Raw genomic sequence first — 57,671 nt, forward strand, 5'->3', positions numbered from 1 at the left:
ATATTTTTGATCTCCTCGTTTTCGTAGATCTTGTGTTCCATGGCTTTCTCCACGTTCAGGATTTTACCCCTCAACGGCAGGATAGCCTGAAAATCGCGCGCGCGGCCCTGCTTGGCAGTACCACCCGCCGAGTCACCTTCGACAAGGTATATTTCGCAAACTTTCGGGTCGCTGTTGGCGCAATCGGCCAGTTTACCTGGTAAACCCGAGCCGCTCATTACGCTTTTACGTTGCACCATTTCGCGCGCCTTACGGGCAGCGGCACGGGCTGTTGCAGCTAAAATAACCTTATTAACAATCATTTTAGCCTCTTTAGGATTCTCTTCAAGGTAGATACCTAAAATTTCGCCTACGGCAACGTTTACTGCCCCGCTCACCTCGCTGTTACCCAGCTTAGATTTGGTTTGCCCCTCAAACTGAGGCTCGGCAACCTTAACCGATATAATAGCAGTTAACCCCTCACGAAAGTCATCGCCGGTAATGTCAACCTTAACATTTTTCAGCAAACCCGATTTATCGGCATAGGCCTTTAGAGTACGGGTTAAACCCATTCTGAAACCGGCTACGTGCGTACCGCCTTCAATGGTGTTAATGTTATTTACGTAAGAGTGTACGTTCTCGCTATAAGTTTCGTTGTATTGCAAAGCCAGTTCAACCGGTATGCCTTGCTTAATACCTTCTACATAAATAGGCTCGGGTATAATAGGTGCACGGGTACCATCTAAAAACTTAACAAACTCTTTCAATCCGCCTTCAGAGTAAAACTCTTCGCTTTGGAATGAACCATCTTCTTCGGTAACACGCTCATCTGTTAAAGTTAAGCGTATACCTTTATTTAAAAAGGCAAGCTCGCGTAAACGCGCGGCCAGCGTATCATATTTGTATTCGATGGTTTGTGTAAAAATCTCCGGATCGGGCTGAAACCATTGTATGGTACCCGTACGGTCAGATTCGCCAATGGCTTTTACTTCAAACATAGGTTTGCCACGTTCGTACTCCTGGGTAAAAACTTTACCCTCGCGGTGTACCAGCGTAACCAGGTGGGTAGATAGCGCGTTAACACATGATACACCCACACCATGCAAACCACCCGAAACCTTATAAGTATCTTTATCGAATTTACCACCGGCGTGCAGCACGGTCATTACGATCTCGAGAGCCGATTTATTTTCTTTGGTATTAATGCCGGTAGGTATACCACGGCCATTATCCTCAACCGTAATTGAGTTACCTTCATGTATAGTAACCTTAATAGTATCGCAGTAGCCGGCCATAGCCTCATCAATGGAGTTATCCACTACTTCGTACACCAGGTGGTGCAAACCCTTAACACCTGTATCGCCAATGTACATGGAAGGTCTTTTGCGTACTGCTTCCAAGCCTTCCAGAACCTGAATATTATCTGCTGAATAATTTGATCTATCCTGATTTTCTTCGCTCATGTTTAAGTTTAATATAACTAACAAATATACGCATAAATGCCCAAATTATGATTAGTGTTGATAACTTACCACGTCACTAACAGGTCATTAAAAACATTAGGATAGTGATGATGAAATTATATATTTGTGAAAATTTTTTTAATTGAGCACGATGAAGAACCCTGCTTCGATAATATCGAAAATTACTTTAAGCTTACTGGTAGCCGCAAGCATAGCTGCCTGTACCCAAAACAAAACCGCTGATAAACCAGCCGCAGCTACAACCACCACTGCAACAGCCGACAATAACCTCAAAAACGGCGATATTGTATTTGTTAACTCAGATACCTTACTGAATAAATACAATTACTTTAAAGATATGGCCGACCGCCTGGAAAAAAAAGGTAAAGCCGCACAGGCCGATCTGCAAAGCAAGGGCCAGGCTTTTCAGCGTGAAGTTGCCGAATATCAAAAATCGGCTCAAACTATGGCTGCAGACCAGCGCCAGGCTACCGAGCAACGTTTAGCACGTAAACAACAGGAGTTACAGGCTTACCAGCAAAATGCAGGCGCACAAGTGCAACAAGAGCAAGCTGGCGAGCAAGCTAAATTATACGAAAAAGTAGCTGAGTTTTTAAAAACCTATGCTAAAGAAAAAGGCTATAAAATGGTAATGACCTACCAAAAAGGCAACAGCGGTATTTTATATGGAGATGCCAGCTTAGATATTACTGCCGATGTAGTTAAAAAACTGAACGAAGCTTACGCTAAGGATAAGAAATAATTGCCCCACCCTAACCCTCCCCGGGAGGGAGGGAAACACAATATTCAATGCCTTCTGTTAAATACACAGAAGGCATTTATTTTTATAAACAAATTATCAAAAGCCCTCCCTCCTGGGGAGGGTTGGGAGGGGCTAATGAACCACGAAACATACATGCGCATGGCTATTGCGCTTTCAGAAAAAAACGTAGCCGAGGGCTTAGGCGGCCCGTTTGGTGCCGTAATAGTTAAAGATGGCAAAGTGATTGGAGCAAGCGGCAATAAGGTAGTACCCACAAACGACCCTACCGCACATGCCGAAGTATCGGCCATACGGCTGGCTTGCCAGGAATTAAATAATTTCAGTTTAGAAGGCAGCGTAATTTATACCAGTTGCGAGCCTTGCCCCATGTGCCTGGCCGCTATTTACTGGGCCCGTATCGATAAGATCTACTACGCCAATAACAAGGCCGATGCAGCCGCAATAGGTTTCGACGACCAGTTTATTTATGAAGAACTCGACCGCCCCAAAAGCGAGCGCAAAGTACCCGTAGTAGAAATGCTACGCGATGAAGCCTTAGGCGCTTTTAAAGCCTGGGAAATTCACGAAGGGAAAACACACTATTGAGAAGAGAAGTAAGAGACAAGAGCCAGGAACCAAGATGAATTACTAAGCAGTATTGTCTTGGCTCTTGATTCTTGGCTCTTGGCTCTAGTTTCGCTACCTATCCGAGTGTCCCAAGCTCTTTCCGGGGTTTACCACGTCTCGCACCAACTGTTTTAACTCCTTAATTTCAGGGAAACGGCCCTCGGTTTTGCGATCAAATATTTCTGTGCCATCAATGCTAATGATGTAGCTTCCGCTTACTTCGCTTGGTTTGAGAAGCACACCATTTACATCATCAGTAAAAGTGGTTAACAACTCCTGCGCCATGTAAGCCGCCCGGAGCATCCAACCACATTTTGGGCAGTATTCTATACTGATGATAGGTTTCAATCCTCTGTCTCCTCTGCTTCTGTTCCACCTTGAGGGGGTGGCGGGGTAAAATATCCTTCCTGCAAATCGTCAATCTCGCGGCGATCGCGTTTGGTGGGGCGTCCGGCACCACGGTCACGGCGAAGCATCGGCGCGTTAAACATCGATTTAAAAGCCGTACTATTTTCGGCCGGGGTTAAATCAGCATAAAACTCAACTGCCTTTTTAGCATCCACCCTGTTTTCCAGCAAACCTGTTACGGTGATGATCTTGCGCTCCAGGCCTTTCGACACATTGTAGGTTTCGCCAACTTTTACCTCATGCGATGCTTTGATGTTTTGCCCGTTCAGCTTAACACGGCCCGCTTTGCAAGCTTCGGTGGCCAGGGTACGGGTTTTAAACAAACGTATCGACCACAGGTATTTATCTATTCGTAGTTTCTCTTTTTCTGGCATAGTTCAATACAAAATTAACACTATTGTTTAATAATGTTAAGCATTGGCCGGCATAACAGTGTGACCCTAAATTTAATTAGCCACTAAAACGGCCAGTTTAACACGCTTCAAAATATAAATAATAAGGCAACTCACCGCCGTTACTATGATGGTTGAAAGTATGGGCAGAATGATGGAACATCCGGCAAAACTTAATTCGCCAAGCTTGGTAAGCCTCGGGAAAAACGCAATAATGAGCGGGTTTATACAAAATATACCTAAAGTATTTTGGGCAATATTTTGAATGACATTACCCGTCCCCCTATTAATTTCATTATAAGTGAGATTGTGACTAAAAGCCGAGTTGGCAATTAGCATAGCCACCACAAACACACTCGGAAACAAATACGGGCTTGCATCTTCAGGGTGAAGGTATACCTCTAAGGGCATTAAAACTACTGATATTACAGCCAGCCAAACCGGCACTTTAAATATAGCATCTTTGTTGTGGGCAAAAGCTATTCCCAATACCACATAGGGCAGCCAATACACAAAAGCACGATCGCTTATTTTGCCTACAATATTAATATTTAACCAGCCAGAGTATGATACCGCTACAAAGAACACCAGCGATATTACATACAATACCACCGGGCGGTTCACTAATGGCCGGGTAATTTTGCTAATGAGCGGAAACAACAACAGCAACTGAAAAAGTATAATAAAGTAGTATTGACCCGACCAGCCGTATCCTACCCAATATTTACTAATGATAGATACAATATTCAATCCTTTATGCTTTCCTAACAGGAAAAAATACACTGCCGACCAAAACAGAAACGGAATTAGCAGCTTAAAAAACCTCGAAAATGAAGAGCCCGAACCTTTTTTGATTAAAGATTTTTCGGCAAAGAACGCCCACAGGAAAATAAATACCGGAACACAAAACCGGAAAGCATCGGCCCACATTTTAATACCCTGGTGGCTTATATCAAAAGCGGTAGGATTAAACTTAATCATGCTGTTACCGTGTATAAACACTACGGCTATTATTGATATTACCTTTAAAATATCTAATGATGCCGAACGGCTGTTTGCAGTTGTATTTGCTGCGGGTAAAGGTTGATTCATGTTTGTTTAATAATTACAGCTAAATATAGAGTATCTTTTTAAATAATGACGGGCGTTACTAATTAACTTTAAAGCACAATAATATGCTAAATACATTGTAACCCTTGTTTAGGGTAATACTGTTAAATTTGCTCAAAAATCCCTTTATTTGCGAAAACTTTTGAAATGGCCGCTACTTTAAAAAAAATGATAGAAGATGCCTGGGAAGACCGGGGATTACTTAACGGAAACGACTATGTTAATGCTGTAGAAACAGTTATAGAGCGCCTTGACAAAGGCGAACTACGCGTTGCCGAGCTGATTACTAACCGCTGGCACGTTAACGACTGGATTAAGAAAGCTGTAATACTCTACTTCCCTATCCGCGAGATGGAAGAAATTAAAGTAGGCCCGTTTGTGTTTCATGACAAAATGAAACTTAAAACCGATTACAAGAAAACCGGTGTACGCGTAGTACCTCATGCTATTGCCCGTTACGGTGCACATTTAGCAAAAGGCGTTATCATGATGCCATCATATGTAAACATTGGTGCGTTTGTTGACGAAGGCACCATGGTTGATACCTGGGCTACTGTAGGCTCATGCGCTCAAATTGGCAAGCATGTTCACCTGAGTGGCGGTGTTGGTATAGGCGGCGTGTTAGAACCCGTACAAGCTGCCCCGGTAATTATTGAAGACAACTGCTTTATTGGCTCACGTGCCATTGTGGTAGAAGGCGTACATGTTGAGCGCGAAGCAGTATTAGGTGCTAACGTGGTTTTAACGGCCTCAACCAAAATTATCGACGTAAGCGGCGAAACCCCTATTGAATATAAAGGCCGCGTACCTGCCCGTTCGGTGGTAATACCAGGTTCTTACACCAAAAAATTCCCAGCAGGTGAATATCAGGTTCCGTGTGCCCTGATCATCGGCAAACGTAAAGAATCAACTGATAAAAAGACATCTCTTAATGATGCATTGAGAGACAACAATGTTGCTGTTTAAGTTGTATCTATAATTAAACCCGTGTCATTGCGAGCGATAGCGTGGCAATCTCCTAATGCAAGGTGTAATCAAGCTGAGATTGCCACGCTATCGCTCGCAATGACATATTCTTTTTCGGCCAAGTTCAACTGATAACTAAATGATAGTAGGGTACGATGCCAAACGCGCTTTTTTAAACAATACCGGGCTGGGTAATTACAGCCGCTGGTTGATTAAGAGCATGGTACAGTTTCACCCCGAAAATCAATATCGTTTGTACACACCTCGTATACGCGATAATCGCCATAAAAACGAATTAAGTAAGCTAAAAAATATTTGTGCCGTAACGCCCGGCCGCATGTTTCTGCCATCATGGTGGCGCAGTCAGGGGGTGGTAAAAAACCTCAGGACAGATAAGGTTGATCTGTATCACGGCTTAAGTCACGAATTACCATTTAGTATAAAAGAAAGCGGCATTAAAACTGTGCTCACCGTGCACGATTTAATTTTCATGCGCTTTCCGCAGTATTTTAAGTGGATAGATCGATTGATTTATAAGGCCAAATTAGCTTACGCCTGCCGCACTGCCGACCGCATTGTAGCCATAAGCCAAAAAACCAAAGATGATTTGGTTGAACTGCTCAATATACCGGCTTCAAAAATTGAAGTAATATACCAGGGTTGCGATAATACCTTTACTTTATACAATAGCGAGGCTTACCGCACCAAAATTCGCAAAAAATACAACCTGCCTAAACGATATATTTTAAGCGTGGGCACTATTGAAGAGCGCAAAAACCTTTTATTATTAGTTAAAGCCCTTGCCCGAAGTAAAGATAGCATTCGCCTTATTGTAGTGGGCAAAGCCACCGATTATATTGAAGAAGTTAAACAATTCATCAACGCAAGTAACACGGCCTACAGGGTTACGTTTTTGCACGATGTAACCTTTGATGAGTTACCGGTGCTGTATCAACTGGCTACGCTTTTTGTTTACCCCTCGCGCTACGAAGGCTTTGGCATACCGGTTATTGAGGCACTGTGCTCGGGCGTGCCGGTTATTGCAGCCACAGGCTCGTGTTTGGAAGAAGCCGGTGGACCCGACAGCCTGTATATAAACCCCGACGACGACGAGGATCTTGCCCGTAAAATTAGCCGGGTTTGGAACTCTCCTGCGTTGCGGCAGCAAATGATAACAAAGGGTTTTGAATACGCCAAAAACTTCAACCACGAAAAACTGGCAGACCAGCTTATGCAATTATATCAAAAGACACTTAACCATGCTTAGAGACGAAGTAAAAAAAGCATTCGAAGTAATTAAAGACGGAGGTATCATCCTCTACCCTACCGATACCATTTGGGGCATTGGCTGTGATGCAACCAACACAGAAGCCATACAAAAAATATATTCGCTAAAGCAACGTGCTCTCGAAAAAAGCATGATTATTTTGCTCGATATCGATGCCAAAATGGAAAGCTACATAAGCGAAGTACCTGCCATTGCTTACGACCTGATCGAATTTGCCGAAAACCCATTAACCCTGGTTATGCCTGGTGCTAAAAACATTTCACCGGCATTAATAAGCGAAGACGGAAGTATTGCCGTGCGTGTTACAAGTCACCCGTTTTGCAAGCAACTCATTGAGCGTATGCGTAAGCCACTGGTGTCAACATCGGCCAATATAAGCGGGCAGCCATCGCCACAAAACTTTTCGCAAATAGCGCCCGAAATTATTGAGGGGGTTGATTATGTAGTGGATATCGATCAGCACGATCTTTCCATCAAAAAGCCATCAACCATTATGCGGATTGATCCTACCGGTTTATTTGAGTTTATCAGGAAATAAATTCGTGATTTTTCTTTTTTCAAAATTTAACAGATAGTTAAGGTTTTTTGCTAAACTTGTGTTTATCAAAACCTCTATCATTAAAATTTTTATTGCCAAATTGCCTCTCAATTATGATGAGACGGATATAGCCACGCTATTTATAACCTACGGCGACATTGCTACCATTAACCTGATTACCGACCGCGAAACCGGCCGTAGCATGGGCTATGCATTTGTGGAGATGCTGAACGATGAAGACGCCCTTAACGCCATAAGCCATTTAGATAAGAAAACCGTAGGTCACAACAAACATCTGGCTGTAAGCCAGGCAACCGAAAGACCTAAACCCACAGATGCCTTTAACCGCAATAATAACAACAGCGGCGGGGACTATAATCGTGGTACTAATAACTATCAACGCGGCCACAGCAGCAATCAAAACACTAATTATTATAAAGACCGGAATTACAATGGCTACAATCATAGCGAAGGCAATCCATTGTCGGAGTAATAAGTTTTTATTCGTTAAATATATTAAGAACAGGCTGTATGGAAAAATCCATACAGCCTGTTTTATTTACAATAGAGCAAAATATTGTACTAAATAGCGAAACTCGCCAGCATAATAGTTTATTTAGAGTACAGTTTGTGTTTAATAAACACGACACTGTTAATAACTTATAATACTGTTTACAAAAATATCTTTATAACTAATTTTTACGTTTTTAATAAGCTATCAGTAAAGATATATTAGCATTTGACTATAGTTTTCAGGTATGAGATTAAAGTTTGATTAAACAATTACATCATAATGGTAAAGTAAATAGCTGTTACAACTTATTATATTTATTGAATTTGATTGTTTGGCGTGTTAATTGCAAAGCATTAATTAGTTAAGTTTTTTTAGCCGAACGCATACAACATGATAAATAATATGAGCAGGATATTAGCGGTGGACGATGACAAGGACATCTTAGAAGCCTTGCAACTGGTTCTTGAAGATTATGGTTACGAAGTAAATACACTTGCCGACGGTCATCAATTATTTGACGTTATATACAAAGCACAACCCGACCTTATACTAATGGATATTATGCTTAATGGTTTAGACGGGCGCGACCTGTGCAAAAACGTAAAACTCAATCATAAAACTCATTCTATACCGGTTATCATGATTTCGGCAAGCCACAATGTAGGCGACGTACTTAAACAGGAATGTGCCCCTGATGATTTTTTGGCAAAACCTTTCGATATAAGTATGCTCATTAATAAAATTCAGCGACAGTTAGCGGCATAATTTTGTTGCTCAATTCCATATATTAGCTGTTTCCGCGAAAATTAATAAACTGAGGGTAAAGCCTTTATTATTCAAACTTTACCTCATTATACCATCTATTAGTTACTTTCGTTTAAAAAAATGCAATCCGGCTTGTTTAAACATGCTGCGGATTGCATTTTTGCATTTGCTTTTGTTAACAGCTTTCTGATGATTAAACTCAAACCTATTGCTGCGTGCGCTCTACTGTTAGGTACGTTAACCGTTAAGGCCCAGCAAAATGATTCGTTTCAAATATACCGTACTTATCATACGGCTACTACCCTGCTCAATAATGGCCAATTTGTAGCCGCCGCCGAACAATTCAGGCTTATTGAACAGGTTAGGTTGCAAGCCGGTAATCAGCCTAAGTTCGAATCTGAACTATCTCTACTTAAAGAAAACTCACAATACTACGAAGCTCTGTGTGCGCTTGAATTAGGAAATGATGATGCTCTGGCCTTGTTTATGCGGTTTATTAAAGAGCATCCCGAAAATCCGCTTTCCAAACTGGCCTACTTCCAAATAGGTAAATCATACTCCAAACAACAAAAGTATGGCGATGCTATTTTATGGTTCAATAAAATTAATGCCAGCGAACTAAACGGTCGCGAGTACACCGAATACAAGTTTCGCAAAGGATACGCTTACTTTGATATGGGCGATTATGCCTATGCCCAGCAACAGTTTAGCGAGATAAAGGATAAAAAATCATCTTTCCAAGAAGATGCCATTTATTACTTTGCTTACATAGCCTATTTAAATAAAGACTATCATGTAGCATTGGTAAATTTCGAAAAGCTAAAAAATTCTAAAAAATACGAGAGCAGCTATCCATACTATATAACGGCAGTTTACTTTTTAGATAAACGGTATGATGATGTATTAAACTACGCCATCCCTATTCTCAACTCTACCAAGCAACAGCACGAAACCGAAATGCTGCGCATAATAGGCGCATCATACTTTGCCAAAAACGATTACCCTAACGCGGTTAACTATTATACCCGCTTTCAGGAGCGCGACCAGGGCAAAACGCAAAATAGTCAGGATAGCTACCAAATTGGTTACGCACACTACAAAACCGGCAACAACGCCAAAGCCACCGTTGAGTTATCAAAACTGGTAAACCAAAGCGATGAATTTGCGCAAAATGGTAACTATACGCTTGGCAGTATATTCTTAAAATCGGGTAATAAGCAATCTGCCCGAAACGCTTTTCAAATTGCATCAAAGCTCGACTTTGACAAGCAAATACAGGAAGAAGCTTTGTTTGAGTATGCCAAGCTATCATACGAACTCGACTTTAACACCCAGGCTTTAGAAGCCACCCGTTTATACTTGCGCAACTATCCGCGCTCAAAACGTTTAGACGAAGCCAAGACTTTATTGGGCGAGGCCCTCCTTAACTCTAAAAACTACAAAGAAGCCGTAGAAATACTGGAGCCTATTGTGGTTGCTAACCCAAGTGCTGCCGAAGCTTACCAAAAGGTGACGTACTACCGTGGATTGGAATTTTATAACGAACGTGCTTTTGAGAATGCTATCGGTATTTTCCTGCGCTCGTTAAAACATCCGCGCGACGAGAAAATTACCGCCCTAACTACTTATTGGCTGGCCGAAGCTATGTACGAGGTACGCAAGTACGGCGAATCGGTTGAGCAATTTGAAGAATTTTTACAAAATCCTGAATCGAGACAGCTTAGTGTATATAATTACGCTAATTACGGTTTAGGTTATGCGGCCTTTGGTGCCGAACAATACAAAAAAGCTGCCTCTTACTTTGAACGCTTTTTAGCTGGTGGCCCAACTGATAAAAATACCATAAATGATGCGGTTGCCCGTATTGCCGACAGTTATTTTGTGCTAAAAAGCTACGGACAAGCCATGTCGTACTACGACCGTTTGATTGCCAGCGGCAGCCAAAGCCAGGATTATGCTCTGTTTCAGCGTGGTATGATACAAGGTTTGCAATCATCGCCCGACGCCAAAATAGCTACCCTGAACGATGTATTGACGCGCTACCCTAATTCAGATTTTGCCGATGATGCCTCGTTCGAGATAGCCTATACCTATTTCCTGAAAAACGATGGCGAACGTGCAAAAACCGATTTGCAGGCCATGATTCAAAAATGATCCTAACAGCAGCTACGTGCCCCGTGCCTTGGTTACTACTGGCTTAATTGATTATAACAATAACCAGGATGATGCCGCTGTTGAGTCGTTTAAAAAAGTGGTGCAAACCTATCCATCTGCTCCCGAAGCTAAACAAGCTTTAAAGCAAATTGAAAAGATCTACACTGATAAAGGCGACGCCCAAACCTTTATTAACTACGCAGGCACTACCCCAATTGGTAATTACAGTGCTGCCGAGCAGGAAAGCATTATGGCTACTGCCGCTAACAACCTTTACCTCAAAGGCGATTGGGAAGGCACTGTTTCTGCCGTTGGCGCTTACTACGATAAGTTCAAAAACAAGCCTATTTATGAAAAGCAAATGCGTTTTATTCGTGCGCAGGCTTTGGTTAATTTGAACCGTACCGATGAGGCCGTGCAGGATTACGCTGTTATTTTAAATGACTGGACCAGCGCCTACACCGAAAAATCGCTGATCGCTATTTCGAAGATGTACATATCGCAAAAGAAATACAACGAAGCCGTGGTGTATTTAAAACGCCTCGAAACCAATTCAGAATACAAAGCCGATTATACATTTGCCATTAATAACCTGCTCCTCTGCTACACCCAAATGGAAATGGCCGATGATGCATTGCATTATGTACAGTTAGTTAGAGAAAACGAAAAATCGGCAGAGGAAGATAAGTATAAAACTGGTTTGTATGCGGGTAAAGCTTATTTAGATAAAGGCGATACCACTGCCGCTATAAAAGAGCTTAACTATACGGTTAACAACACCAAAACGGTTGCCGCAGCCGAGGCTAAATACAATATTGCCGAAATTGAATACAAAAAAGGCAACTACAAGGCATCGCAAAAAACCTGTTTCGACATCATCAACAAAATGTCGAACTATGATTACTGGCTAACCAAAACTTTTATCCTGCTGGCCGATAACTATTTGGCGCTTAAAGATCCTTTCCAGGCTAAAGCTACGCTGCAAAGTGTAATAGACGGCTACAAAGCCGACGACGATATATTGCCAACGGCAAAAGCCAAACTGCAGCAAATAACCGATGCCGAGAAAACAGCACCGGCACCAGCTCCGGCCGCAACCAGCCCTAAGAAAAAAGGATAATTAGCACCACAACGTTTTTGATAATGATAACCAAATATATCTATATAATACTCATAACCGCTTTTGCATTTGGCACGGCCTCGGCACAAACCCAGCCGCCTGTTAAAAAGCCGGTTACCAAACCCACGCAAAAAGCACCGGTAACTAAACCGGCAGCCAAAAAACTGGGCGATGCCGCTGCAAAAACCACAAAGCAGGATACTTCTAAAAAAGGAGGTGCAGCAGGAAATAACCAGCCGCAACAAAACGGCGGGAGTTTATCAGAAGAAATTGTGGTAACTACCATTTACAAACCAGTTTTGGCCGATGCTGTTAAAATTCGTCGCAACCCTAATTTAGAGGAAACTACGCCTTATAAAGCACCGCTTACTTACAGCACCATTGATAAGCGACTGGAACTTAACAGCGATATACGCCAGTTAGAAGCCATGAAAATGCCCGTGGAGCGTGACTCTATACCAGCCGATAATTTTGTACGTGCCGGGTTCGGTAGTTTGCGCACCCTTTTTGGCGAAGCTTATATTAATAACGGTAAAGACCAGGCCCTGCAAACCGGTGCCCACATTAAATACTTTGGTCAGCAAGGCAGCGATTTGCAGAAACAAAATCAAAGCAAACTTGAAGCATCAGTATTTGGCAAAAGCATTGGTGAAGAGAATACATTGACTGGTCGCATAAACTACCAGCGCCGCAACAATTACTTTTATGGGTACGATAACACACTTGCCGTACCTCCTATTGATCCAACAAAACAGCATTTTAACACTATTAGTGCCGAAGGCGAACTTAACCGCAACTACCAGGATACCGATCGTGTATTTACTTATGCAGCTAAGGTTAGCGGCTACCTGTTCAGCAATGCCTTTAAAGCCCGCGAAAATAACGTGGTATTAACCGGCTACCTCAACCAAACCATCAACCAGTTTTATGCAGGTTTGGCGGCATCAATAGATGTGGCTTCGCAAAAAGATATTAATTACTCTTTAAACAACAGCTTTTTGCGTGCTAACCCCTACTTAAAATTCCAGGGTAATAATTATAAAATTGATGCAGGTATCAACATTGTAAAGGAGTTTGGCGTTTCAAACCGCTTCTTTATTTTCCCGGCTGCTAAGCTGGAGTTCCAGGTGGTGCCACAGTATATACGTTTGTTTGCCGAGGCCAAGGGCGATGTTAACCGTTCATCCCTGCGCGATTTTTCGGAAATCAACCCTTTCATCGGTCAAAACATCAACATTAAAAACTCGGTCGATAAGCTGGATATTACCATTGGCTTAAAAGGCAGGCTTTTTGCCGGCTTAGGCTTTAAAGCAGCCGTGTTCCGCAACAGTATATCAGATTTGCCTTTGTTTGTGAGCAGCATACAACCTGCCGTAGCTAACCCGGCTTACCCGGTGGGTAACAACCGCTTTAATGTAATTTATGATGCTGGCAAAGCCCGTGTAAGCGGCTTTAACGGCGAACTGGATTACAAGGCATCTGATGATTTAAACATCTTTGGTCATGTAGAATTCCGCGATTACAAACTGGCTACCGAAGCACAGCCCTGGAACTTGCCTAAGTTTAAACTAACCGCTGGTACGTATATTCACATTAGTGATAAAGTTGATATTAACGGCTCACTATTATTTCGTGGAAGTACTAAAGATTTGGCTACCGGCAACCAGGTGGTTGGCATAAAATCATTTGCCGATTTAAGCGGTGGGGTAAATTATCGAGCTACCAAACAAATTTCAGTTTTTGTACAAGCCAATAATATTTTAAATACCAATTATCAAACCTGGTTATATTACCCCAACTACTCATTTAACATATTTGGGGGCGTAGGCTATAGTTTTTAATTATATTTGCCACTACTGGGTTTAAATATTGGTTAGTAAAAATGGATTTATCGGTTTATATTTCAGAACTGCTTAACGAGCATGGCACCATAAGCATACCGCAAATAGGCGTGTTTAAGCAGGTTCGTAAAAGAGGTTATTATAATACTGATGAGGGGAAACTATACCCCCCCTATTTTGAAACTGCTTTTGAACAGCAACCGGTAAACGATGATACGCTGCTCCGTTACCTCATTGAAAAAAGCAAGGTATCGGCATCATCGGCTAAGTTCTTTTTAGACCGTTACGTACAAAATATCGTACAACAGGCCGAAATTGGCGAAGCAATGATCGGTAACCTCGGATGGTTATCAAAAGAAGTTGATACCATCACCTTCAGGCCCGCAGCTAATATAAATGCAGGTTCAGCTGTATTTGGTTTCTCGCCTGTAAGTGTTAGCAAAGAACTTCCTCAAACCAAAGAAGAAGTTGAAGAAGCATTGGCACTTGCGGCTCAGGATAACACACCTGAAACACTTCAGCACACGCCTATTGAGCCTAAAACTTTTTCAGTTGAGAAAGAGCTTGTTGAAGCGCCTGCTCCACAACCATTAGAACAAGACACTACTCAGCCTACGGTAAAAGTAACCGCTACTGAACAACACGTTACTGCAGAACCTGATGCCGCAAAAACTTATTCAATAGAAAAAGAGCTACCTGCTACTCCACAAGTATCTGTAAAAGAGGAAGACGTAGTTATTGCGCCAAAAGCCAAGCCAACAATTTCACCTTTGGTGAGGCAACATAAACCGGCAGAAAAGCCCAAACAGCCCATAATAGAAGACATTGCTGTACCTGTTCCACCTGCAGCACCTGTTACATCGGTTGAGCCTACAGTTACCGAAGAGTATAGCCAGCCTGCAAAACCTTTTTATTTACGTCCTTTGTTTTATGCAGTAGCCATATTTGTTATTTTGGCTTGCGGTGCAATTTATATGCTTATAAACGCATCGGGCGATACCCGTAATTCGCAGCAACCATCAACAGCCGGACCAGTTGCAAAATCAAACCCAAGCACCGATTCGGTAGTGGTTAAAAATACTGCGCCTGATACGGTTGTGATCAAATCTCCTGCTCCTACCGATACTACCATTCGTAACACGGCACTGCCCGAGTCGACCGAGTTTGCGCCTGAGGTTGAAACACCAATCAGTGCGGCTACCCCAATAGTAAATTCTAATAACTATAAATTTGTATTAATTGGCGGATCGTACGGTACTTACGAACAAGCCATGGCTGCCAGTAACCGTTATAAAGCTGTTGGCATTAGCGCATCGCCGTTTGAAAATGCACGCAAACTGTATAAAGTAGCGTTAGGTTATTATAAAACCTATGCCGAAGGCCAGCAGGCTAAACAAGATTTTGTAAAGCAAGGCAAAGTGCTTAGCTGGAAATTATACGTTGAAACTCTTAGAAAGTAATTATAATGATGCTATTAACGCAGGTGACCGACACTGCCCAAAAAGTAATTGATACCGTAAACCGGGCCATTCAGCCGGTAACCACTCCCGCCGTTCCTGTTGATGATTTGCGCTTTGGCGACCTTTTGATTAAAGGTGGCTGGGTAATGATCCCCATCGGTATACTGGCCGTATTAGGTTTGGTTATCTTCTTCGAACGCTTTTTTACCATCCGCAAGGCATCAAAAGATGAATCGGAACTAATGCGCCAGATCAAGAGCAGTATTACTGCCGGCAAACTTGATTCGGCCGTAGCCGTGGCACGTAATAGCAATTCGCCGCTGGGTCGTATGTTACAAAAAGGCTTGCTGCGTATTGGCCGCCCAATTAAAGACATTGAAGGCGCCATTGAAAACGTGGGCAAACTCGAGGTATCAAAATTGGAAAAGAACATTGGCATATTGGGCATTGTTGCCGGTATTGCGCCCATGTTTGGCTTCTTAGGTACTATTTCCGGTGTAATTAAAATCTTTTACGATATATCAAAAACCAACAATTACAGCATGGATGTAATATCAGGCGGTTTATATCAAAAAATGATCACTTCGGCAGCTGGTTTAACGGTTGGTATTATTGCCTATGTTTGCTACCACATTTTAAACATGATGGTTGACAAGGTTATCCTGAAACTGGAAACTGATGCCATCGAATTTATTGACCTGTTAGAGGAGCCAAGCCGATGAACCTGAGAAAAAGACATAAAAGCGCATCGGCCGAAGTGCATACCTCAGCCATGAATGATATTATGTTCTTTTTGTTGCTGTTTTTCCTTATTGCATCAACTTTAACAAACCCCAATGTTATCAAGTTGTCTTTGCCTAAAGCGGCAGCCGGAAAAACACTTTCTAAAAGAACAATAAACGTTTCGATAACCAACGATTTTAAATATTATATAGATAAAACACCGGTAGCAGTGGAAAACTTACAAAGTGCATTGTCGGTATATAAAAAGCCGGACACAGATCTGACTATTGTTTTAAATACAGACTCCAAAGTAATTGTGCAGGATGCCGTGAACGTTTTAGATGTGGCCCAAAAATTGAATATAAAAGTAGTACTGGCTACCCAGCCCAAGTAATTGACATGGTAGATCATCGTAAGGAAGAGAATAATTACCCTAAAGCCTTTTTGGCAACCAGCGTAATACTGGCTATGCTAATAGGCTTAAGCTATTTTATTGTCTTTCAGCGTCCGCCTAAAGAAGATGATGGCACTGGTGGTATACTGGTAAACTACGGTACGGTTGATGAAGGCATGGGCGATGATTATATGAGCACCGAAGAACCATCGGTTGCCGAACAAGCCAATAACCAACGACCGGACAAAGCAACCCCGGTTCCGCCAACCGAGCAAGTTAATGCCACCGATGATGCCAGCAAGCCTGTAGTTACCCAAAATACAGAAGATGCCCCCGAAGTAAGCAGCAGCAATAAACCCTCGCAAGCGGTAGCTACCCAGCAGCCCGTTAAAGAAACGCCCAAACCAACGGTTAACCAAAATGCCCTGTACAAAGGCAAAACCAACAACGGCACAGGCGAAGGCGATGGCACCGGTTCAACACCGGGCAACCAGGGCAAAACTACCGGTACTACACTCACCAATAACTACAATGGTACAGGCTCGGGCAATGGCGGGAACCTTACCAATATGCCTCAGCGCAACTTTGTGAGCAAACCGGCCGTAACCGATGATGGTCGTCACACCGGCAAAGTAGTGGTTGACCTGAGGGTTGACAAGGACGGCAACGTAACCTACGCACGCGGCGGCGCCCGTGGCACTACTATTACCGACCAAAACCTTATTGATAAGTGCGAAGAAGCCGTAAAACGCTCACGCCTCAATTCCCTCGAAAATGCCCCTGATATGCAGCAGGGAACAGTAGTTTTTGTGTTTAGGGTGCAGTAAAATAGTTAGTAGTTAATGGTGAATAGTAAGTTATGGTAGGAATTAAACTTTCCTGCTTTTTAGTTTAGCAAGCATTATATTTTTAGGGTTATAGTTGATAGTTTTGCTATCATAAAATATGTCATTGCGAGGAACGATAGCGACGTGGCAATCTCCTTGCACTTCAACCTTGCATAAGGAGATTGCTACGCTATCGCTCCTCGCAATGACATATTCTTTTTGGCTTCAACAGTGAACCATCACTTAAAATGAACTATAACGAAACCCTCACCTACTTATACACTCAGCTACCCATGTTTACACGTGTGGGTGCATCGGCTTTTAAAAAGGACTTAACGAATACGATCGCCCTTTGTGAGAGGCTCGACAATCCGCAGCATAAGTTTAAAAGCATACACATAGGCGGTACTAATGGCAAGGGGTCAACCTCACACATGCTTGCAGCCGTGTTGCAAACTGCAGGGTATAAAACAGGCTTGTACACTTCGCCGCACCTCAAAGATTTCAGGGAGCGTGTACGCATTAATGGCGAAATGATAAGTGAGGACGAAGTGGTTGATTTTGTAGCTCAACATAAAGCCGACTTTGAAGAAATTGAACCCTCGTTTTTTGAGATGACGGTTGCTTTGGCTTTTGACGTTTTTGCGAGGCATAAGGTTGATATTGCCATTATTGAAGTTGGGCTGGGCGGCCGGTTAGATTCTACCAACGTTATAACGCCTTTACTTTCCATCATCACCAATATAGGCTGGGACCACATGAATATGCTGGGCAATACACTGCCACAAATTGCTACCGAAAAGGCTGGCATTATCAAACCCGGCATACCCGTTATTGTGGGCGAATATCAGCCTGAGGTAGCCGACGTGTTTATGCAAAAAGCGAAGGATGAGGATTCAGAATTGAAATTTGCCTCTGAGCGATGGGTGGTAGAGAGTCAGTATTCAAGAGTCGGGAGTCAAGACAAAGCTCAACTTATTTCAATAACAGTAACTTCTACCCACAACCCACAACTCACAACTCACAACTTAACACTCGACCTTACCGGAACTTATCAGCTTAAAAACGTCAGCAACGTGCTTTCAGCGGTGGAGGAACTGCGTAAACAAGGCTTTATAATTACCGATGAGCATGTTACCGAAGGATTAGCACATGTTAAAGAACTAACCGGTTTACAAGGCCGCTGGCACACACTAAGCACCAGCCCGCTTACCATATGCGATACGGGCCACAACCCCGATGGTATTGCCGAGGTGTTAAAAAACATTGCATCGGTTAAATATGAGCATCTGCACTTTGTAATAGGCATGGTGAATGATAAAGACATTACCAAAGTGCTCAACATGCTACCAAAAGATGCTACCTACTATTTTTGCAAACCCGATATTCCAAGAGGCCTTGAGGCTTTGTTATTAAAAGAGCAGGCCGAAGCCACTGGTCTGCATGGCCAAATATATTCATCGGTTCCCGAAGCCCTGAAAGCCGCGCAGCAGACAGCTACTCAAAAAGATTTAGTATTTGCAGGCGGCAGTACCTTTGTAGTGGCCGAAATAGTTTGATATATTTGGAAAGGTTCATGGATGATGGTTCATGGTTCATAGTAGCTGTCATATTTGAAAACATGCGGCGAAATTTATATGAACTATGAGCCATGAACTATGAACCAATAATCAACCAAAAATCACCAATGACCTACCTTCCTTCTCCTCAACGTTACCATGACATGCCTTACCGCCGTTGCGGCAAGAGCGGCATTTTGTTGCCTGCTTTGTCGCTGGGCTTGTGGCACAACTTTGGCGGTGTGGATGTATTTGAAAACTACCGCAGCATTTTGCGTCTGGCGTTTGATAGCGGCATTACTCACTTCGATTTAGCCAATAACTACGGTCCGCCTTATGGCTCAGCCGAAGAAAACTTTGGGCACCTGCTTAAAAAAGATTTTACTGCTCACCGCGATGAACTGATTATTTCGAGCAAGGCCGGATACGATATGTGGCCGGGGCCATATGGTAACTGGGGTTCTAAGAAGTATTTGGTAGCCAGTTTAGACCAAAGCCTTAAGCGCATGGGATTGGATTATGTAGACATTTACTACCACCATCGCCCCGATCCTGAAACTCCGCTTGAAGAGACTATGGCAGCGCTGGATTTAATTGTTCGCCAGGGAAAAGCCCTGTACGTGGGCATATCAAACTACCGGGCCGATGATGCCCACAAAGCCATAGGCATACTTAAAAAACTGGGCACCCCCTGCTTAATCCATCAGCCCAAATACTCGATGTTTGAGCGTTGGGTTGAAGGCGGCTTGCTGGATGTATTAGAGCAGGAGGGCGTGGGTTGTATACCGTTTTCGCCGCTGGCACAGGGTATGTTAACCAATAAATACCTCAATGGTGTTCCACAGGATTCGAGGGCGGCAAAATCAAGCGGGCACCTGCAAACAGGGCAAATAACCGACGACAAAATAGAGCAAATACGCAAGCTTAATGATATTGCCCTGGGCCGTAACCAAACCCTGGCTCAAATGGCCCTCGCCTGGTTAATGAAAGATGCGCGGGTAACATCGGTGCTCATAGGTGCCAGCAAACCCGAACAACTGGCAGATTCATTGAAATGCCTGCAAAACACAGCCTTTAGCACCGAAGAACTAAACCAAATAGAAACTATACTACATAACCAACCGTAATGGAAACTATTAACTGGGGTATAATAGGTTGCGGCGACGTAACCGAGAAAAAGAGCGGTCCGGCTTTTAATAAAGTGCCCGGTAGCAAATTGGTAGCTGTAATGCGCCGTGATGTCGAAAAAGCAGCCGATTATGCTAAACGCCACCAAATAGCTAAATGGTACAATGATGCTACAGAGCTGATTAACGATGAAGAGGTTAACGCTATTTATGTGGCTACCCCGCCTTCATCACACTTAAATTATGCCTTAGCTGCCTTGCAAAAAGGTTACCCTGTATACGTAGAAAAGCCGGTAACCATGAACGCTGCCGAAGCGCAACAACTGGTAGATGCCGTGCGGCAATATAATGGAAAACTAATTGTAGCTCATTACCGCCGCAAATTACCCATGTTTTTAAAGGTAAAAGAGTTATTGGAGCAAAATGCCATTGGAGAGGTGCGCACCGTACAGTTGCGCTTGTGGCAAAGCCGCAAGCCTGCACTGGTAACCAAAAACGCCCCAAGCTGGCGTACCCAACCCGATGTATCGGGTGGAGGTTATTTTCATGACCTATCGCCGCACCAGTTGGATTTGATGCTTTATTTTTTTGGTAAGCCTGTGCATTACTCGGGTTTTAGCTTAAACCAGGCGCAAATCACCAGTGCCGACGACCATGTATGCGGTACTGTTTTATTTGAAAACAACGTAGTACTCAACGGTTCATGGTGCTTTAATGTGGCCTTAACCGAAAATATCGACAGTTGCGAGATTATCGGCAGCGAAGGCAAAATCAGCTTTGCGGTGTTTGGCGACAAGGTTGTTTTAAAAACCACATCAAACGAAGAAACCTTTACATTTGTGCACCCCGAAAACATTCAATTGCCTATGATTACCAGTATGGTAAACTATTTAAACGGTAATGAAGAAAATCCGTGCACTATTGACGAGGCACTTACGTTAATGAAGATGATTGATTCGTTTACTAAGCATGTGTCAAACTAAATAAAAAATTAAGCCTTTAAAAATCAACTCCATACTATGAAATCATTATTAAAACTATTTGCCGTAACCGGCCTTATTTTAACCGGCTTTGCGGCTTCGGCACAACAAGCTAAAAAAGCACCTGCAAGCCCGCCCGATACGGTAAAAGCAACCACCAAAAGCGGTGTAGCTATCGAAGTTGCCTACAGCCAGCCGGCAGTGAAAGGCCGTACCATTGGTACCGATATTGCCCCTTACGGCAAAGTATGGCGCACCGGTGCCAACAACGCAACCACCATTACTTTTAGTAAAGATGTAAAGGTAGAAGGCAAAGCTTTAGCAGCCGGCCAATATGCTATTTACAGTATTCCGGGCGAAAAAGAATGGGTGATTATTTTTAACAAGGGCGTTAAAAACTGGGGTACCAAGTATGAAGAAAGCGACGATGTTTTGCGTGTAACGGTTAAAACCGGCGTTATGAAAGACTTTGTTGAGCGTCTTAAATTCATGATCGAACCATCGGGCAAAGTTGGCTTTGCATGGGGCGATAAGATGGTAATGTTTGCTGTAAAATAATTTCAGTCATCATTACACTACAAAAGCCACGGCATAACCGTGGCTTTTGTAGTGTATCAGTTTATATAAACTCCTGAGCTACCCGCTCTAATTCGGCCACATGAGCCGAGTTTATGAGTTTAATGTGCTGTGTTATTTGTTCGGCGGTCCAGTTCCACCAGGCTATGTTAAGCAGGCGTTGTATGGTGTTGTCATCAAACCGCTTTCGGATGATTTGGGCGGGGTTTCCGCCTACTATGGCGTAGTCGGGTACATCCTTGGTTACTACGCTTTTAGTAGCTATTACGGCGCCGTTACCTACCTGTATACCCGGCATTACCGTTGCATCATGCCCAATCCAAACATCATTGCCAATTATCGTATCGCCTTTGCTGGGGTATTTTTGAGTGAGGGCAACACCTTCATTGATAGTCTCCCAACCGTGGCCGAATATGCCGAACGGAAATGTTGATACAGGCGTTATCTCATGATTGCCGCCGTTCATAATAAATTTTGCACCGCATGCTATAGCACAAAACTTACCTATAATGAGCTTATCGCCGATGAAATCGAAGTGGTATAACACATTCTTCTCAAAGTTATAAGCGTCGTAATTATCGTCGTAATATGTGTAATCGCCTACTATAATGTTGGGGCGGGTGATAATATTTTTAAGGAAAACCAGGTTGGGGTAATGCTCCAACGGGTGTATCTTATCGGGATCGGGGCCATGTAAAAGCATAGTAAGCATTTTTTAGGTTAACGATCTAACTGGTAACGCAAAGTTAACGAATTATAAGAGGCACAGCTTTTTTAATTGATTAACTTTTACGTTTGATTATAAAAATACGATGCTGCCCGTAATTAGGCCTATATAATATAAAAGCGGGCGTTTGCAGCCCGAGTACTTTGGGCAATTCATAATAACTTAAATCGGTACCGTAGTCGTGCTTTTCGGTAAAAAACACATCGGCCTTGCCTGCGGGCGACTTAAACCTGAGTGTATCACCGGCAATTTTCAAGTTAAAATACCCGCTGCCATCCCAAACGTAACAGGGCGAACTGCCGTTTATTCCGCCTATGCTAAACGGGTTAAGACACTCGCCCGAAAAGCTTTCGATGCCAAAATGCCTAAGGTAAATTTCCTGCTTATCATCTTTCCATTTTTGGAACGGGGCAATGTAATCTTTCAGCACAATAGATTTGCGGGATTGGGCCATATGGTATATAGCGCTATCGTGGCTAACCAGCTTACCATCCATATCAAAACAATACTGGTGTATACGAGTATCGTTAACCGGCTGCCCCGACGTACTGGATACATATTCTTCCGTTTGCAGTATAATCTGGCGGTTCACTTTATCATATCGGAGGTACGACAGGGCATCGCTTTCCTGCAACGGGTCGGGGTGCAGGTTATCTTCTGATTGCAGTACAAACGTTCTTCCCGCAACCTTAAATTCCTCCATGGTAAAATGCTTGCTCTCCACCTTGGTGCCAAGCGTGGTATATTGCTTATTTAAGCCCTTGCTACGTAACCGGTTAATGAGTATCAATACAGCTGATACCATCACAAACGTTACAAAAATTATGAGCACTACCTTCAGCAACTTCATAAACTTTACTGCGATTTGCGCCATGCTTCCAGGCTCATTTCCGTTTCGTCGGCCGGATTGTAAACCTTTATTTCATACTGCGGATAAAAGTAAACCCGAAAAGTTTGAAACCTCGACAAATGTCCGTCGGCCTCGGTAGAGGTTTCCACCTGGTAATAACGCTTGTCGGCGGTAGGTTTTTCAGATACGTTTACACGGTCGGCATTTGATTTTATTTCTTCCAGGTCTTTAACTGCTTGCAGGGCCATCTGCTCAGTTAAAGGCTTAGCAAAGGGTTTACCGGGTAGCTCTTTAAAGCCGGTAAGCCGTTTATCTTCATAAGGGCGTTCACCGTCTCCGGCCGAGCTAAGCGTATCGGTTCTCCATTTCACCTGTAGCAGCTTACCTAAAAGCTTGTCGGTGAGTTCCTCGTCAGTAACAAGCCTTAGGGTATCTTTTTGTGCGTTAATAAAAAATGCGTCCCAGTAATCGCCGTTACCATCAAAATGAATGAATTGCAAGGTGTCGGTATGTTCGGGTGCCGGTTTGGCAGGCGTAACTTTGGTTGATGTTATCGAAACGTGCTTTGTAGTATCGGTTGCCTTTTTTTCTTTTGGGTTTGAGGTACAGGCAGCAAGTGATAAAAGTATCGGCAGGATAAGTTTTTTCATGTGCGATGGGTGTCGGGTTATGGTGTTTAAACATGGAGTACCTGCTGTTTGTTTTGGTAGCTACCCGCAACTGTAAAAAGCGCCTTCACCCAAGCAGTGCATCCCCAAAAGATAGCTATAAGTTAATTCCGTTTAAATGCCTGCAATGCCCAAACAACTCCCTCCTACTTTGCTTATACTTTTAATACATTTGAATGATGATGGATTACATTTCAGAAACCGATCTCATACTTAATAACGACGGCAGCCTGTATCACATTAACCTGCTGGCCAACGAAGTAGCCGACACGGTAATTACCGTGGGCGACCAGGACCGCGTGGCCGAGGTAAGTAAGCATTTTGACCGTATTGAACTTAAAAAAGGTAAGCGCGAATTTTTAACCCATACCGGTTACATTGGCAATAAGCGTATCACAGTAATATCAACAGGTATTGGTACCGATAATGTAGACATTGTACTTAATGAACTGGACGCCATTGTAAACATTAACCTCGAAACCCGGCAGGTTAACCCGCAACTGCGGAGCCTTAACATTATTCGTATAGGTACATCAGGTGCGGTACAGGCCAATGTAGATGTTGACACCATGCTGGTATCGGCCGGCGCCATAGGACTTGATCCGCTGATGCATTATTGCGAGCACAGCCTCACTGCCAACGAGGCCGAACTGCTCACCGCTTTTAAAAACAGTTTACCATCGCATTACCAACTTCACCCATATGTTGCATCGGCCGGGGATAATTTATTAAACAGCATTGGTACTGGCCTGCAGCAGGGCATTACCATTACCGCCCCCGGTTTTTACACGCCGCAAGGCAGGCAGGTAAGGTGCAAGTCCTCAACCCCCGAACTGCTAAACATTATTGAGAATTTTGAGCACAAAGGGCAGCGCATTACCAACCTCGAGATGGAAACAGCCGGCATTTACGGTTTAGCGGCTAACCTTGGGCACCAGGCAATTTCGTTTAATGTAATACTGGCCAACCGCATCAAACATCAGTTTAGTAAACAACCGCAAAAAATTATGGAGGCAAGCATTGTAAACGTGCTTGAAAGGATAGTTAATCACTTGTAGCTCTGTACCGAAACATATATTGCTATAACCTGTTAATGAGCTGAATTTTACATATTAACACAAGCCTATGATTATTAAAAATACTTCCCTTCCCTTTTACGCCAAGCTTGCCTTTGTACTTATCGGCATCATGTCGCTTGGCTTTTTGATTATTTTAGGCAAGGAACTGCTCGACCCGCTCATGTTTGGCTTTTTGTTTGCCATACTGCTGTTGCCCCTGGCTAATTTTTTCGAACGCAAATGCAGGCTTCCGCGCAGTATGGCCGCTTTTGCCGCTATATTAGTGATGGTGTTGGGCATTAGCGGTGTTGTTTACCTGGTGGGTACACAAATATCAAACCTGGCAAACGACTGGCCTATGCTCAAAGAGCAAATAGCTAAATCATCAGTTGATATACAGTTGTGGATACAGCATACCTTTCATATCAATGCCGAAAAGCAAATGATTTACGTAAACGATACCACAGATAAACTCGTGGCCTCGGGCACAACAGTTTTGGGCACCACATTTGGCGCGGTATCGTCACTGTTACTGTTTTACATTTTCATTATCCTGTTTACTTTCCTTATTTTGCTGTATCGAAGGCTATTGTTCAGGTTTGTTTTATATGTTTTTGATGAAGAATCGACCCCGGTGGTTATAAAAATTGTAGAGAACGTACAGCGCATACTGCGCCAGTATATTGTGGGCCTGCTGCTCGAAATGGTTATAGTTGCCATACTTACCTGTGTGGCATTCTGGATAATCGGCGTAAAATATGCCATTCTGTTAGGCATAATTACGGCCTTGTTTAACATCATTCCATACGTAGGAATATTCTCAGCATTATTGCTAAGTACGCTAATCACATTTGCTACCGGTTTTATTACCAAAGCCGTGGTAGTTGCCATTGTGGTGGTAGCCATACATGCTATTGATGCCAATGTGGTGCTGCCTATGGTTGTAGGTTCAAAGGTGCGCCTTAACGCCCTGATCACCTTTATTGGCATCGTTTTAGGCGAAATGCTTTGGGGGCTATCGGGCATGTTCTTGTCTATACCTGTTATAGCCATCTTTAAGATCATTTTCGACCATGTAGAACCGCTCAGGCCATGGGGTTATTTATTAGGGGGCGATTATGAGTACGAGCGAAAAGCTAAAGAGGAAATGAAAACGGAGTAGGTTTCCCCTGCTTATTCTACATCATTGCCAGGTATCATAGGTCAATTATTTTCCTGACACAAGTCTGCACGCATGCAAACTTGTGTAACTGACTGATTGTAACTGAGCATCATTACCATTATATTCCCAATTACTTCTACTTTCATCGAGAGATTCAGAAACAGTATTCTGAATCTCTTTTCAGTTTAAATATATCCGCAGAACTTCTCAAAATACATACCTATCATTTTGAACATTCTTACCAAAATCGGTTAAATAAGCTACTAACGGCATAAATATTCCTCGCTTATCTCGTCCTTAAATACCTGCGCCGAAATTGCTCTTCATACAGTGACCTGATAGATCTTAATGTAAGCCATACAAAAGGGTACCTGCATCCCCTTTTCTCGCCTTTTAACCGCATAATAATTAAAGTTTAAACACTCATTAAACTCCTGTATTTCAAGCCATAAACTTGCATTATTTAATTAATTTTTCGCACATTAGCTAATACCAATTCTAACATTATAAACCATTTCTAATTATGACCTTATTGTATCATTATCTAATTTACTGTATCCCTATTGTGGGAATTATTGGCTTATTAGCCATGGCAATTAAATCGACTTGGGTTACCAAACAACCGGCGGGCGATGCAGGCATGAGCGAACTGGCAGGTTACATTGCAGATGGGGCAATGGCCTTTTTACGCGCCGAATGGAAAGTGCTAAGCTACTTTGCCGTAATTGCGGTGGTGTTGCTGGCCTGGTCGGGCACCACGGTCGAAAACTCGAGTCCGGTAATTGCGGTTTCGTTTCTGATCGGGGCGTTCTTGTCGGCCTTTGCCGGTTATTTGGGTATGCGTATTGCTACCAAAGCCAATGTGCGCACTACCGAAGCAGCTAAAACCAGTTTAGCCAAAGCCTTAAAAGTATCGTTTACCGGTGGCACCGTGATGGGCCTTGGCGTTGCCGGTTTAGCGGTTTTAGGTTTAGGATCGTTGTTTATTCTATTTTACCATATTTATGTTGTTAAAACCGGTGGCAACGTTAATGGCGAAGCCATGTCGAAAGCCCTGGAGGTGTTGGCAGGTTTCTCGTTAGGTGCCGAATCGATTGCATTGTTTGCCCGTGTAGGTGGGGGTATTTATACCAAAGCGGCCGACGTAGGCGCAGATTTGGTAGGCAAGGTTGAAGCAGGCATCCCGGAGGATGATGTGCGTAACCCCGCCACCATTGCCGATAATGTAGGTGATAATGTGGGCGATGTAGCCGGTATGGGTGCCGATCTCTTCGGCTCGTACGTGGCTACCATTTTGGCAACTATGGTATTAGGCCGCGAAATTGTATCGAATGATAACTTTGGCGGTATAGCCCCTGTGCTGCTGCCTATGGTTATTGCCGGTTTAGGTTTGATATTCTCTATCATTAGCGCATCATTCGTACGTATAAAAAATGAAACCGACAGTGTGCAAACCGCGCTTAACATCGGCAACTGGTCGTCGATATTTTTAACGGCTATTGCTACCTTTTTTGTGGTGCAATGGATGCTACCCGAGGGTTCGTTTCACTTGGTGCGCGATGAAGATGCCAGCGGCGCCGTAAAAGCCGCTGCATTGGTGTTTGATAAAACGGGGGTTTTCCTGTCTATTGTGGTTGGCTTGATAGTGGGCACGCTCATGTCAATTATTACCGAATACTACACCGCTATGGGTAAACGCCCGGTGCTCAGCATCATCAGGCAATCATCAACAGGCCATGCTACTAACATAATTGGCGGTTTGGCCGTGGGTATGGAGTCGACCGTGTTGCCTATTTTGGTATTAGCGGCCGGCATATACGGTTCGTACCATTTTGCTGGTTTATACGGCGTAGCTATTGCCGCCGCCGGCATGATGGCCACTACCGCCATGCAACTGGCGATTGATGCCTTTGGCCCAATTGCCGATAACGCCGGTGGTATTGCCGAAATGAATCAACTCCCTGAAGAAGTGCGCCACCGTACCGATAATTTGGATGCTGTGGGTAACACCACCGCTGCAACCGGTAAGGGTTTTGCCATTGCATCGGCAGCGCTAACCTCGTTGGCCTTGTTTGCAGCCTTTGTGGGTGTGGCAGGTATTGAGCATATAGATATATATAAGGCTGATGTTTTGGCCGGCTTATTTGTGGGCGGTATGATTCCGTTCATCTTTTCGGCACTATGTATATCGGCTGTGGGCCGGGCGGCCATGGCTATGGTGGAGGAAGTACGTCGGCAGTTTAGAGAGATACCGGGCATTATGGAGTACAAGGCCAAACCCGAGTATGAAAAATGCGTAGCCATATCAACCAAAGCATCCATCCGCGAAATGATTGCACCCGGACTTATCGCCCTTATCACCCCTATTATTATAGGCTTTGCTTTTGGTCCCGAAGTTTTGGGCGGACTGCTGGCCGGTGTAACGGTATCGGGCGTGCTGATGGGCATTTTCCAGAGCAACGCCGGTGGCGCGTGGGACAACGCCAAAAAATCATTCGAAAAAGGCTGCGAGATCAACGGCGAGATGTATTATAAAAAATCGGAGCCGCACAAGGCATCAGTAACTGGCGACACCGTGGGCGATCCGTTTAAAGATACTTCTGGACCGTCAATGAATATTTTGATCAAGTTGATGTCGATCGTATCATTGGTAATAGCGCCTCACCTCAACCACGAACTTAATACCAATAAACACATCCAAAAAGAAATTAATACACAAAGCAGCGTTACACATCATATAACCACTGACAAGAATAGTTAGAAGTTAAGAACAGGGGCCATAAAGCCCCTTTCTTGGTTTTGATTTTATTGAATTCATTTTGTAGGTTTGTTATTGTTGTTTGTGTAAACAATTCAACGGTATGGAGGTATAATAAATCACCTGAACCCTCCTAAAGTTTTTAACCAATTATAACAGGCTCCTTTGCCCTGCTAACTTAATTTAACCCCTGATGATCCTTTTCGGTAGATTAAGGATGTTATTGCTGCGTACTATTGCCTACCTGGTAGACAGTTTTATTCTCTTTATACTCGTTATAGCAGGTTTTCAATGCTTTTTACTGATTTTGGGTTTACATCCATTTATTGGGCGGCATTTGTATAGTATAACCGGCAACGAATTACACTTGTGGCTGTTTTTTAGTGTTACCATACCGGTTTACATGTATTATGTAACTATGTTTAACACACGAGCACAGGCAACATTAGGCATGAGGGCGGTTCGTTTGCAAATTCAAACACCGGGGCGCATGGGTTTAGGTAAAGCCATGTTACGGGCATCAGTAATGCTTATCCCGTGGGAAGCTACCCATGTTGCCATGTGTTATCCAAAACCAATTTGGATTGATAATCAGCTACAAAGCCCGCTTTTTTATACTGCATTAGGTTTAACAGCACTTTATTGGCTATTACCACTACTCAATTTGAACGAAAAAAGCGCGCACGATTGGATTACCGGCACAAATGTTATACAATGGCAAGTCCCAACATCTAAAAAGCCGTAATTTTTGCTTTACAATAGCCCACACGCGCGTATCTCTTTAAATTATGGAGAAAAATAAGTACGTTTGGGGGTATAAACATGATTAAATCTATACAACTGATCCAAAAACATGAGTTTATTTATTAAGAAGTCTATTCAGTCGTTACTGGCTGCTTCTGCCGAATCGGATAAGAGCTTAAAGCGCACGCTCGGACCAACAGCATTAATTGCGCTGGGTATTGGTGCCATTATAGGTGCGGGTTTATTTGTACGTACCGCTGCTGCAGCTGGTGGCAACGCCGGTCCGGCGGTTACTATTTCATTTATTATTGCTGCAATAGGCTGTGCATTAGCTGGTTTATGTTATGCTGAGTTTGCCAGTATGATACCTATTGCAGGTAGCGCTTACACCTATTCATACGCTACCATGGGCGAGTTTATTGCCTGGATCATTGGCTGGGATCTGGTGTTGGAATACGCTTTGGGTGCCGCTACCGTGGCCATTGGCTGGTCGCAATACCTTAACGATTTGCTTAATACCTTCTTTGGCTTTACCATCCCCTATGAATGGAGCCATTCGCCGTTGCAGGTATCAGAGGCCGGAGTGCATGGCATCGTTAACCTGCCCGCTATCTTAATTATCTTCCTGTTAACTATGTTGCTTATACGCGGTACTGCTGAATCAGCGGTGGTAAACAACATTATTGTATTTGTAAAAGTTGCTATCGTATTATTAATAATTGGCTTTGGCTGGCAGTTTATTGATCCTGCTAACCACACCCCATACATGATTCCTGAAAATGCAGGTAGCGTAACCCTTAATACCGGTAAAATACACGATTACGCCGCTTCGGGTAACCACGGCTGGTTTGGTGTGTTGCGTGGTGCAAGTATTGTATTCTTTGCATTTATTGGTTTTGATGCCGTTTCAACTGCTGCACAGGAAGCTAAAAATCCGCAAAAAGATATGCCGCTGGGCATATTAGTGTCACTGGTTATTTGTACTGCATTATATATCCTGTTTTCACACGTGCTAACCGGTATTGCTTCATACAAAGAGTTTTTAACCCAAGGCAGCGAAGCCTCCGTATCATACGCTATCCGTCATCACATGCCGGGTTACGAGTGGCTGGCTAAGCTGGTTACCGTAGCTATTTTGGCTGGTTTCTCTTCTGTTATTTTGGTAATGCTGATGGGACAAACCCGTGTATTCTATACTATGAGTATTGATGGTTTGGTGCCTCAAGTGTTCTCTAAACTGCACCCTAAATTCCGTACACCTTACAAATCACAATGGTTATTCTTTGGGTTTGTATCGTTATTTGCAGGTTTTGTGCCCGATAGTATTGTGGGCGACATGGTGAGTATTGGTACCTTGTTTGCATTTGTACTGGTTTGTTTGGGCATCTTCATTCTTCGTAAAACCGACCCTGACATCAAGCGTCCGTTTAAAACACCTTTATACTACATTGTTTGTCCTTTGGGAGCCATTGTATGTTTGTTTATGATTGCCAGTGAGGGCTGGGAAAACTGGGCACGTTTATTCGGCTGGTTAGCTATTGGTTTTATTATTTACTTCGGTTATAGCGTTAAGCATTCTAAAGTACGTAATGGTGGCGATAACATCCCGAACGACCCGCCTAATCCTAAATTTGTTGACTAACTAAAAAGTTACATCATATTAAAAAGGTTCTGCTTTAACGGCAGAACCTTTTTTGCTTTCATTCCTTTTGTAAACCGGGACAAAAGCATGAAGGCCGACAAGAACTTATGGATACTGGTGTTTATATGCGTGATCAACTCCATGGGGTTTGGCATCATTGTGCCCTTGTTGTATGATTACGGCAAAAAATTTGGCCTTAACGAACAAACCATCGGCATACTTACTGCCTCATTTTCGGTAGCGCAATTTTTTGCCACCCCGTTATTAGGCAGCCTGTCTGACAAATGTGGGCGCAAGCCGCTATTGGCTATCAGCCTTGCCGGTACCTGCTTATCTTTCCTTGTATTTGCCTTTGCTCAAAACCTGCTTATGTTATTTGCTGCCCGCATTTTAGATGGCATAACGGGCGGTAACATCTCGGTAGCACAGGCCATGGTATCTGATAGTTCGACCAATGAGGACAGGGCCAAAAAGTTCGGTATCCTTAGCTCGGCCTTTGGGTTTGGCTTTGTGATAGGTCCGGCCTTAGGAGGTTTATTAAGCAAATTCGGTATGCAGGTACCATTTTACTTTGCCGCCGGAATTGCTTTTGCTGGTGCGTTATTGAGCACTTTTGTTTTAAAAGAAACGAAGGAAAGAGAGGCAAGAAACAAGAACCTGGAGCCAAGACGAGAGAACTCAGAATCAAGAGTGCAGAATCAAGAATCAGGAAAGAAAAGTTCCGACAACTTACAACTAACGAACGACAGCAGACTTCACCATTCACCATCCACTACTCACAATTTCACCTTTGCATCGTTAATTACTGCAATTAAAATGCCTGTAATTGGCATCGCTGTGTTTACCGGGTTTATATTAACGATGGCGCAGTTTGTAATGATCATCGGGTTTCAAACTTTTTCGGTAGATGTGCTGAAGATCAATCCCACACACGTTGGTTTATTATATGCCGGGTTTGGGGTTACGGGTATTATAATGCAGTTGCTGGTACCGTTTATTACCAAACACATAACATCCAAATCGCTCATTCTGCTCCTTTCAACAGCAGTTTGTTTAGTGGCTATGGTGTTAACCGGCTTTACCAATATGCTTATTCCGTTTGCTGGATGCTTGTTTATTTATGGCTTGTTTAACGGCTTGCGAGGCCCTATGCTCAACGCCATAATTGCCAACCATAACGATGATGAACGCCAGGGCGAAATATTGGGCGTTAATCAATCATACGCTTCTTTAGGGCAAACTATAGGGCCTGTACTGGCCGGATTAATGACCATGGTATCGGTACATGCGGTGTTCTTTTTATCGGCATTTTTTATTTTGACGGGCTTTTTGCTTACCTTTCGGCTAAGAGCCAAAGAGAAACAAAACGCCCGTTAGCCCATGTTTGAAGTATTCGACCCGCGACAGATATTGTCGGTAACCATGATCTTGTTTGCCATTATCGATATTATGGGTACTATTCCCATCATTATCGATTTGAGGCAAAAAGCCGGGCATATCGAATCGGAAAAGGCATCCTTAACAGTATGGGGTTTAATGATTGTTTTCCTCTTTGTAGGCGAAGAACTATTGAAGATTATCGGCCTCGATATATCCTCCTTTGCTATTGCAGGTTCGCTCGTCATCTTCATCATTGCTATGGAAATGATCCTCGGTATCAAATTTTTTAAAGAAGATGACCATATCCCGGCCACCGTATCTATTGTACCGCTGGCGTTCCCCTTAATTGCCGGTGCCGGCACCATGACCACGCTACTCTCACTAAAATCGCAATATGCTACGGCCAACATCATTGTAGGCATTACGCTCAATACCATTATTGTTTATGTAGTACTCAAAAACGTAAAGCTGCTTGAGCAAATGTTAGGAAAAACCGGGCTGGGCGTATTACGTAAGGCTTTTGGAATTATATTGCTGGCTATTGCTATTAAGTTGTTTAGGAGTAATAGCGGGTTGTAAAGCCCCGACTTTCGTCAGTTGACGAAGAGTTATGAAATGAAGTTGTTAGTTGTCAGCCATATCAAAAAACAAGGGCTCATTTAACAGCATTTATGAGTATAATGGCTGTACATGTACACTAATCAAATTGGTACGATTTCACTTTGTATCTTAATTTTCTTACCTCACCGGCAATTTCCACGCATACACCACCGCCAAAATACGCACACCGCATATACACACAATAGCTACTAAGCGGGCTATGTTGGCATCTAAAAACTGCATTGATCCTAAATAGAATATACCGCCAATGATGCATGCCGTGGCATATATTTCTTTGCGGCGGAATATCATAGGGATATTATTGAGCAATACATCACGCAGTACGCCGCCAAAACAGCCGGTTATGGTGCCCAGCATGATGCACACCACGGGGTTAAGGCCCGCATCCAGCCCTTTTTGCATACCCACAATGGTGAACAGGCCAAGCCCCAAGGCATCGAACAGGAAAAGCGTAGTTTTAAAGTTTTTGATGTACTTTTTAAAAAAAATGGCGATTAAGCCCGTGCCCAGTATGATCAGCGCATCATTAATGTTGCGCATCCAGGTTACGGGTGTGTAGCCAATTAATACATCGCGCAGGGTGCCGCCGCCTATGGCGGTTACAAAGCCTATTACCAGTACGCCAAACACGTCCAACCGCTTTTGCATGGCCGAAAACGCACCCGATATGGTGAAGGCTACCGTGCCCAGCAGTTCGATAACAACCTCTTCATTAAGTGCCATGCTATACCTCTCCTTCGCGCTTACGTACCAGCCATTCGGTGGTTAGCAAAGCCAGTATGAGTACAAAAATCCATTTACTGTCTATCAGGTCGCTGTAACGCTGATCGTCGTACACAACCGTTTTAATGTTGTCGTTCTTTTTAATGAGTGCGGCCAGTTGGTTAAGCTGCGAGGGTTGCAGCATTTGTCCGCCCGATTGTTTAGCCAAACCGTACAGCAAGCGATGATTAGCGGTGCTTTGCCTGCTCTCGAGGTTGAGTGGTTTAATAGTAAACTGCCCCTTTACGCTAAAGGGTTGCTTGCCCAGTTGCGTGGTAGCCGTATAGCTATAGTTGCCCACAGGCAGCGTACCCGCGTTTAACTGGTAGCTTTGCCACGTGCGGCTAAACAAGTAGCTGTAATTTTTGCCGTTACTATTTTTTAAATTAATGTTAACATCGGGCGTGTTGATGAGCTGCAGGGCATCATTATACAATTCGGCATTGAGCAGTACGTTTTCGCCCTCATCAAATACGCTTTTACCCGGGTAAGCCCTGAAACGCTGTCGATTGGAGTTAGCGGTTAAGTACTGAATGCTCTGGCTGAAAAACTCCTCCATGGCACTGTGGTTGCCAAAATCCTGAAATTCGGACAGGTTCCAGCGCCACAAGCCCTCGCCTGTTAAGGTGGCCGTGCGCCTGCCATCGGCATCATTAAATGCCATGAGCGGAAAGTTGGTGCTAACGCTGCCTATACGTTGTTTTAACAATATCGACGCACCCGGGGCCGACCCATAGTTACCAAACGGTGCCAGCAAAGGTGGGAAATGATTGAGCTTATTAAGTGTGGAATCGGTAAGGGTAAAGAGCGAAAACCCCGGTGCAGGCTCGGCAAATGTTTCCTGCACATCGGTACGGCCGGCTATAATGCGAATGGTGTTTTGCGCCTGGTTAAAATCTATCATGTCGCTCTGTGCACCACATAAATACCATAGCGGTACTTTGCTATCGGCTACAAAGCTTTTAAGTGCAGGATGATCTGACGGGGTAATTTGGTAGAGAATGATAAGGCCATAATCGCCCGGTTTTACAGTGGAGAATTTATCCAGTTGCATTGCCTTTAACTCGTAGTTGCGGTTATGCTCTACCAGTTGTTTAATAACGCTGATGTCGGGGTGCGGCGATCCGTATGTTAGCAGAATCTTTTGGCGGGCATCCAGTACCTCAATGTATACGGTCTCGGCATTGTTTTCGGTTGATAGTTCGTTGGCTACGGGTGCCAGTTTAACGGTAAACTGGTGTACGCCCTTTTTATCGGCGGTAAGCTTAACCGGCACTACTTTACGAAACACCGCCGCATTAACCGGAATATTTTGCGTAAACACGGTACGCCCATCTTCGGCCACGGTAAGGCGCAGGGTTTCACCCTGGCTTTGATAGGCCTCGGCCAGTACCTCCATTATAAAATCGTTGCCGAGGTATGCCGTTTTATTGTAGTTTACGTTTCCAATCAATAAATCGCGCCGCGGAACGGTATCGCCCAAAGCAATGGTGTAAATACTGGTTTTAAGGTTACGGGCTTCATACTGCGGGTCGGTACCCTGGTTATACAAGCCGTCGGTAGCTAAAATTAACGCACCAATATTTTGATTTACAAAGCGTTCGTTAAGCTGATGTATGGCGGCGGCTATATTAGTTTGTTTGCCATTTTTTGAGGTTGAAAGGCCATCGTGCAGGCTCCAGTCGAAATTAAACTCGCGCACCTCGTAATCATCGCCCAATTGCTTTTTAAGGCCGGCTAACTGGTTGTTGAAAGTATTAGGGTCGAAATCTTTGGGCTTGAAACTGCTGATAGATGAGGAATTATCCTGCGCTATTAAAATGAGTGGTTTTTGCGGCTGATAGGTAACTGATTTTACCAGGGGCGAAATCAGCAAAAAGGCAATAACAGCAACGGCAATAGCACGCAACACGGCCAGTGCCCAGCGCACTTTGCCATCCAAATTAACCGGGTTACGGTACAGCAGCCAGGCATAAAGCACGCCCAACAGCAAACACAAGGGCGTATACCAGCCCGAAACGCTTCCCCAGGTTATTGAAAACAAAAACAGCATATCTGTATTCCAAATATGCTGTTTTATTTTGATTTATGGTTAGCTTGTGCCTTATCAATCGTTAAAGCGTAACTAACTTTTATTAATTTTTATGCGGATGGGGCCTCTGATATGATTCACATCAACAGGCTCGCCTTTTTGGGTAATACTTACTTTGCCCTTTCGTTGTAACTCAATTGCTGCTTGCCTTACCTCATCCATATACTTACGCCAATGCGTATCAAACATAGTCCTGGCAACTTCCGACGGGCAAATAGTTTTATCTGCACCCCGCTCAGTTGCCATAGCCAATATGGTTTTGCTTATGGTATCGTTTTCACTCATCCTATTACACATAACAGAATAAAGAATACGAATAAAGAGTATAGAATAAAAAGAAGCATCTCATTTCAGCCTACATCTCTAACAGCATCAAGAAAAAGCACCTGATTTTTGGTCTGTATTCCTGATTCTAAACTCTTGATTCTATCTTAAGCCATTCCACCATCAACAGAAATTACTTGTCCGGTGATGTAGGTACTCATGTCAGATGCCAGGAAAACGCAGGCATTGGCAATATCTTCAGTTTCGCCTGCGCGTTTAAGCGGGATGTTTTGGGTCCAGCCTTCAACTACTTTAGGGTCTAAAACCTCGGTCATTTCGGTTTTAATAAAGCCTGGGGCAACCACGTTGGTACGTATGTTACGTGAGCCCAGTTCTTTAGCCATTGATTTAGAGAATCCCACGATACCGGCCTTTGAAGCCGCATAGTTACCCTGACCGGCGTTACCCTGTATACCCACCACCGAACTCATGTTGATGAACACCCCTTGGCGGGCTTTCATCATAATTTTAGAAGCGGCTTTGGTAACGTTAAATATAGATTTCAGGTTAACGTTCAATACCTCGTCCCATTGCTCTTCGGTCATGCGCATCAGCAGGCCGTCTTTGGTAATACCGGCGTTGTTTACCACAATATCCAGTTTACCAAAATCGGCAACAATATCAGTGATCAGTTTATCAGCTTCGTCAAATTTCGAAGCATCAGAGCGGTAGCCTTTTACCTGGGTACCAAACGCCTGTAGTTCCTGCTCCAAAGCCTGTCCTTTTTCAACCGACGACAGGTAGGTGAATGCTACATTGGCGCCTTGCTCGGCAAACTTTTCGGCAATTTTGCGGCCTATACCTTTTGATGCTCCGGTGATGAGCGCGGTTTTTCCTTCTAATAATTTCATGTGTTCAAAAAATGATTTTTTCGAGGGTGTGAAGGTAGCTATTTTAGTTTTTAGTTCATAGATGATAGTAAACTGTTGGCAATAGTACTGTTATTTAAACAGTAAGAACAGCTCTTTAAATACCTCATAAACCATTATCAACAAAACAGCGACATCTTTCCACTTTTCTACAATATATTTTAAAATGTCAATCCACGTTCCATTGAATTTCTCTTTGACAACTGGACTAATATCTCTCTTAATTCTTTTTCTGTAATAATATTTCTTGCCAAATCTCTGAACCTCCCACCATTTGTAATCATACAATTCTATGCTTTGATTATATGCTTTGTATGTTAAGCTATTAGCATAGTCTTTCATTGTAACTAATTCCACGGTTTGGAATTCGAAACCATTTACATCTTCAATTAGTCGAATTCTTACTATATCACCTGAATTAAATAACTTTTTCATATTCAATTTTACCATGTAAATATCAAGTCTAACCTCATGTTTGATTTAAATGCGAATCTTAGTATCAATAATGTTAACAGTAAATGATAAAAAATAATTGCTCTAAGTCGTGACTAAACATTGTGTAAGTCTTACTGTTACGATAACATGTACACTTCCAAAATCATTCGCCACCGCCATAAGTTTCATCATTATTTAAACGATGACCTGAAAGAGGTTAAAGAAGAAACGCATTTTAAAATTGTGTTCTCCGATCCTGCAGAGTTTGACTTATTTAGGGAGTGGATAAAGCAGCACGAAGGGCGAGTACAACTACAACAAAGAAGAAAGCCGCCAGGAGGGTACTTTTCCTAAAGTACCCATATTTCATGATGAGATCTGTTGGTGCGATATTATGACTTATTATTTAATGCACGTGGCAGGATACCATTTCCATAGCACTATACACCCATATAAAGGAGAGGTATATATAAGAGGATAGAAACAAGAGCTGAGAGCCAAGAACCAAGACAAAAAATTGAACTGCGATCTTATTTCCTGGCTCTTGGTTCTTGACTCTATTTTTTCCTTCCTTTTTTCAATTCACTTTCCGACTTCAAAACTTTGGTGCCGTTCTCCTGCTTTATTTCATATGCAGGTTCTTCTTTGGTGGCTTTGCGCTTTACGGTGGTGCCCTTGGTTTTCTTTTTAACGGTATCGCTGTGTTTAGCTTCTATCTTGCCCTCGGCTTCTGATTTGCCCCAAGCCCAGTGTACAGTATCTCCCTTTTTCATAGTATCGATGTTTGAAAAAGATAGTTGCAATTAATTTGCCAACAAAAATAATAAACATACAAGGTTTATAATTTACACTTAGCACAATTTATTAAAGGCTATCATGTGTTTTGTTGTTCATAAACCTGTACTTTTTATTGGTCGCCGATAAATAATGCAAACCTTACACATTACTTATAGCTAATTGCATGTATTTAATAATTTCACCATTCACATCCTCTCTTTGCAGCATCCTAAAGTGATGATTAAACTGCTGCTGGCCGGGTACCTGCGCTATTTTAGCAAAGCTTAGGTTATTCTCATAAGGTTTATTAAACGGAAACACCACATGAATAAAGTTTTTGCCTAACTGGGTTATCCAGGCAATACGTTTTTCAGGAGCACCTATGCCTATCATAGTTTTAGCCGGGTGTAATATAACACTACCCAACTTTTGATACTCGCTTACAAAATGGTGAAACAACCCCAATGTATACGCCGACTTACCGGCGATAAAGGCTTGCAGGTGTTGCTCAGATTCGGGAGTTAGCGTGTAAGGCATTAAAGTAAATATACATAATTGTGAATACCGAAACAAAATCTGAACGATGAATAAACGCTTAGCATCCGCAAAGGTGGTTTCGTACTTCGTAATAATAACGAGATAACAAATAGACTCTTATAGCTTTACCCCCGCCAATATATTATCCAGTCCCCAACGCTCCTCAATACCTAATCCAAATAGTGCAAAATCATATTTAACCGGGTCAGCCGGGTCAAAATCGCGCAGGTGTTTGGTAAGTTCGAGGGCGGTTTGCCAATCGGTTTGTTTGCGGGTTATGAGTTTGAGTTTGCGGGCTATACGGTCTACATGCAAATCGCAGGGGCAGATCAGATCGGCCGGGCTAATGCGGTTCCAAATGCCAAAATCAACCCCGGCATCATCTTTACGTACCATCCAGCGCAAAAACATGTTCAGGCGTTTGCAGGTAGATTTTTGCGAGGGTGATGATACGTGTTTTTTAGTGCGGTGTGGAAAATCGGGCAGGGAGAAGAAGTAGGAACGGAAATAATTCAGAGCAACTTCAGCCCCCCGCCCCCCTGAAGGGGGAGTAGAAGTTTTATTTGCATTAAGAATATCTTCCATGCCATTAAGCTCCCCTTTCAGGGGGCCGGGGGGGAGAAACGCATCCTCCAAAGAGTTATAATTACCATAATGATGCTTGAAAAACTGTATAAAGTACAGTGTGTCAATATCATTAAAAGTGCGGTGCTTAAAGCTGAGCAATTTTTTGAGGTCGGGTTCCTGGTGGTTGGTGATGAAATCATATGGAGCCCCATCCATAAGAGCAATCAATTCGCGAGATTTTTTAATGATGGTTACCCGTTGCCCCCAGGCCAGGGTAGCCGCCCAAAAACCCATGATCTCGATATCCTGCTGTAATGTAAACTGATGTGGAATAACTATAGGATCATTCTCAATAAAACCGGGTTGGTTGTATTGGGCTACTTTGGCATCGAGAAAAGCTTTAATATCGGTAACCATTAGAAATAGAGTAAAGAGTACAGAGTACAGAATCAAGAATACAGACGATGAAGCACATATCTTGACTCCTGATTCTGTACTCCTGAATCTAACTTAAAGCATTCTTTAAATCTTCCAGCAAATCCTCAATATCTTCTACGCCAACACTAATACGCAACAGGTTATCAACCACACCTACTTTCTCGCGCACTTCTTTGGGGATAGAGCCGTGGGTCATGGTAGCCGGATGATTAATTAAAGATTCTACACCGCCTAATGATTCGGCCAGTGTGAACACTTTAAAGTTGGAGGAGATGCGGAAGGTTTCATCTAAGTCAGCATTTTTAAGCACGATGGAGATCATGCCACCGAAATCGCGCATTTGTTTTTTGGCAACCTCGTGGTTAGGATGATCGGTGAAACCCGGCCAGTATATTTTTTCAACCTTAGGGTGATCTTTCAAAAACTCGGCTATGGCACGGCCATTTTCGCAATGGGCTTTCATGCGCAGGTGTAGGGTTTTAATACCGCGCAGGGCTAAAAAACTGTCCATTGGTCCGGGTGTGGCACCACAGGCGTTGTAAATAAACCACAGGCGTTTGTACAGTTCCTCGTCGTTGAGCATTAAGGCTCCCATCACCAAATCGGAGTGACCGCCAATGTACTTGGTAACTGAGTGCATTACAATATCGGCACCCAAATCCATAGGGTTTTGCAGATAAGGTGAGGCGAAAGTATTATCCACCACCAAAGTAAGCTCATGCTTCTTAGTGATTGCCGCAACGGCCTCAATATCCACCACCTGCATGGTTGGGTTAGTAGGTGTTTCTATCCAAACCAGTTTGGTGTTTTTGTTTACGTATTCTTCGATGATGGTCGGGTCACTCAAGTCGAGGAAATGAAACGTAATGCCATAAGCGGCAAAAATCTTCGTAAAGATACGATACGAACCACCATACAGATCGTTACCGGTAATTACCTCGTCGCCGGGCGAAAGTAGTTTCATAACCGCATCGGTAGCACCCATACCGCTCGAAAAGGCTAAGCCATATTTAGCATTCTCTAAAGCTGCTAAACAATCCTCTAAAGCTTTGCGGGTTGGGTTGGTGCCACGCGAGTACTCATAGCCCTTATTATCGCCCGGTGCAGACTGTGCATAGGTTGATGTTTGGTATATAGGCGTCATTACCGCGCCTGTAGTTGGATCGGGGTGTTGCCCCGCATGTATTGCTTTAGTTCCGAATTTCATTAGTTGGTTGATTGAGTTGATTGAGTTGATTAAGTAAGTGGTTAAGCGCATTACAAATCATCAATCTTTTGCTTCTTTAAATATAAAATGTAACCGTTTATTAACTTCAGGCAGGCATCATACTCTGCCCGAAACGCTATTAACACTTCTTTTGAAATTATATTTTCATCAAGTGCAATTATCATATGGTCAAGTGTTTCAGATAAAGAACCCCTTGCCATGATACAAAAACGGATATTATCCTGATAAGGATAACGACCATGTCCTTCAGCAATATTATTACCAATAGATCTGACTGCGCGCGTTAGTTGATCGTAAGTCTGTAAGATTCTTCTTTAGGGAAAGATTTAACTATATCTCTAACCCAATTTCTAATCTTTCTGGATTGCTTCAAAACTTCTAACTCTGTAAACGAAGCCATGTTGTATTGAAACTACTCACCCAATAAACTTAATCAACTACTCACTAACAGCCTAATACGCTCTTGCAAAAAGCACCCGCTGCGTCGACGGCTTACCTGTCAAAATACATTTGCCTTCTTCCTGTTTATTATTTAACGGAATACAGCGAATGGTTGCCTTGGTTTCGTCTTTAATACGTTGCTCGGTTTCGGGTGTGCCATCCCAATGAGCCGACAGGAAGCCTGGTTTTTCATCTAACAAACGTTTAAACTCATCATATGTATCAACCTCTACTGTGTTTTCCGCACGGAAGTTTAACGCTTTTTGATAGATGTTAGTCTGTATCTCCTCTAACAATTGTTCAATGTGAGCGGCTAAGCCTTCCTGAATTACGGTCTCCTTGGTGCGGGTATCGCGGCGGGCCAGTTCTACCGTTCCGTTTTGCATATCGCGGCTGCCAATGGCAATGCGCAAAGGCACACCTTTAAGCTCGTATTCGGCAAATTTAAAGCCCGGACGTTGCGTGTCGCGGTCATCAAATTTTATAGAGATGCCTTTGGCGCGCAGCTCGGCACTAAGTCCTTTGATGTAAGTGCGGATGTTTTCTAACTCTTCGTCGTGCTTGTATATAGGCACGGCAACCACCTGTATAGGCGCTAATTTTGGCGGAAGAACCAAGCCGGCATCATCAGAGTGGGTCATGATCAAGGCACCCATTAAGCGGGTTGATACCCCCCATGAGGTGGCCCAAACATGTTCCAATTTACCTTCTTTATTGCTGAATTTCACATCGAATGCTTTGGCAAAATTTTGTCCTAAAAAGTGCGAAGTACCGGCTTGCAGCGCTTTGCCATCTTGCATTAAAGCTTCGATGCAATAGGTGTCTAATGCACCTGCAAAACGCTCATTAGCCGTTTTTCGACCTTTTACCACGGGTACGCCCATCCAGTTCTCCACAAAGTCGGCATATACGTCGAGCATTTGTTCGGTTTCGGCTATGGCTTCTTCGGCGGTGGCATGGGCGGTGTGGCCTTCCTGCCATAAAAATTCGGTGGTGCGTAAAAATAAACGGGTGCGCATTTCCCAGCGTACCACGTTTGCCCATTGGTTTACCAGGATAGGCAAATCTCGGTATGACTGTATCCAGCCTTTATAGGTATGCCATATAATAGTTTCGGATGTAGGACGGACGATCAGTTCTTCTTCTAACTTTGCATCTTCATCCACAATAATGTTACCTTCGCCATCGTTTTTTAAACGGTAATGCGTTACTACTGCACACTCTTTGGCAAAACCATCCACGTGACTGGCTTCTTTTGAGAAGAAAGATTTTGGTATAAACAACGGAAAATAAGCATTGCTATGGCCGGTATCTTTAAACATTTTGTCTAACGCGGCCTGCATTTTTTCCCAAATAGAATAACCGTATGGCTTAATTATCATACAGCCTCTTACCGGTGCGTACTCGGCAAGATCAGCTTTTATTACAAGGTCATTAAACCATTGCGAGTAATCTTCGTCTTTACTAATAATCCCCTTGCTCATATATACTTTGTGGAATGAATTTTGACTATTGAAATGTGTAATTTTGCAGCCAAATTTATAAATTAATTATGTTTTTAAACTTCAACTTTTAATATACCCTACAAAATGAAAAGGAACATATTGCACACAACCATACTTTTAGGTGCATTAGCCTTAGCTTCCTGCTCAACTCAAAGCCAGCTGGCATCAAACTCTAAAGCAGATGATGATGTTTATTTTAGCAAGGCCGAAGCAGGTGATGCGCCGGTATACCGCCAACCCATACGTGAGGAAGACCGGTATGCAGCTACATCGGGCGATGACGACGATTATTACTACTACGATAGTTATGCATCTCGCATAAACCGTTTTGGGTATAATGCTCCGTTTGATTACTATGACGATTATTACTATGGCTACAACAGCCCTTACCTTAATACTTATGCTTACAGCCCTTGGGGCATGGGCGGTTATGGCTACGGCGGCGGCTGGGGCTTAGGCCTTGGTTACGGCTTTGGCGGTGGCTGGGGCGGTTACGGAGGCTGGGGTTATAGCCCATGGGGTTATGGTATTGGTCTTGGCTATGGCTACGGCGGCTGGGGTTCGCCCTACTCTTACTGGGGAACCGGTTATGGCTACGGCGGTGGTTACTGGGGTGTATACTCGGCTAATAACAATTTACGCGCAAGACCAAACCGTAATTTCAACGGTTCGGGCCTGAGCGGTTCTGCTGCAGCACGTAGGGTTGGTTATAACGGCAATTATCCAAATGCAGCCAACTATCCTGGCCGTGCTACAAACAGTGAGCGTGGTGGTAATGGCAGCAATAGTGCCGGCAATACTAATTACGGCCGCCAATCGCGCGGTGTTCGCGAGAGCAATCCGCAACCTGTATATCGTCCAACAACGGTAGATCGTCCGGCTTACAACCCTGGCAACAGCGGTGGTAACTCTGGCGGCGGTGGTAGCAGCGGTGGCGGTGGCAGTCGCGGTGCACGTCCTTCAAGACCTTAATACTCTTATTGCAACACTATGAAAATTAAATATTTATTAGGCGCATTTGCTATAGTAGCATTTGCTCAAAATACCTATGCACAATATGTGCAGGATGCCATCCGGTTTTCAACCTTTCAGCCGGGAGCTACATCACGCATCAGGGCAATTGGTAATGCTGGTACCGCTATTGGTGGCGATTTGAGCTCGATAGGAAATAACCCTGCAGGTTTAGGTTTTTTCACCAAGTCTGAATTCAGCTTTACACCTGAATACAATGGATCGAACGTAAAATCATCCTACCTCGGTAATAACATGAAAGATACCCGTAATGCCGTTAATCTGAGCAATGCTTCTATCGTATTTCACTCAAGGATTAACTCGCCGCGCGGTGCCGATAAAAGTAAAGGCTTACTGAGTTTTAACTTTGGTGTTGGTTATAACCGCACCAATAATTTTTACGAAAATGTAAGCTATGGTGGTCAAAATGGAGCCAATAATATTGGTAACTATTATGCCAATTTAGCCAATGCTAATCATATACAGGGCGATACCAGACCGCAAGAGGGCACCCTTGAAGACGTGGCATACGGACAAAGCCTAATTGACCTTTATAATAATAATACAACACCACCCACCAACAGCTACCGTAGCAACACTGTTGGGGCAGTTGGTCAATTATCAAACGCTATGCGTACCGGCGGCCAATCGGAATTTAACCTGGCATTTGGTTTAAACAGCAGCAACAAGTTTTATTTTGGTGCGGCCTTAGGCATAAGCAGTTTGCGCTACAATTCCATCAACACTTTTACCGAAACCGGCACAGCCAATATTTTAGTCAATGGCAACCCGGTTAATACCCCATTTAATTCAAGCTACATACAAGACCAAACTACCAGCGGTAATGGTTTTAATATTAAACTGGGTATGATCGTAAGACCTGTTGATGAATTACGTATAGGTGTAACCTACACTTCGCCAACTTGGTATAATATTGATGATACTTACAGCGAGCGCATAAATACCCGCTTTAGTAATTCAAACCTATTGAGTGATGGTCAAAACTATCCCTTTACCTATAATTTGCGCACCCCGCAAAAACTGGGAGCTGGCTTAGCCTATTTTATTGGAAAATATGGTTTCATCACCGGTGACATTGATTACCTTGATTACTCAAGCGCCCGTTTAAGCTATAATGGCGATAGCGGTGATAACAGCGACATCAGAATGGGTTATCGCTCGGTAATTAACACCCGTTTTGGTGCAGAAGCACGTGTGGTAGACAACTTCTTTTTACGTGGTGGCTACAGCATACAAGGTAGCCCGCTTAAAACCGGCGGAACCGATATAAAAACTGCAAGTGGCGGCTTTGGTTATCGTTTCCAGAATTACTTTATTGATGCCACTTATACAAACATAAAAGCCGGTTCACAAGTAGTTCGTCCTTACGATATTGGTGCAACTACCCCTACTGCCAACCTCGACAGATCTTACAACAACGTGTTCCTCACTTTTGGCGTAAGATTTTAGTCAACAAAAGGCATATATAAAAAAAGACCTGCTCAATTTTTTGAACAGGTCTTTTTTATGCTTAATATTTTAACGGTTAGTCCTCGTTAACAAACGAACGCAGCATCCATGTATTCTTCTCTTTATACTGCATAAAGCGATTTACCATATCATTGGTACCATCATCGCCGGCATCAGCAGTAATGTCCAATATATTGCGCTCCAGTTCAATTAAAGTGGCCATATCAGCAATCAGGGCTTTAACCATATCGGTATCTTTCATGCCAATTGTATTTACCTCTTTAATTTGTGAGTTTTTAATATACTCGGCAAATGTGCTGTATGGAGGTTTTCCGAGAGTTAATACGCGCTCGGCCAGTTCGTCAATAAATACCAGTGCTTCGGTATATAACTCTTCAAATTTTACGTGCAGGGTAAAAAAGCTGGGGCCTTTAACATTCCAGTGGCAACCACGTAATTTTTGGTAATGTATATGGTAATTTGCCAGTAATTCATTTAAATGATCAACTACCGGTTTTACTTCTTTTTCATCTAAGCTTATTTCTTTTGCGTCCATAGTATATCTGTTTGTAAGTGAATGTTTCAACGCAAACCTAAAGTAAGTGTTTGAAAAAAGCCAACATTTTGAACGGTTTTAAATAAAAATGATAATTTTAAAGCATGAGCGAGTTTAAGCTGCTGGTTGCCGAACATTTTAACGGAGAAATATGGCGTATGGAGGTAGACCATATCACTCATACCTTATTTGCCGAAATACGTAACAATGCCGATCGCCGGGTTTGTTTTGCAGCTATCAGCTTAAAAAACGGAAAGACCTATTTTAAAAATCACACCGTTGATGAATCATGGCTAACCGGCATTGAAACAGCCTATGATGGGGTTTTATTATTGCATTATTACCAAACTGCAAGCGGACCTACACATAAAGGTTTAGCTGCAATTGATGAAGAAACCGGAAATGTATTGTGGCATAACTTTAATTACACGTTTGACCAGCTGACAATTAATGGTCCGGTAATATACGACAGCAGGTTACAGCCACCATCATATCAAATTATCGACATCAAAACCGGATCTATCCAGCGCAAATACAACAGTGTTAACGACAGTATTACTGACAACCAAATTAAGGTTCCCGAAGCAATGTCATTGCCTTTAAATTTCCCTAAGCTACCTGCTGCACCCTATCGAAACAATATTCATTATCTGGAGTACAATAACTGGATAATTGTATCTTTGCACTCGCTTTGGGCTGGCCAACTAAAACAGTGTTTATACATTATTAAAGACGGTACCGTTGTTTTTGAAGATATATTAAATACCAATATACAAAAATTGCAACCCGAGGCGTTTGTTTTATACCAAAACCAGCTTATTTATTTAAAGGATAAGGTGGAAATTAAGGTACTTAATTTAAGCTGATAGGTTTGAACATGACTATAAAATTATTTTTAATGGGGGGCATATGCTCATTTTTTACCCTACCAGGTATAGCTCGTCCGGTGATAGATTCCATAGGAGTTGAAAACCAGGAGGGTAAAAAGGTGGTTCTGCACAAACTCGATCCTAAGGACAACTATTTCTCGATTGGCCGCCGTTACAATGTTAAGCCGGCTGTAATTATTCAATTTAATCATAATGCCCCTTTGCGCGTAGGTAACGTTATTAAAGTACCTACGGAATTGTCTTTTGTTGGCACAAGTGCTGCATCTCCTGTAACCGTAGCATCAACAAATACAGAATCAGCCACTGCTGCTACCGAATACAAAGTTGGAGCGGGTGAAACCCTTTATGCCATATCAAAACGTTTTAATGTTAAGGTTGAGGAATATTATGAGCCAGAATAACCTAACATCGAGCAACCTGCAACCCGGACAGATTTTAAAAATCAAATTATCAGCGCCTAATGTGGCTCCGGTGGTAACTACTCCACCACCGGTTGTTGTACAACCCACTACTACCACACAACCCGCCAAACGCGACTCAACTCTTGTAGCCCAAACTGATAGTACAGGCTCAGCCGAACGCCATCTACCGGCTAATAGATATGGTATAACCGAACGTAACGAAAAAGGTGTTGCTACTTATATTGATGGTGCAGACTTGGGTTTAGACCCGAACAAGAAACTGGTATTGCATCGCACTGCACCACTGGGCACAGTACTTAAAATCACTAACCCCATGACTAACCGCACCACCTTTGCTAAGGTTGTGGGTAAGTTTACCGATAATGAGATGACTAAAGATGTAATAATCGTTCTTACAAAGAGTGCAGCCGATGCCTTAGGTGCTCTTGATAAGCGTTTTCATGTAAACATCAGCTACGGAATGCCTAATGAGCAAGAATAAGCCTTATATTATTGGTATTGCCGGCGGTAGCGGATCGGGCAAAACGTTTTTCTTAAAATGCTTTTTAGAACATTTCTCAGCTGATGAAGTTTGTTTGGTATCGCAGGATGATTATTACATCCCGGTAGCTCACAACATGACTCCGGAGGAAAATAAACTGTATAATTTTGATTTACCCCGTACGATTGACATGCAGCAGTTTCATAACGATATTACCCGCTTAATTAACAATGAAACGATTACCAAGCTGGAGTATACCTTTAATAACCCCAACGCCATCCCCAAAACGCTGGAAATTAAACCCGCCCCTATATTAATCGTAGAAGGCCTGTTCATCCTGCATTTTCAAGATATTTCCAACCAGCTTAATCTAAAAATCTTTCTTGACACCGATGAAGAGGTAGCCCTCCAACGTCGCCTAAAACGCGACCTCAATGAGCGAGGTTATTCCCATGACGATGTTCTTTATAAGTGGCATAATCATGTTGTACCCGCTTACAAAGAATACTTGCTTCCCTATCGTGAAGGCTGCCATAAAATTGTGGTAAACAATAGTAATGTAGCAGAGGATATTATACGCACTACCGATGAAATCTCTGATGAAGTGAGAACGAAGTTGTTTGGGGAATAGGACGATGCTATATTCTCTATCTATTTATAACTATTTATCCCATTTCATCAAAAATGATCATATGTAGAAATATGCAATTTGATAAAATTATTTAATCACGGCATTATTGCTGACGTATTCACCACTAATTTTCTTAGGTAAGATATTACCTTAGTTTCCAAATTTGCCATAAATAATTTAGACCGCTGTAGATTGTTAGCTTAAAAATGCTAATTTGAATGTTTTTAGATATTTAACGTTCTTTAAACCATTTAGATCCATGGAAATATAGAGTGGTTAAAAATCAGAGCTGGGAAATAAGTAAATCTTTTTTTAAAAACTATGGCTACTATTAGTGCGCCTTTCTTCTGAAATCTAACCATTTATTAGCAGCAGATTTTTAAATGAAATTACAACACGGTAAGATGTGGAACTTTTTCAATTAGCACATACCAATAAGGCTTACTGAATTAAAAAAGTAGCAAATATCACCAATGTTATAAATTCGACAGCCGTGATTTCACCCCGTCATTAATAGCTGCTTATAACTAATCACCCAAAAGTCTTAAAATAATCCTTAAGGCAGTTGTCAACCCTATTATTAAATTACTGCTGGAATATGAAGCAAGTAAGATTACACGTTACAATGTCGTAAAAGTTCGGCTAATCGTGCCCTCGAGAAAGCAGAAGCATTGGCTACATTAACCTATACCCAATATCCATTATCTCAAGTCTACTACTTCTACACCAGTATAAGCTTTTGGATTGAAAGTAAACGTATTGGCAGCAACACTTACATCAGGTGTAAAAGTATTTATGGTGTAATTATATCGGCCACCATTTTTATCAAATAATTGTGCGTTGTAAATCTGCTTTTTCATTTTATCAATGAGCAGGCGTATTTTGAATATGCTTTGTTTGGCATCAGTTGGAGTTAGCTCAACAACTTGATAAGTTTTACCAGCTTGCTTTTGCAAACCAGTGTAAATGTATTTATACCCCTTCTCGTAAAGCGTAAATATTTGAGCCGGATTAATTCCCTCGGTGGTATTGGCATCGTTTATCTGAACTTCTTTTTGTGCGGGCATGTATGTCCACTGGGTTTTGCCATCGCTTATGATTTCCTGGGTAAGGGCTTTTTTAGTGGTATTGCTAAAAAAGCTCAATTTATATTTGTTAGCCTTAACCTGGGTAATTAAAGTACCATTCTGAGTTTGATTTACGCCCTCTTGCGGATTGGCTATGGTTAAAGTAAAATCACTTTTAACAGTATTATATGAACGATACTTTTGCCCTACTCCACTTAAAATAGCTTTAGCGTCGGCATCTTTCTGTGCAAGTGCAGTGGGAGCGGTTGAAATTAATATAATGAGGTATGCAAATAAGTTTTTCATAGTATGTTTTCTAAAGCACTCATGTTACCAATGAAAATAAGCTTGCATTAGCAATATAATGCCGTTGATTGTTAGAACAAGAAAACCATTGCATAGTTTAATTGCCCGAACCTTTTTGTATGTCCTCAAGAGCGCGTTCTAAACTATACTCATCGGGATACAGTACTTCACGGGCTTTACTACCTTCAAAAGGGCCTACAATACCTGCAGCTTCCAATTGGTCGATGATGCGCCCTGCACGGTTATAACCCAGTTTGAGTTTACGCTGAATAAGCGAAGTTGAACCCTGCTGATGTAACACAATAAGACGTGCAGCATCTTCAAACATTGGATCACGATCATTAGGGTCAAAATCTTTAGGGGCATTTGCTTCGCCTTCGCCAACGTATTCGGGCAGTAGCATAGCGCTTGGATAGCCACGTTGGTTACCTATGTGGTCTGATATCTTCTCTACCTCTGGGGTATCAACAAAGGCACATTGTATACGTATTAAATCGCTGCCGGTAGCCAAAAGCATATCACCGCGACCGATCAATTGATCGGCACCACCGGCATCAAGAATCGTGCGTGAGTCGATTTTTGACAATACTCTGAATGCCAAACGCGCCGGGAAGTTAGCCTTAATAGTACCTGTAATAATATTAACCGACGGGCGCTGTGTAGCAATTACAAGGTGAATACCCACTGCACGCGCCAGTTGTGCTAAACGGGCAATAGGCATCTCAACTTCTTTACCCGCCGTCATCATCAGGTCGGCAAATTCATCAACGACTAATACAATGAATGGCAAAAAGCGATGACCGTTTTCAGGATTAAGCTTGCGATTTACAAACTTGGCATTATATTCTTTCAGATTACGTACCTGCGCATCTTTCAGCAAATCATAACGCTGATCCATCTCAATACATAACGAATTGAGGGTATTAATTACTTTTTTGGTATCAGTTATAATAGCATCGGCCTCATCGGGTAGTTTGGCCAAAAAGTGACGCTCAATTTTCCGGAAGAGGGTCAGCTCCACCTTTTTAGGGTCAACCATTACAAACTTAAGCTCGGCCGGGTGGCGCTTGTAAAGTAACGAAACCAATATGGCGTTAATACCAACCGATTTACCCTGGCCGGTAGCTCCGGCAACCAGCAAGTGGGGCATCTTGGCCAAATCGGCTACAAATACTTCGTTTGATATGGTTTTACCCAAAGCAATAGGCAAATCCATAGTAGTATTCTGGAACTTTTCGGTTGCCAGTACCGAACGCATGGATACCATTTCTGGATGCTGGTTAGGTACCTCAATACCAATGGTACCCTTGCCCGGCATAGGCGCAATAATACGTATACCTAATGCGGCTAAGCTTAATGCGATATCATCTTCCAGATTTTTGATTTTAGAGATACGTACACCAGGAGCCGGGATTATTTCATACAAAGTAACTGTTGGACCAATGGTTGCCTTAATCTTATCGATCTCAATATTGTAATGGTTCAGCGTTTCAACGATCTTGTTCTTATTGGCTTCAAGCTCCGAAGCATCAACGCTTATTTTATTAGAACCATAGTTTTCCAATAAATCAAGTGTAGGATATTTATAACCCGATAAATCAAGTTTGGGGTCGTAAGTGCCAAATTTTTCCACTAACTCATTCGAGCTAACCTCGGCTTCTTTCTCAATACTTAATTCAGCTTGTGGGCGCGCTTCTTCTACCGTAAGCGGAACATCCTCTACCTCGGGCACATCTGCCTCGTCTAAATCTGTTTTTTGCGGAGACAGGGTAATAGGCTCATGCTTGATAGAATTGGCTACCTCGGCAGCAAGCGGCACATTATGCTGTAACACCGGCTCAGGCAAAACGGGTTCGGCCACAGGCGGTTTTACAAGAGGTTCTTGCTGCAGGCGCTCATTAGTAGTTAATATGGGCTGTTGAGGAGCGGCAGTTTCGCGGCGGTTATTAGCGCGGGGCCATTCAACCGGCTCAAAAATCACTTCGTCTTCCAATTCAACATTACCTGAGGCAGCTTCACCTTCGGCAGCATTATTTAAATCTGTTACTTTTTGAGGGCGCTCCGGAAGTTTAAAGTCGATGTTGTAAGCTATAATTAATACGGTTAAACCCGCAAAAAGCAGTAAACACCCGGTACCGGCCGAGCCTATTTGCGCATTGAGCAAACGGGTGCTCCAAAAACCAAACTCTCCTTCAATATAATGCGGATAGTTACTCATGAAGCCATGAAAAAAGCCAATGGTAACAGAGGTAAAAATCAATCCAAAAAATGAGTAAGCCAACAACTTGCCAACGGCAAATAACCTTACTTTAAACAGTAAACGATAGCCTATTACAAAAAACACCAGTACAAAAAAGTACGACGCCAGTCCAAACCATTCATACATAAATTGATTGGCCATCAACGCACCTAACTTACCCAACCAGTTTTGCACCACAGGGTTGGTAACGCCATTATCAATCAATTCTTGCTGGGTTTTAAATAGCGTTCCCCAACCACCATTAGTTTGCTGAATGTAGCTCTGATCAATTTCCCAGGTAAAAATGTAAGAGGTAAAGGCGATCAGGAAGAATACCGAAACAACCAGGCACAAAAGGCCAATGATCTTGATAATACGGCCATCCCCTAAATTGAAAGCGGGCATGCCATCAAACCTAGGTTTCGATACACGCTCAAGTTCGGGGCGACTGCCACCACCCTGGCGTGGGCGGTTTTCATCTTTAAAAGAATTGGATTTAAACTGATTTCCTTTTGGCGGCATCTTCAATTACACTTAAAGTACAAATATAAAAGTATTAATAAGAATTCTGTTTGGCACGATTTTTAATTTATAGTTTAATATAGAGAGACTTGAGTATGGGACAGTTAGAATATTTAATAACAACAGGCGACTTATACAACCTAAATCAATTATTATCACAAAACCCATCGCTGGCTAAAAACGCGGTAAGCGATGATGTATCGCCGCTTATGCTATCTTGCTATTATAAAAAACCAGATGCCACCAATATACTGCTTAAATATTTAGATGAAGTTGACATTTTTGAAGCCGCTGCAGTTGGTAAGTTTGATATATTGGCTTACCAGGTGTATAATAACCCGGAGCAAATACATGAATACAACGCCGATGGCTTTACGCCATTAGCACTTGCCTGTTATTTTGGCAATTATGAAGCAGCACGTTACTTGATATTTAAAGGTGCCGATGCCAACCAACCACTAAATGGTCCATCCGGTATCAGACCAATACACTTAGCAGTGGCTGGCAATCATTTAGATATTGCGCGTATGCTAATTGAACACAATGTACAAATTAACACACAGCATGATACAGGTATAACTCCATTACACTATGCCGCCAAAAACGGAAATTTAGAGATGCTGGTTGTGTTGCTGGAAGAGGGCGCAGATGTTAGTATAAAAATGGATGATGGTGCTTTACCTGCCGACCTTGCTTTAAATAACGGTCACTTTGAAATTGCAGATATTTTGAGTTTGTAATTAAATTAGTGAGTTACAGCATGAGCCTTTAGTAGTAAACTAAGGGCTTTGTTATTTTAAAACTGTTTTATCGCCTACAAACACAAATTCAAAATTGAACATTCGAATTTCGGAATATCAAATCCTATCTTTGCAATACTAACCAATCAATTTGTCCGCCTGGACGTATTATAATAAACTTGAATAAAATGAAAGCAGAAAAAATGGTGATGCTTACCGGTAAACAATACCAGGAAATAAAGCAAATTTTAGAAAGCCAGTCATCGTACCAATATAATGCGGGTACTGCCCTTAACCCCGATGTGGTAAATGTAACCGAAATATATCTTGACACCGACCCTGATTTTACGCGCAACCCAACCCAATTTGCAAAAGTGCATAACGATAATTATGTACAGGTACGCATAGGTTACGAAGTGTAAACCTGTTGTTACTGCATTATCAAATTAATCCGCTTAGTGCATCAATTAAATACAATTAAGTATTTTGGCCACTTGGCAGGTTAATTTATAATGAAACAGCAGCTGTTATTAGTATTAGGTATTATTTTGTGGCTGGCGGGCTATGGTCAAAATAACGATACCACCCAGTACATTATTAAGGGCAGGGCAAACAGCCCCGAGCAGCAAAAAAAGCCTTATGTTATCATGATTTCGGTTGATGCTATGCGGTATGATTATATTGAAAAGTGCAACGCCACAAATCTTATTACATTAGGTAAAACCGGGGTACGTGCAGAGGCCATGATGCCCTCCTACCCTTCCATCACTTTTCCAAATCATTATACGCTGGTTACGGGTTTATATCCTTCACACCATGGTATAGTCTGCAATAAGTTTTATGACCGAAACTTAAACGATTCATATTCATCCAAGAGCGTTACGGCTACCGAAGCCCGATGGTATGGCGGCACCCCGCTATGGGTGCTGGCCGAGCAACAAAAAATGTTGAGCGCTGCTTTTTACTGGGTAGGTTCGGATGCCGAAATACAAAACACGTATCCTACTTACAGATACAAGTACAACGAAAAAATAAGCATAGGCAACCGAATTAAAACTGTAATAAACTGGCTTAAGCTTTCACCCGCGCAGCGTCCGCATTTAATAAATCTGTACTTTCCGCAGGTTGATTATGCAGGGCATCATTTTGGCCCCGATGCCCCCGAAACACACAAAGCGGTATTACTGATAGATTCGGCAGTGAACGAATTGCAGAAACAGGTAAAACAAACCGGACTGGATGTAAATTTCATTTTCCTGTCAGATCATGGAATGGTACATGTTGACAACAAAGCCCCCCTGAGCATCCCTCCTATTATAGATACTGCCAAATTTAATATTACCGGCGAAGATGTAATGGTTGAGCTATACGCCAAAGATACATCGGCAATAAAAGGCACTTACGAAGCTTTACTGAAAGAGCCCCATAACCGTTACGCTGTTTACCTGGGCACCAATACACCAAAGCATTGGCACTATAATAAGGCTAACGATCGCTTTAACCGTATTGCCGATATTTTGCTCATTCCTAAAGCCCCAAATGTTTTTATCTATACTGCTAAAGGTAGGCCCAATCCCGGTGCTCACGGTTACGACCCAACTTTAGTACCGCAAATGAAAGCTACTTTTTATGCCTGGGGACCAAATTTTAAAACCGGCTTAAAAATTCCGATGTTTAACAATGTTGATGTATACCCACTGGTTGCCCAACTGCTTGGCCTAACCATTACTCAACCTGTCGATGGTTCAATTCATCTTGCCAAAAAATTGCTCATAAAGTAAGCAAACGCCGGCTTTTGTTGTTTACTGTTAAAATTTTAGTATCATTGGTTAAACCATCAACCTTAGAATGTTAACAGACCAGCACCATTTGTACGATGAACTACATGCGCAGGGCATCATAAGCGACGCCTCGTACACCAAAATAAACCAACAGCGGCTCAATCCATTATTCTCGGTTCATTGGGAAGTTAAAACCATACTTTACCTGGGCATTATGCTGTTTACCGGCGGTATTGGCACATTAGTTTATAAAAATATTGATACCATTGGCCACCAGATCATATTGGCATTTATTGCTTTGGTGAGTGGTGGATGCCTGTTTTACTGCTTTAAAAATAAGAAGCCGTTCAGCCGCTCAAAGGTTGAAAGTCCTAACACCTTTTTTGATTACGTATTGTTACTGGGCACTATCAGTTTGCTCATTTTTATTGGCTACCTGCAATACCAATACAACGTATTTGGTAATAATTATGGCTTGGCAACGCTTATTCCCATGCTCATTTTGTTTTACCTGGCTTATGATTTCGACCATATCGGCATACTAAACATGGCCATTGCCAACTTGGGTATATGGATGGGTGTTACTGCAACTCCCCGCCAATTATTGCAGGCCGGAATATTCATGAATGGACAGGTTATATTCACTTACGTGGGTTTTGGTCTGCTGTTGCTTTTAGCAGCCTGGTTAACTCAAAAATTCATATTTAAAAAGCACTTTAAATTTAGCTATGCACATTATGGTATACATGTTACCTTAATAGCACTATTAGCAGGCTATTTTCATTATTATGATGAAGGACATGCTGTATTATGGGCATTTGCTGTACTGGGTTTAACTGCCCTTATTTATAAAGATGCTTACCAGCAAAAGAGCTTTTACTTTATAATGCTGGCCATTGTGTACGGATATATTACTGTTTCATGCCTATTGTTCATGCTACTAACCATGGGAGCTAATGATGCGGGGATAATCCTGTCTATTTATTATGTACCCATTTCGGCAGCGGTGGTTATTTATTCACTAAATCGTCTTCACAAAAAATTAAAGGCTTTATGATCATTTACAACACAACATGGTTGAATAACTTAGAGTTACAAAACCAATTTGAAGACGATCATAATGCTGGTCTTATAACAACCGATGAATTGAAAGCCTTGAAGCAGACCTACCCTGTTGGCTTTTACCGCCCCGGCATTATATGGACTATTGGCTTATTTATTTTCACTTTCATCATTGCATCCTTTTCAAGTGGCTTAATAAGCCTTGTATTAGCTGATACACATATTATTGAAACTTTTATATGGCCTCTTATATTAGGAGCCTTTAGCTATTTTATACTCGAGCGGTTTGTAAAGCATAATCACTATTACCGTTCAGGTGTTGATAATGCGCTGATTATTATAACTGCAGGTTTGTTAATAGGCGGTTTTGTATGGATGATGTTTACCATTAATCCTAACCTGGAACATTTTGGCTTAATAAGTTTATTTATCTGCTTGCTGAATATTTACTTCACCCTGCGCTTTGCCGATGTAGTAACCAGTATAGTTGCTTGTATGGCAGTGCTTGCATTTATTTTTTTTGGATGGCAGGATATGAAATTGCCATCTGCTATATTACCTTTTGTAATGATGCTGGCATCGGCAGGTATTTATTGGTTTTGCGTTAAATTATATAGTGATGAAAGAGCCAAGTACTATCAAACCTGTTTAGATGTGGCCCAAATTGTGGCCTTGGTAGCATTATACCTCTCGGGCAATTATTTTGTAGTACAGCAATTAGGTGGCGAATTAATGGGAGCTAAACCCGGGGCACCCGTACCGTTTGGATTTATATTTTGGATTTGGACCTTGTTGTTGCCTATTGCTTATATAGCCCGCGGCGTACAAAAAAAGGATGTGATTTTGCTGCGCACAGGCTTGCTGCTCATAGTCGCCTCGGTATTTACCTTCCGCAATTATTATCATGTTTTACCGGCAGAAACAGCGTTCACTATTGGCGGCATCATACTGTTAGCTATTAGCATTGTGGTTATACGTTACCTTAAAACCCCAAAACACGGCATCACTTATGCCGATTTGAACCGTCGGAATTTAATGGCCAACCTTAATATCGAATCGCTTATTGTGGGCGAAACGTTTGCCAAAACACCGGGTGCCCAGGTTGCCCATACCCGCTTTGGCGGTGGCAGTGCCGGTGGTGGCGGCTCGAGCGGAGAATTTTGAGGGTAGTTCAGTTGACTCTATTTTATTGAAGAATATCTGCTAATTATAATTTGTAGCCTTGGACGGTTGTAGCGTTGCAAAAATATGGGGTAAATATTAAACAAAACATTGAGTACCATTAGCCATATTATTTGCACTAACGAATACTGGATATAAATGTAAATTGATAT

Annotated in this window: 59 protein-coding genes (2 of these 59 cut by a window edge); 37 read left to right on the forward strand and 22 right to left on the reverse strand. The window is 42.6% G+C overall.

Annotated elements, in window-relative coordinates; all coding sequences use genetic code 11:
* A protein-coding gene (gene gyrB / locus QE417_RS07650) for a DNA topoisomerase (ATP-hydrolyzing) subunit B (protein WP_311948975.1) crosses the window boundary here: on the reverse strand, positions 1 to 1,442 show its 5' portion. 517 nt of this gene lie to the left of the window's left edge; the window shows 1,442 of its 1,959 coding nt (coding positions 1–1,442); the start codon lies at positions 1,440 to 1,442; its stop codon lies off the left edge, out of view.
* Positions 1,443 to 1,593: 151 nt separating this feature from the next.
* Here gyrB and QE417_RS07655 point away from each other — a divergent pair, with 151 nt between their 5' ends.
* Complete coding sequence (locus QE417_RS07655) at positions 1,594 to 2,205, forward strand: OmpH family outer membrane protein (RefSeq protein ID WP_311948977.1); 612 nt, start codon at positions 1,594 to 1,596, stop codon at positions 2,203 to 2,205.
* A 135-nt stretch (positions 2,206 to 2,340) separates the two neighbouring features.
* The gene (locus tag QE417_RS07660; protein ID WP_311948978.1) at positions 2,341 to 2,811 is read left to right on the forward strand and encodes a nucleoside deaminase; all 471 of its coding nucleotides are present in this window, start codon (positions 2,341 to 2,343) and stop codon (positions 2,809 to 2,811) included.
* Positions 2,812 to 2,904: 93 nt separating this feature from the next.
* Here QE417_RS07660 and QE417_RS07665 read toward each other — a convergent pair whose 3' ends face one another.
* From QE417_RS07665 to QE417_RS07675, 3 genes are all read right to left on the reverse strand, one after another.
* On the reverse strand, positions 2,905 to 3,180 hold the full coding sequence (locus tag QE417_RS07665) for a SelT/SelW/SelH family protein (protein WP_311948980.1): 276 nt from the start codon (positions 3,178 to 3,180) through the stop codon (positions 2,905 to 2,907).
* Complete coding sequence (locus QE417_RS07670) at positions 3,177 to 3,614, reverse strand: RNA-binding S4 domain-containing protein (protein ID WP_311948981.1); 438 nt, start codon at positions 3,612 to 3,614, stop codon at positions 3,177 to 3,179. Before QE417_RS07670 ends, QE417_RS07665 begins: the two co-directional genes overlap by 4 nt.
* Before the next feature lie 72 nt (positions 3,615 to 3,686).
* The gene (locus QE417_RS07675) at positions 3,687 to 4,724 is read right to left on the reverse strand and encodes an acyltransferase (protein ID WP_311948982.1); all 1,038 of its coding nucleotides are present in this window, start codon (positions 4,722 to 4,724) and stop codon (positions 3,687 to 3,689) included.
* Between the two features lie 165 nt (positions 4,725 to 4,889).
* Here QE417_RS07675 and QE417_RS07680 point away from each other — a divergent pair, with 165 nt between their 5' ends.
* From QE417_RS07680 to QE417_RS07755, 16 genes are all read left to right on the forward strand, one after another.
* Positions 4,890 to 5,708 (forward strand): 2,3,4,5-tetrahydropyridine-2,6-dicarboxylate N-succinyltransferase, encoded by an 819-nt coding sequence (locus QE417_RS07680; protein WP_311948984.1) that lies wholly within the window; start codon positions 4,890 to 4,892, stop codon positions 5,706 to 5,708.
* Positions 5,709 to 5,847: 139 nt separating this feature from the next.
* On the forward strand, positions 5,848 to 6,975 hold the full coding sequence (locus tag QE417_RS07685; RefSeq protein WP_311948986.1) for a glycosyltransferase family 4 protein: 1,128 nt from the start codon (positions 5,848 to 5,850) through the stop codon (positions 6,973 to 6,975).
* A complete protein-coding gene (locus QE417_RS07690; protein WP_311948989.1) occupies positions 6,968 to 7,534 on the forward strand; it encodes an L-threonylcarbamoyladenylate synthase in 567 nt (188 codons plus the stop codon). The genes QE417_RS07685 and QE417_RS07690 overlap by 8 nt, the downstream gene beginning before the upstream one ends.
* A gap of 58 nt (positions 7,535 to 7,592) precedes the next feature.
* Positions 7,593 to 8,027, forward strand: coding sequence for an RNA recognition motif domain-containing protein (locus QE417_RS07695; protein ID WP_311948991.1), 435 nt, complete (start codon positions 7,593 to 7,595; stop codon positions 8,025 to 8,027).
* Between the two features lie 423 nt (positions 8,028 to 8,450).
* The gene (locus QE417_RS07700; RefSeq protein ID WP_311948992.1) at positions 8,451 to 8,813 is read left to right on the forward strand and encodes a response regulator; all 363 of its coding nucleotides are present in this window, start codon (positions 8,451 to 8,453) and stop codon (positions 8,811 to 8,813) included.
* 189 nt (positions 8,814 to 9,002) lie between these two features.
* A complete protein-coding gene (locus QE417_RS07705; protein WP_311948993.1) occupies positions 9,003 to 10,967 on the forward strand; it encodes a tetratricopeptide repeat protein in 1,965 nt (654 codons plus the stop codon).
* A 16-nt stretch (positions 10,968 to 10,983) separates the two neighbouring features.
* The gene (locus QE417_RS07710; protein WP_311948995.1) at positions 10,984 to 12,087 is read left to right on the forward strand and encodes a tetratricopeptide repeat protein; all 1,104 of its coding nucleotides are present in this window, start codon (positions 10,984 to 10,986) and stop codon (positions 12,085 to 12,087) included.
* Between the two features lie 23 nt (positions 12,088 to 12,110).
* Entirely contained in the window at positions 12,111 to 13,928 is a 1,818-nt protein-coding gene (locus tag QE417_RS07715; protein WP_311948998.1) for a hypothetical protein, read from the forward strand.
* 41 nt (positions 13,929 to 13,969) lie between these two features.
* Entirely contained in the window at positions 13,970 to 15,388 is a 1,419-nt protein-coding gene (locus tag QE417_RS07720; RefSeq protein ID WP_311948999.1) for an SPOR domain-containing protein, read from the forward strand.
* Between the two features lie 8 nt (positions 15,389 to 15,396).
* A complete protein-coding gene (locus QE417_RS07725) occupies positions 15,397 to 16,110 on the forward strand; it encodes a MotA/TolQ/ExbB proton channel family protein (protein ID WP_311954622.1) in 714 nt (237 codons plus the stop codon).
* Entirely contained in the window at positions 16,107 to 16,505 is a 399-nt protein-coding gene (locus QE417_RS07730) for an ExbD/TolR family protein (RefSeq protein ID WP_311949002.1), read from the forward strand. Before QE417_RS07725 ends, QE417_RS07730 begins: the two co-directional genes overlap by 4 nt.
* A 5-nt stretch (positions 16,506 to 16,510) precedes the next feature.
* Positions 16,511 to 17,332 (forward strand): energy transducer TonB, encoded by an 822-nt coding sequence (locus tag QE417_RS07735; RefSeq protein WP_311949004.1) that lies wholly within the window; start codon positions 16,511 to 16,513, stop codon positions 17,330 to 17,332.
* Between the two features lie 248 nt (positions 17,333 to 17,580).
* Complete coding sequence (locus QE417_RS07740; protein WP_311949006.1) at positions 17,581 to 18,891, forward strand: bifunctional folylpolyglutamate synthase/dihydrofolate synthase; 1,311 nt, start codon at positions 17,581 to 17,583, stop codon at positions 18,889 to 18,891.
* 128 nt (positions 18,892 to 19,019) lie between these two features.
* Complete coding sequence (gene mgrA, locus QE417_RS07745) at positions 19,020 to 20,018, forward strand: L-glyceraldehyde 3-phosphate reductase (protein ID WP_311949009.1); 999 nt, start codon at positions 19,020 to 19,022, stop codon at positions 20,016 to 20,018.
* A complete protein-coding gene (locus tag QE417_RS07750) occupies positions 20,018 to 21,001 on the forward strand; it encodes a Gfo/Idh/MocA family protein (RefSeq protein WP_311949010.1) in 984 nt (327 codons plus the stop codon). The genes mgrA and QE417_RS07750 overlap by 1 nt, the downstream gene beginning before the upstream one ends.
* Positions 21,002 to 21,037: 36 nt before the next feature.
* Complete coding sequence (locus QE417_RS07755; RefSeq protein WP_311949012.1) at positions 21,038 to 21,556, forward strand: DUF2911 domain-containing protein; 519 nt, start codon at positions 21,038 to 21,040, stop codon at positions 21,554 to 21,556.
* Positions 21,557 to 21,617: 61 nt separating this feature from the next.
* Here QE417_RS07755 and QE417_RS07760 read toward each other — a convergent pair whose 3' ends face one another.
* The 3 genes from QE417_RS07760 to QE417_RS07770 all read right to left on the reverse strand — a co-directional run bounded on the left by QE417_RS07760 (position 21,618) and on the right by QE417_RS07770 (position 23,801).
* Positions 21,618 to 22,286, reverse strand: a complete 669-nt coding sequence (locus QE417_RS07760; RefSeq protein WP_311949014.1) for a CatB-related O-acetyltransferase — start codon at positions 22,284 to 22,286, stop codon at positions 21,618 to 21,620.
* 70 nt (positions 22,287 to 22,356) lie between these two features.
* On the reverse strand, positions 22,357 to 23,151 hold the full coding sequence (locus QE417_RS07765) for a hypothetical protein (RefSeq protein WP_311949016.1): 795 nt from the start codon (positions 23,149 to 23,151) through the stop codon (positions 22,357 to 22,359).
* A 5-nt stretch (positions 23,152 to 23,156) separates the two neighbouring features.
* Positions 23,157 to 23,801: a hypothetical protein gene (locus tag QE417_RS07770; RefSeq protein ID WP_311949023.1), complete on the reverse strand. Its 645-nt coding sequence runs from the start codon at positions 23,799 to 23,801 to the stop codon at positions 23,157 to 23,159.
* A gap of 194 nt (positions 23,802 to 23,995) precedes the next feature.
* On the opposite strand from QE417_RS07770, the gene QE417_RS07775 reads away from it, so the two are divergent.
* The 7 genes from QE417_RS07775 (at position 23,996) to QE417_RS07805 (ending at position 33,142) form a co-directional block, all read left to right on the forward strand.
* The gene (locus QE417_RS07775; protein WP_311949025.1) at positions 23,996 to 24,877 is read left to right on the forward strand and encodes a nucleoside phosphorylase; all 882 of its coding nucleotides are present in this window, start codon (positions 23,996 to 23,998) and stop codon (positions 24,875 to 24,877) included.
* 67 nt (positions 24,878 to 24,944) lie between these two features.
* A complete protein-coding gene (locus tag QE417_RS07780; RefSeq protein ID WP_311949027.1) occupies positions 24,945 to 26,039 on the forward strand; it encodes an AI-2E family transporter in 1,095 nt (364 codons plus the stop codon).
* A gap of 523 nt (positions 26,040 to 26,562) precedes the next feature.
* On the forward strand, positions 26,563 to 28,800 hold the full coding sequence (locus QE417_RS07785; protein WP_311949029.1) for a sodium-translocating pyrophosphatase: 2,238 nt from the start codon (positions 26,563 to 26,565) through the stop codon (positions 28,798 to 28,800).
* Positions 28,801 to 28,990: 190 nt separating this feature from the next.
* Positions 28,991 to 29,542: an RDD family protein gene (locus QE417_RS07790; protein WP_311949031.1), complete on the forward strand. Its 552-nt coding sequence runs from the start codon at positions 28,991 to 28,993 to the stop codon at positions 29,540 to 29,542.
* A 108-nt stretch (positions 29,543 to 29,650) separates the two neighbouring features.
* Positions 29,651 to 31,183: an amino acid permease gene (locus tag QE417_RS07795; RefSeq protein WP_311949034.1), complete on the forward strand. Its 1,533-nt coding sequence runs from the start codon at positions 29,651 to 29,653 to the stop codon at positions 31,181 to 31,183.
* 87 nt (positions 31,184 to 31,270) lie between these two features.
* Positions 31,271 to 32,560 carry an MFS transporter gene (locus tag QE417_RS07800; protein ID WP_311949036.1) on the forward strand — a complete coding sequence of 430 codons (1,290 nt, stop codon included), beginning with the start codon at positions 31,271 to 31,273 and terminating at the stop codon, positions 32,558 to 32,560.
* A 3-nt stretch (positions 32,561 to 32,563) separates the two neighbouring features.
* On the forward strand, positions 32,564 to 33,142 hold the full coding sequence (locus QE417_RS07805; protein WP_311949038.1) for a MarC family protein: 579 nt from the start codon (positions 32,564 to 32,566) through the stop codon (positions 33,140 to 33,142).
* Positions 33,143 to 33,301: 159 nt separating this feature from the next.
* Here the strand turns inward: QE417_RS07805 and QE417_RS07810 are convergent, their stop codons facing one another.
* The 5 genes from QE417_RS07810 to QE417_RS07830 all read right to left on the reverse strand — a co-directional run bounded on the left by QE417_RS07810 (position 33,302) and on the right by QE417_RS07830 (position 37,666).
* Positions 33,302 to 33,907 carry a trimeric intracellular cation channel family protein gene (locus tag QE417_RS07810; RefSeq protein ID WP_311949039.1) on the reverse strand — a complete coding sequence of 202 codons (606 nt, stop codon included), beginning with the start codon at positions 33,905 to 33,907 and terminating at the stop codon, positions 33,302 to 33,304.
* A gap of 1 nt (position 33,908) precedes the next feature.
* On the reverse strand, positions 33,909 to 35,999 hold the full coding sequence (locus QE417_RS07815) for a hypothetical protein (protein WP_311949041.1): 2,091 nt from the start codon (positions 35,997 to 35,999) through the stop codon (positions 33,909 to 33,911).
* A 72-nt stretch (positions 36,000 to 36,071) separates the two neighbouring features.
* A complete protein-coding gene (locus QE417_RS07820) occupies positions 36,072 to 36,323 on the reverse strand; it encodes a DUF3253 domain-containing protein (protein WP_311949044.1) in 252 nt (83 codons plus the stop codon).
* 146 nt (positions 36,324 to 36,469) lie between these two features.
* Positions 36,470 to 37,213, reverse strand: a complete 744-nt coding sequence (gene fabG, locus QE417_RS07825) for a 3-oxoacyl-[acyl-carrier-protein] reductase (RefSeq protein ID WP_311949046.1) — start codon at positions 37,211 to 37,213, stop codon at positions 36,470 to 36,472.
* 90 nt (positions 37,214 to 37,303) lie between these two features.
* Entirely contained in the window at positions 37,304 to 37,666 is a 363-nt protein-coding gene (locus QE417_RS07830; protein WP_311949047.1) for a hypothetical protein, read from the reverse strand.
* A gap of 147 nt (positions 37,667 to 37,813) precedes the next feature.
* On the opposite strand from QE417_RS07830, the gene QE417_RS07835 reads away from it, so the two are divergent.
* The gene (locus QE417_RS07835; protein WP_311949049.1) at positions 37,814 to 38,020 is read left to right on the forward strand and encodes a hypothetical protein; all 207 of its coding nucleotides are present in this window, start codon (positions 37,814 to 37,816) and stop codon (positions 38,018 to 38,020) included.
* A 203-nt stretch (positions 38,021 to 38,223) separates the two neighbouring features.
* Here QE417_RS07835 and QE417_RS07840 read toward each other — a convergent pair whose 3' ends face one another.
* The 6 genes from QE417_RS07840 to proS form a co-directional block, all read right to left on the reverse strand.
* Positions 38,224 to 38,439, reverse strand: coding sequence for a DUF2945 domain-containing protein (locus QE417_RS07840; RefSeq protein WP_311949050.1), 216 nt, complete (start codon positions 38,437 to 38,439; stop codon positions 38,224 to 38,226).
* A gap of 163 nt (positions 38,440 to 38,602) precedes the next feature.
* Positions 38,603 to 38,980 carry a hypothetical protein gene (locus tag QE417_RS07845; protein WP_311949052.1) on the reverse strand — a complete coding sequence of 126 codons (378 nt, stop codon included), beginning with the start codon at positions 38,978 to 38,980 and terminating at the stop codon, positions 38,603 to 38,605.
* A gap of 117 nt (positions 38,981 to 39,097) precedes the next feature.
* A complete protein-coding gene (locus tag QE417_RS07850; RefSeq protein WP_311949053.1) occupies positions 39,098 to 39,964 on the reverse strand; it encodes a TIGR02757 family protein in 867 nt (288 codons plus the stop codon).
* Between the two features lie 88 nt (positions 39,965 to 40,052).
* Entirely contained in the window at positions 40,053 to 41,192 is a 1,140-nt protein-coding gene (locus tag QE417_RS07855; protein WP_311949055.1) for a cystathionine gamma-synthase, read from the reverse strand.
* A gap of 50 nt (positions 41,193 to 41,242) precedes the next feature.
* Complete coding sequence (locus tag QE417_RS07860) at positions 41,243 to 41,521, reverse strand: four helix bundle protein (protein ID WP_311954625.1); 279 nt, start codon at positions 41,519 to 41,521, stop codon at positions 41,243 to 41,245.
* A 144-nt stretch (positions 41,522 to 41,665) separates the two neighbouring features.
* Positions 41,666 to 43,138, reverse strand: a complete 1,473-nt coding sequence (gene proS, locus QE417_RS07865; RefSeq protein ID WP_311949057.1) for a proline--tRNA ligase — start codon at positions 43,136 to 43,138, stop codon at positions 41,666 to 41,668.
* A 105-nt stretch (positions 43,139 to 43,243) separates the two neighbouring features.
* Here proS and QE417_RS07870 point away from each other — a divergent pair, with 105 nt between their 5' ends.
* Both QE417_RS07870 and QE417_RS07875 read left to right on the forward strand, forming a co-directional pair.
* Positions 43,244 to 44,131, forward strand: a complete 888-nt coding sequence (locus QE417_RS07870) for a hypothetical protein (RefSeq protein ID WP_311949059.1) — start codon at positions 43,244 to 43,246, stop codon at positions 44,129 to 44,131.
* Between the two features lie 18 nt (positions 44,132 to 44,149).
* On the forward strand, positions 44,150 to 45,640 hold the full coding sequence (locus QE417_RS07875) for an OmpP1/FadL family transporter (protein WP_311949063.1): 1,491 nt from the start codon (positions 44,150 to 44,152) through the stop codon (positions 45,638 to 45,640).
* Between the two features lie 76 nt (positions 45,641 to 45,716).
* Here the strand turns inward: QE417_RS07875 and QE417_RS07880 are convergent, their stop codons facing one another.
* Positions 45,717 to 46,196 carry a Dps family protein gene (locus QE417_RS07880; RefSeq protein ID WP_311949066.1) on the reverse strand — a complete coding sequence of 160 codons (480 nt, stop codon included), beginning with the start codon at positions 46,194 to 46,196 and terminating at the stop codon, positions 45,717 to 45,719.
* A 104-nt stretch (positions 46,197 to 46,300) separates the two neighbouring features.
* Between QE417_RS07880 and QE417_RS07885 the strand changes: the two genes are divergently transcribed.
* From QE417_RS07885 to QE417_RS07900, 4 genes are read left to right on the forward strand one after another with little or no spacing between them, the layout of a single operon-like run.
* Complete coding sequence (locus QE417_RS07885; protein ID WP_311949068.1) at positions 46,301 to 47,062, forward strand: DUF4905 domain-containing protein; 762 nt, start codon at positions 46,301 to 46,303, stop codon at positions 47,060 to 47,062.
* Between the two features lie 11 nt (positions 47,063 to 47,073).
* Positions 47,074 to 47,487 carry a LysM peptidoglycan-binding domain-containing protein gene (locus tag QE417_RS07890; protein WP_311949071.1) on the forward strand — a complete coding sequence of 138 codons (414 nt, stop codon included), beginning with the start codon at positions 47,074 to 47,076 and terminating at the stop codon, positions 47,485 to 47,487.
* Positions 47,474 to 47,989 (forward strand): hypothetical protein, encoded by a 516-nt coding sequence (locus QE417_RS07895; RefSeq protein WP_311949072.1) that lies wholly within the window; start codon positions 47,474 to 47,476, stop codon positions 47,987 to 47,989. The genes QE417_RS07890 and QE417_RS07895 overlap by 14 nt, the downstream gene beginning before the upstream one ends.
* Complete coding sequence (locus QE417_RS07900) at positions 47,976 to 48,620, forward strand: uridine kinase family protein (RefSeq protein WP_311949074.1); 645 nt, start codon at positions 47,976 to 47,978, stop codon at positions 48,618 to 48,620. Before QE417_RS07895 ends, QE417_RS07900 begins: the two co-directional genes overlap by 14 nt.
* A gap of 701 nt (positions 48,621 to 49,321) precedes the next feature.
* Here the strand turns inward: QE417_RS07900 and QE417_RS07905 are convergent.
* Both QE417_RS07905 and QE417_RS07910 read right to left on the reverse strand, forming a co-directional pair.
* Positions 49,322 to 49,993 (reverse strand): LolA family protein, encoded by a 672-nt coding sequence (locus QE417_RS07905; RefSeq protein ID WP_311949075.1) that lies wholly within the window; start codon positions 49,991 to 49,993, stop codon positions 49,322 to 49,324.
* Positions 49,994 to 50,090: 97 nt separating this feature from the next.
* A complete protein-coding gene (locus QE417_RS07910) occupies positions 50,091 to 52,754 on the reverse strand; it encodes an FtsK/SpoIIIE family DNA translocase (RefSeq protein WP_311949078.1) in 2,664 nt (887 codons plus the stop codon).
* A 95-nt stretch (positions 52,755 to 52,849) separates the two neighbouring features.
* Here QE417_RS07910 and QE417_RS07915 point away from each other — a divergent pair, with 95 nt between their 5' ends.
* The 5 genes from QE417_RS07915 (at position 52,850) to QE417_RS07935 (ending at position 57,501) form a co-directional block, all read left to right on the forward strand.
* Complete coding sequence (locus tag QE417_RS07915) at positions 52,850 to 53,494, forward strand: ankyrin repeat domain-containing protein (RefSeq protein WP_311949081.1); 645 nt, start codon at positions 52,850 to 52,852, stop codon at positions 53,492 to 53,494.
* Between the two features lie 188 nt (positions 53,495 to 53,682).
* A complete protein-coding gene (locus QE417_RS07920) occupies positions 53,683 to 53,916 on the forward strand; it encodes a hypothetical protein (RefSeq protein WP_311949083.1) in 234 nt (77 codons plus the stop codon).
* 90 nt (positions 53,917 to 54,006) lie between these two features.
* Positions 54,007 to 55,275: an alkaline phosphatase family protein gene (locus QE417_RS07925; protein WP_311949085.1), complete on the forward strand. Its 1,269-nt coding sequence runs from the start codon at positions 54,007 to 54,009 to the stop codon at positions 55,273 to 55,275.
* A gap of 67 nt (positions 55,276 to 55,342) precedes the next feature.
* Entirely contained in the window at positions 55,343 to 56,332 is a 990-nt protein-coding gene (locus tag QE417_RS07930) for a DUF2157 domain-containing protein (RefSeq protein ID WP_311949087.1), read from the forward strand.
* Positions 56,329 to 57,501, forward strand: a complete 1,173-nt coding sequence (locus QE417_RS07935; protein ID WP_311949089.1) for a hypothetical protein — start codon at positions 56,329 to 56,331, stop codon at positions 57,499 to 57,501. Before QE417_RS07930 ends, QE417_RS07935 begins: the two co-directional genes overlap by 4 nt.
* A 17-nt stretch (positions 57,502 to 57,518) precedes the next feature.
* On the opposite strand, the gene QE417_RS07940 is transcribed toward QE417_RS07935, so the two are convergent.
* A protein-coding gene (locus QE417_RS07940; RefSeq protein WP_311949091.1) for a glycosyl-4,4'-diaponeurosporenoate acyltransferase CrtO family protein crosses the window boundary here: on the reverse strand, positions 57,519 to 57,671 show its end. It continues 408 nt past the right edge of the window; the window shows 153 of its 561 coding nt (coding positions 409–561); its start codon lies off the right edge, out of view; the stop codon is at positions 57,519 to 57,521.

The organism is Mucilaginibacter terrae (genome assembly GCF_031951985.1).
Lineage (GTDB): Bacteria > Bacteroidota > Bacteroidia > Sphingobacteriales > Sphingobacteriaceae > Mucilaginibacter > Mucilaginibacter terrae_A.

Excerpts from the sequence above, each read along its gene's own strand:
- QE417_RS07655 (WP_311948977.1), top strand. The coding sequence starts at position 1,594 with ATGAAGAACCCTGCTTCGATAATATCGAAAATTACTTTAAGCTTACTG.
- QE417_RS07660 (WP_311948978.1), top strand. The coding sequence starts at position 2,341 with ATGAACCACGAAACATACATGCGCATGGCTATTGCGCTTTCAGAAAAA.
- QE417_RS07670 (WP_311948981.1), bottom strand. The coding sequence starts at position 3,614 with ATGCCAGAAAAAGAGAAACTACGAATAGATAAATACCTGTGGTCGATA.
- QE417_RS07675 (WP_311948982.1), bottom strand. The coding sequence starts at position 4,724 with ATGAATCAACCTTTACCCGCAGCAAATACAACTGCAAACAGCCGTTCG.
- QE417_RS07680 (WP_311948984.1), top strand. The coding sequence starts at position 4,890 with ATGGCCGCTACTTTAAAAAAAATGATAGAAGATGCCTGGGAAGACCGG.
- QE417_RS07685 (WP_311948986.1), top strand. The coding sequence starts at position 5,848 with ATGATAGTAGGGTACGATGCCAAACGCGCTTTTTTAAACAATACCGGG.
- QE417_RS07690 (WP_311948989.1), top strand. The coding sequence starts at position 6,968 with ATGCTTAGAGACGAAGTAAAAAAAGCATTCGAAGTAATTAAAGACGGA.
- QE417_RS07700 (WP_311948992.1), top strand. The coding sequence starts at position 8,451 with ATGAGCAGGATATTAGCGGTGGACGATGACAAGGACATCTTAGAAGCC.
- QE417_RS07705 (WP_311948993.1), top strand. The coding sequence starts at position 9,003 with ATGATTAAACTCAAACCTATTGCTGCGTGCGCTCTACTGTTAGGTACG.
- QE417_RS07715 (WP_311948998.1), top strand. The coding sequence starts at position 12,111 with ATGATAACCAAATATATCTATATAATACTCATAACCGCTTTTGCATTT.
- QE417_RS07720 (WP_311948999.1), top strand. The coding sequence starts at position 13,970 with ATGGATTTATCGGTTTATATTTCAGAACTGCTTAACGAGCATGGCACC.
- QE417_RS07725 (WP_311954622.1), top strand. The coding sequence starts at position 15,397 with ATGCTATTAACGCAGGTGACCGACACTGCCCAAAAAGTAATTGATACC.
- QE417_RS07730 (WP_311949002.1), top strand. The coding sequence starts at position 16,107 with ATGAACCTGAGAAAAAGACATAAAAGCGCATCGGCCGAAGTGCATACC.
- QE417_RS07735 (WP_311949004.1), top strand. The coding sequence starts at position 16,511 with ATGGTAGATCATCGTAAGGAAGAGAATAATTACCCTAAAGCCTTTTTG.
- QE417_RS07740 (WP_311949006.1), top strand. The coding sequence starts at position 17,581 with ATGAACTATAACGAAACCCTCACCTACTTATACACTCAGCTACCCATG.
- mgrA (WP_311949009.1), top strand. The coding sequence starts at position 19,020 with ATGACCTACCTTCCTTCTCCTCAACGTTACCATGACATGCCTTACCGC.
- QE417_RS07750 (WP_311949010.1), top strand. The coding sequence starts at position 20,018 with ATGGAAACTATTAACTGGGGTATAATAGGTTGCGGCGACGTAACCGAG.
- QE417_RS07755 (WP_311949012.1), top strand. The coding sequence starts at position 21,038 with ATGAAATCATTATTAAAACTATTTGCCGTAACCGGCCTTATTTTAACC.
- QE417_RS07760 (WP_311949014.1), bottom strand. The coding sequence starts at position 22,286 with ATGCTTACTATGCTTTTACATGGCCCCGATCCCGATAAGATACACCCG.
- QE417_RS07765 (WP_311949016.1), bottom strand. The coding sequence starts at position 23,151 with ATGAAGTTGCTGAAGGTAGTGCTCATAATTTTTGTAACGTTTGTGATG.
- QE417_RS07770 (WP_311949023.1), bottom strand. The coding sequence starts at position 23,801 with ATGAAAAAACTTATCCTGCCGATACTTTTATCACTTGCTGCCTGTACC.
- QE417_RS07775 (WP_311949025.1), top strand. The coding sequence starts at position 23,996 with ATGATGATGGATTACATTTCAGAAACCGATCTCATACTTAATAACGAC.
- QE417_RS07780 (WP_311949027.1), top strand. The coding sequence starts at position 24,945 with ATGATTATTAAAAATACTTCCCTTCCCTTTTACGCCAAGCTTGCCTTT.
- QE417_RS07785 (WP_311949029.1), top strand. The coding sequence starts at position 26,563 with ATGACCTTATTGTATCATTATCTAATTTACTGTATCCCTATTGTGGGA.
- QE417_RS07790 (WP_311949031.1), top strand. The coding sequence starts at position 28,991 with ATGATCCTTTTCGGTAGATTAAGGATGTTATTGCTGCGTACTATTGCC.
- QE417_RS07795 (WP_311949034.1), top strand. The coding sequence starts at position 29,651 with ATGAGTTTATTTATTAAGAAGTCTATTCAGTCGTTACTGGCTGCTTCT.
- QE417_RS07800 (WP_311949036.1), top strand. The coding sequence starts at position 31,271 with ATGAAGGCCGACAAGAACTTATGGATACTGGTGTTTATATGCGTGATC.
- QE417_RS07805 (WP_311949038.1), top strand. The coding sequence starts at position 32,564 with ATGTTTGAAGTATTCGACCCGCGACAGATATTGTCGGTAACCATGATC.
- QE417_RS07810 (WP_311949039.1), bottom strand. The coding sequence starts at position 33,907 with ATGGCACTTAATGAAGAGGTTGTTATCGAACTGCTGGGCACGGTAGCC.
- QE417_RS07815 (WP_311949041.1), bottom strand. The coding sequence starts at position 35,999 with ATGCTGTTTTTGTTTTCAATAACCTGGGGAAGCGTTTCGGGCTGGTAT.
- QE417_RS07820 (WP_311949044.1), bottom strand. The coding sequence starts at position 36,323 with ATGAGTGAAAACGATACCATAAGCAAAACCATATTGGCTATGGCAACT.
- fabG (WP_311949046.1), bottom strand. The coding sequence starts at position 37,213 with ATGAAATTATTAGAAGGAAAAACCGCGCTCATCACCGGAGCATCAAAA.
- QE417_RS07830 (WP_311949047.1), bottom strand. The coding sequence starts at position 37,666 with ATGAAAAAGTTATTTAATTCAGGTGATATAGTAAGAATTCGACTAATT.
- QE417_RS07835 (WP_311949049.1), top strand. The coding sequence starts at position 37,814 with ATGTACACTTCCAAAATCATTCGCCACCGCCATAAGTTTCATCATTAT.
- QE417_RS07840 (WP_311949050.1), bottom strand. The coding sequence starts at position 38,439 with ATGAAAAAGGGAGATACTGTACACTGGGCTTGGGGCAAATCAGAAGCC.
- QE417_RS07845 (WP_311949052.1), bottom strand. The coding sequence starts at position 38,980 with ATGCCTTACACGCTAACTCCCGAATCTGAGCAACACCTGCAAGCCTTT.
- QE417_RS07850 (WP_311949053.1), bottom strand. The coding sequence starts at position 39,964 with ATGGTTACCGATATTAAAGCTTTTCTCGATGCCAAAGTAGCCCAATAC.
- QE417_RS07855 (WP_311949055.1), bottom strand. The coding sequence starts at position 41,192 with ATGAAATTCGGAACTAAAGCAATACATGCGGGGCAACACCCCGATCCA.
- proS (WP_311949057.1), bottom strand. The coding sequence starts at position 43,138 with ATGAGCAAGGGGATTATTAGTAAAGACGAAGATTACTCGCAATGGTTT.
- QE417_RS07870 (WP_311949059.1), top strand. The coding sequence starts at position 43,244 with ATGAAAAGGAACATATTGCACACAACCATACTTTTAGGTGCATTAGCC.
- QE417_RS07875 (WP_311949063.1), top strand. The coding sequence starts at position 44,150 with ATGAAAATTAAATATTTATTAGGCGCATTTGCTATAGTAGCATTTGCT.
- QE417_RS07880 (WP_311949066.1), bottom strand. The coding sequence starts at position 46,196 with ATGGACGCAAAAGAAATAAGCTTAGATGAAAAAGAAGTAAAACCGGTA.
- QE417_RS07885 (WP_311949068.1), top strand. The coding sequence starts at position 46,301 with ATGAGCGAGTTTAAGCTGCTGGTTGCCGAACATTTTAACGGAGAAATA.
- QE417_RS07890 (WP_311949071.1), top strand. The coding sequence starts at position 47,074 with ATGACTATAAAATTATTTTTAATGGGGGGCATATGCTCATTTTTTACC.
- QE417_RS07895 (WP_311949072.1), top strand. The coding sequence starts at position 47,474 with ATGAGCCAGAATAACCTAACATCGAGCAACCTGCAACCCGGACAGATT.
- QE417_RS07900 (WP_311949074.1), top strand. The coding sequence starts at position 47,976 with ATGAGCAAGAATAAGCCTTATATTATTGGTATTGCCGGCGGTAGCGGA.
- QE417_RS07905 (WP_311949075.1), bottom strand. The coding sequence starts at position 49,993 with ATGAAAAACTTATTTGCATACCTCATTATATTAATTTCAACCGCTCCC.
- QE417_RS07910 (WP_311949078.1), bottom strand. The coding sequence starts at position 52,754 with ATGCCGCCAAAAGGAAATCAGTTTAAATCCAATTCTTTTAAAGATGAA.
- QE417_RS07915 (WP_311949081.1), top strand. The coding sequence starts at position 52,850 with ATGGGACAGTTAGAATATTTAATAACAACAGGCGACTTATACAACCTA.
- QE417_RS07920 (WP_311949083.1), top strand. The coding sequence starts at position 53,683 with ATGAAAGCAGAAAAAATGGTGATGCTTACCGGTAAACAATACCAGGAA.
- QE417_RS07925 (WP_311949085.1), top strand. The coding sequence starts at position 54,007 with ATGAAACAGCAGCTGTTATTAGTATTAGGTATTATTTTGTGGCTGGCG.
- QE417_RS07930 (WP_311949087.1), top strand. The coding sequence starts at position 55,343 with ATGTTAACAGACCAGCACCATTTGTACGATGAACTACATGCGCAGGGC.
- QE417_RS07935 (WP_311949089.1), top strand. The coding sequence starts at position 56,329 with ATGATCATTTACAACACAACATGGTTGAATAACTTAGAGTTACAAAAC.